Here is a 52,529-nt window from a genome sequence, read left to right as displayed (position 1 = left end):
ACTGAGGTGGTGGCTCAACAAGGACTGGGAGACAATTATCTGCGACGGAGCGATCCGCTGCGGAAAAACGTTTTCCATGGGGGTGTCCTTTTTCCTTTGGGCACAAAATCAATTTGACGGCTGTCAATTTGGACTATGCGGCAAGACCATTTCCTCCCTGCGCAGAAATCTTTTGACGGAGCTGCTTGCATACCTGCGGGGGATCGGAATGACGGTGCGGGAAAAGCGGTCGGAAAATCTTTTGATCGTACAGTTTGGGGGGCACGAAAACCGATTTTTGCTCTTTGGCGGAAAGGACGAGTCCAGCGCCGCCCTGATTCAGGGGAGCACCCTCGCGGGCGTTTTGCTGGATGAGGCGGCTTTGATGCCCAGAAGCTTTGTGGAGCAGGCGTGCGCCAGATGCAGTGTGCCGGGAAGCAGGCTTTGGCTCAACTGCAATCCAGAGGGGCCGCAGCACTGGCTTTACCGGGAGTGGATTTTGAAGGCGCGGGAGCGACGGACGCTATACCTCCACTTTACCATGGAGGACAATCCCGCGCTGTCACGGCAAATCAAGGCCCGGTACCGAAACGCATACACCGGCGTATTTTACCGCCGGTTCGTTTTGGGCGAGTGGACGGCGGCGCAGGGACTGGTATACGACTTTTTTGACCGCGCCCGGGATGCGCCGGAGCCGCCGGAGGGACCTTTTGAGGAATGGCGGATTTCGGTGGACTACGGAACGGCAAACCCCGCGTCCTTTGGCCTTTGGGGAAAACAGGGGACGACGTGGTACCGGACGGAGGAGTACTACTACGATTCCAGAAAGGCGGGCAGGCAAAAGACCGACGCCGAATACGCCGACGATCTGCAAGTGCTGGCGGGGGGACGCTCCATCCGGAAGGTGATCGTGGACCCGTCCGCGGCCAGCTTCATTGAAGTGCTGCGCCGGGCGGGATTTGAGGTGGTTCGGGCCAACAACGATGTTGCGGATGGAATCCGCGTCACGGCAGACCTGCTGCGCCAGCGGCGGCTGGTCCTCTGCCAAAATTGCGAGGACTGCTTGCGGGAGATGGAGCTTTACTGCTGGGAGGAGCGGGGCGACCGGGATGCGCCGCGGAAGGAACACGACCACGCCATGGACGAGATGCGTTATTTTGCCATGGATGTGGCGGGGGAGAGCGGCGGCGGATTTGCGGCGACCTGGGTGGAAAGACGGACATGAGGAAAGAGAGGCGGTTAAAAGAGATGAAATGGCTGAAGCGGCGGGAAGCGATGGCGGCTGCGCCTGCACAGCTGCGGGACGGAGAGCAGCAACAGTGGTGGCGGTTCGGGTGGCGGACACCGGGGCGCTGGCGGACTATCAGGCGGCATTTGAAGTGCTGGGACGGCAGGACGCGCAGATTTTGATTTGCGACAGCGCAGAGGAGACGGTGCAGCAGGCGCTGCGCACCGCCGTGGAGACGGCGTCCTCCGGCCGCAAGGAGCGCATTGCGGTCGTTGGCGGCGACGGAGACACTGTTGCTCAGCTGGTGGAACGGGCGACGGCGTTGAACAGCGAACGAGTGGTTTTGGTGGGGCCGGACGCGGTGGACAGCGACGGCGAAACCCTGCCCGCTATCTTTGCCGCCGGGGCGCTGGCGGGCGTGATCGCCGCCGGGGCGGACCCCGCCGTGCCCCTCAACGGCGCGGAGGTGAAGGGCCTGAGCGGCCTTGCCGTCGAGTATGGCGACAACGACATCGACCTTCTGGTGCGCGGCGGCGTGACGCCGCTGGAAAGCGTGGGCGGCGTGATCTCCCCCGTGCGGGGCATCACTACCAAAACCACCACCGGCGGCGCGGCGGACACCACATGGCGGGAGCTGACCACCATTTTGATCGTGGACAACATCATTCCTGCCGTGCGCGCAGCGCTGCGAAGCAAATTCTCCAGAACCAAGAACACGGTCCGGAATCGGGGCGCCATCCGCTCTCAGGTCATTGTGGAGCTGGAGAAAAAGGTGGCGGCGGAAATCATCGACAGCTACGGCGAGGTATCGGTGAGCGCTTCCGCCGACGATCCCACCGTATGCTTAGTGGAATTCAGCTTTGCGGTGGCTCACGGACTCAACCAGATCTATCTGACGGTCCACATTACGGTGTAAGGGAGAGAAAACATGGAAGTGAAGGGATTTCCCACCAGCTCCGACATTTATCTGGAGCTGGACGGCAAAAAGGTGGCGGTGGTGCAAAGCTACACCGCAAAGGCGAGCAAAGCCTCCCAGAGCGTGGAGGCCTTTGGCGAGAGCGAGCCGGTGGGCACCATCGAGGGACAGCGAAAGTACACGCTGGAGCTGACCCGTCTCTATGCCACCGACGATGCGGTATCCGACGGCATCAATTTTTACGACTTGAAGAACTTTTCTTTGGTGATCTGCAAGCCGGACCGCAAGATCATTTACAGCGGCTGCGAGTGGAGCACGATCCACGAAGAGGGCCAGCTCAACGCCATGGTGGCGGAAAAAATTACGGTGGTCGCCGCCAAGCGGATTGAGACCACGGCATGAGAGAGATCGACGAGCTGCGCCCGTTGACTGCCGGACGGCTTTTGACCATTTGGCGGGAGAGCCGAAAGGCGACGGAGGACCCACTGGAGCGGACGCTGCTCTGCAACGCCAGAGTGCTGGCGGAGTGCTGCTTTTTCGAGGGAGAGGCGGTTTTTGAAAACGAGGCGGCGGTCCTCACAACGCTGACGGGAAGGCAGATGGAATATCTGCTGGAGCGTCTTGCGGGAGACCATTCGCCCGCCGCGCCGCTGTGGAATCCCGCCTTTGACGAAGCGCGCTTCGACGCCCTGCGGGGGGGATAAACGTGGACTACATCCAACAAGAGCTGCTGCATCAGCAGGCGGCGCTGGCGAGGCTGCTGCTGGGGAAACCAGAAAAAGAGAGGGAGGCGGACCGGCAAACGGCCGCCTCCCACAGGAAAAACACCGTGCAGTCGGCGGAGACGGAACTACTGCGCCTTCCGGAGACGAGCGGAGACCGGGAGAGCGGACAGGCGCTGGAGCGGCTGTCCAAACAGATGGCGACCGTCTGGGCGGCGCGGTATGCGGACTTGGGCGATGCGGAATGGACGGAGCGCGCAGCGGGGATGGTTGAGAACCTCTCTGCGGCGCAGCGGTCCTTCCTGCGGGAGTGGCTGCAAGGCGGCGGGGGAGCGGAGACGGTTTTTGGCGGCGGGACCGACGGCGTAAAGCAGTCGGCCCGGCGGAGTGCCGCGCTGCAAGACGGAAGCGTTTCTGCCGAAAGGGGCAGGGTGGCGACGCCGTTTGCACCGGACTTAGCGGTGGAGCGCAGCGTGACGGAGCTGACGATGCTATCCCCCGCGCAGGAGCGTGCGCCCGAGGCGCTCTCCCGGCTGTTCCAGCGGGACGCGCGCCGGTATGACGGCGGATTTACCCTATACTGAAAGGGGGAGAGGCGGCGTGCACTTGACGCCGATGCGATTTAAAGATTACACCTGGCCGCACAATCCGGAGGTTTACACAGTGGAGTACCGACGCCGCATGGCGGCGCACCCGGTGCCCTTCGGACGGTGCGTTTTACAGGATTTGGGCAGCACCTACCGCGTGCTGCAGGGCGAGGGAACCTTTATGGGAAAGAACGCCTATCGGGAATTCCAAAAGCTGGCGGCGGTTTTCTGCCAGAGCGGCTCGGGGGTGCTGGTGCATCCGGTATGGCCTGCGGAGCAGGCCTACTTTGTGGCGCTGCAGGTCACGGAAAAACCGCTGCCGGATTACGTGCATTACAGCTTTACGTTTTGGGAGGACTGCGGTGCGCCGGGCGGTCTTACGGAAACGGACGATGGGGTGGGCGCGACTTCCGGTCAGGGCCAAAGCGCTGCCGGAGGCAGCCAGCACGCGGCAACGGTGTATATCGTGCGGAAGGGAGATACCCTGTGGGGGATCGGAAAGCGGTACGGCGTGACGCTCACCCAGCTCATCGCCGCCAACCCGGGCATTAAAAATCCCAATCTGATCTATCCCGGCGACAGGGTGACGATTCCATGACGGGAAGAATTTTTACCAGCGACCACCACGTATACGATTTTCCTGCGCCCCTTGCGTGGAACGTGGTCCACACGGGAACGGTGCCCTGCGACAGCTTCTCCATGACGTTTTTGTACGAGCCGGATATGGCGCCGGTACTGAAGCTGGCGGCGGGCTTTGCCGCGATTGAGGGCGGAAAAACCGTGCTGCGGGGAATCGTGGACGAGTACACGGTGGAGCTGGGAACAGATGGGCTGACGGCAAACATCGTGGGCAGAGGTTACGCGGCAAGGCTGCTGGATAACGAGTCGAGGCCCCTTACCTATCAAAGCGCCACACTGGCGGAGATCGTGCGTTCCCATGTGACGCCCTACGGCATCACCTGCGGGGAAATGGCGAATCTGCGGGCAAGCTCCGTCTACACGGTGGCGTCCGGGTCCAGCCAATGGAAGGCGCTGGAGGGCTTTTGCCGGACCTACGGCGGCTTTACGCCCCGGTTCAGTCCCGACGGAAAACTGCTGGCGACGCCGGAGAAGGTAGGGAAGCGCCTGACGGTCAAGGACGGGGACATGGTGCTCTCCTGCACGCTGCGGGAGGATCACTACGGCGTTTTGACAGAGGTACTGGTGATCGACAAGACACGCAACGTCTCTTACAGTGTGAAAAATCAGGACATGCTGGAAAAGGGCGGGCAATGCCGCAGGGTGATCTACACCCCGGGGCAGAGCACCTGGGACGCCATGCGCTACACCGGCGAGTACCAGATCAAGCAGTCCCGGCAGGAGGAGAAAACGGTGACGCTCTGCCTGCCCGGCAGCGTTTTGGCCGCTCCGGGAGACCGCCTGACACTGGACCTTGCGCACATGGGACTTTCGGGCGAGTTTCGGGTGGCGGAGGCGGAAAATATATTTTCCGCGGAACAGGGCGCCACGGTGAAGCTGACAGCAAAGGAGGCGTAGACGATGTGGCTTTCCAGTAAAATGCGGACGGCGCCGCCCACGGCGGACACGGATTTGGGCGTGACGACCATCAGCGGAGACAGCGTGGGCGTTGTGACCCGGGGCGAGGTGAGAGCACTGCCGGTATACGGACCCGGCGGGTACATCTGGATGCCGGAAAACGGAACGACCGTACTGGTCATCAAGGGCGGACCCGGCGGAGAGGAACAGTGCGTGGCGGGGATGCGGCAGGAGACGATTCCGGTGGGAATGCTGCCAGGAGAGGTCTATCTGCACGGGCCCAACGACACAAGCGTCTACCTGCGGCAAAATGGCGCGGTGGAGCTGAGAGGGGACGTGGAGATTTCCGGAAGCCTCATGGTGAACGGAGTGCCCTATCAGCCCTGCACCTGCGGCGGAGAGGAGACACCGTAAAAAATGGAACTGGAACTGAGAGATGGGGATTACGTGCCCGACGGCGTGGGCGGACTGCGGCGACTGGGCGGTCGGGAGGAGCTTTTGCAGCGGGTGCTGTTTCGCCTGCGGGCGAGAAGGAGAGCGTTTCCGTTTCAAGAGAACCTTGGAAGCCGCCTTTGGCGTTTGGGGCAACTGCCCCCTTCCCAGCGGCAAAGCGCCGCAGCACAGTATGTGGCGGAGGCCTTGGCGGAAGAAGCGGACCTTACGACGCAGACTGTGGAGCTGCGCGTTGCATCGGACGGAACGGCCGTCATCACAGCACAGCTGGCTTATGGCGGAGAGATTTTGAACGTTACGCTGGATCTCCGCGTATGAAAGGAGCACAGAGGTGAAAAGCATTGAGGAGATTTATCAGGAATTAAAGGACGCTTTCGCGGAGCGGGCCGGATTTGACCCCGACGACGGCTGCGATCTGGCGGTGCGGCTTTGGGCCGCCGCGGCACAGATCCAGGCGCTGGGGGTACAGGCGGACTGGGTGCTGGACCAGAGCTTTCCCCAGACGGCGGAGGGCGTCTATCTGGACCGCCACGCAGCCATGCGGGGAATTACCAGAATGCCGGCCGTGCAGGCGGTCGGCGCACTGCGCTTTTCGGTCAAGGTCGCGCCGACGGAGGCACTGCACATTCCCGCAGGGACGGTATGCATGAGCGCGGACGAGGGCCGCTTTCAAACGACCCAGGAGGCTGTCATTGCCTCGGGAGCGCTCTATGCGGATGCATCCGCCGAGGCGCTGGAGGGCGGCAGCGGCGGCAATGCGATTGCCGGAGCGGTCTCGATCCTGACGGCCTGTCCGATGGCTGTGACGGGCTGCACCAATCCGGCGGCCTTTACCGGCGGCAGCAATGAAGAGGACGATGAATCGCTGCGAAGGCGTATTCTGGAAAGCTATCTGAGACTGCCAAACGGCGCCAATGCCGCGTGGTACGAAACCACCGCCATGGCCCACACCGGCGTTGCCGCAGCCAGAGCGGTGGGCCGGGCCAGAGGAATCGGCACCGTGGATGTGTATATTACAACGGAAAGCGGACTGCCGGGGGAGGAACTGCTGGCAGAGGTGACGGCGGCACTGTCCCAAAAACGGGAGATTGCCGTGAATGTACAGGTGAAGGCACCGACGACCAGCGCGGTGAATGTGGAAGTGGCGCTGGCGGCAGAAAAAAACACGGAATTTGCCACCGTGAAGGCGGCTGCGGAGCAGGCAATCCTCGGCTTCTTTAACGGACGCCTTTTGGGAATGCCGGTTCGCCTGGCCGAGCTGGGCAGCCGACTGTACGCGCTAAAGGGCGTGGAAAATTACCGCATTTCGCAGCCTGCCGCTGATTTGGCGGCCAGCGACACGGTGCTGCCGGTCATAGGGACGCTGACGGTGACAGAACTGGAGGAGTAAAGCATGTATGAAGAATACCTGCGCCGGCTGCTGGAACCCCTTGGCGTGTATGCTTTTACGGAAAACAGCATCAGCGGAGCGGAGATTTGCGCGCTGGGCGCGGGGCTGGATGCAATCGGCGACCAGCTGGAAACGGCGGAAAAAGAAGCGCTGACGGCCACGGCGGAGGAAGAAGGACTGCGGCGCAGAGAAAACCTTTTTGCCCGCAGGAGCGCCGCTGCAACCGCAGAGGACCGGCGGGCTGCAATCGCGGCGCTGTTACAGATCGACGGGGACAGCCTGACGCCGAGTGACATCAACCGCACCATCCTTGGCTGCGGTATCCGCGCCCGGGCCATGGAAATTGACACCGGACATCTCCAGGTAATTTTTCCGGACGTGGGCGGCGTCCCGGCGGAGTTTGACCAGATTCGGGACATCATTCTGGACATCCTGCCCTGTCATCTGGAGGTGGAGTTCTACTTCCGGTACATGACATGGACAGAATGCGAGCGCGGCGGCTACACATGGGCGATGGTGGAGGCGGCAGGACACACCTGGGATACCTTCCAAATGGCGCCACCAGCGGAGGATTAACTGAATGGAACAGGGAGAGAGCGTCCGCCTTGCGGGACTTGAGGAGAAAGTGGCAGGCATCCAGAGACGGGTGGCCCGGCTGGAAGAGGATCAAACGGCGCTGAACCGGCTAGCCACCGCCGTTGAGGTGCTGGCAACCCGACAGGAAAGTATGGGGGCCACGCTGGATCATCTCAACGAAAAGGTGTCCGTGCTGGAGGCGAAGCCCGGTCGGCGGTGGGAGAGCCTTTCCGACAAACTGCTGTATGCGGCGGCGGGCGCTTTCTTGGCATGGGTTTTGGCGGGAATGCCGGGAGCGTGAGAGAATGCAGACTGGAAAAAGAAAACGAATGGGATTTACAAATCGGGCGGCGACGGCGGTCCTGATAGAAGATCTTCTGGTTACGCTGGGATGCCTGATCCTGTGCTTTTTATCTATTGGACGGAATTTTGACGGAAGCCTTCCGTATCTTTCGGCGCTGATCGCGCTGGAGCAGGTGAAGGTGAGCGTTGTACTGCCGTTTGTAATCAACAAGTCCAAAGCGGAAAATACCCGGGGCGGCATCACGTATGAAACGGCGATCCAGACCACACAGCCCCGGGTGGATTGCTGAGAGGAGAAAAAATGACGGAAATTCTTAGAAAATTAAAAAGCCGAAAGCTGTGGCTGGCGCTGGGCGGTCTGTTCGCGGGGGTCGCGATGGCGTTCGGCGTAGACAGCGGAGAGCTGCACACGTTGGCGGGCGCCGTGACGTCGGTTGCGTCCGTGGTGGTTTACATTCTGACGGAGGGCAACATTGACGCCGCGGCAATCGGCACGGCTGCCAAGCAGGTGCAAGAGGCCGCAGAGACGGTGACCGGACATGACGGCGACGAAAATTCTTGAGCTGGCGCGCAAAGAGCTATCAGTCAAAGAGGCGCCCGCCGGAAGCAATTGCGTAAAATACAACACGGCCTATTATGGCCGAAAGGTTTCGGGGGCGGCGTATCCGTGGTGCTGCGTGTTTTTGTGGTGGCTTTTCCAAAGCGCCGAGGCCCCGGAACTGTTTTACGGCGGCGGACGCACGGCGTCCTGCGGGGCGCTGATGGCGTATGCAAAACAGCACCGGCAGTATGTGACGGAGTATCGGGCGGGCGACTTGGTGTTTTTCCGATTCAGCGGGCAGGGCGGACCGGAACACGTGGGAATCGTCCTGGAGGTACGGGCGGACGCACTGGTCACCATTGAGGGAAATACCGGGGCCGGAAATGACGCCAACGGCGGGCAGGTCCAACAGCGCGTTCGACGGCTGGGCACTGCGCTGGGGGCCTTCCGGCCCAATTATGAGGAGGATGAAATGGACCAGACAACGTTCAACGGCTTGGCCGATGCCTGGCTGGAAAGCCGGGCGGAATTGGAACCGAGCATCGACACGGAGGAGGGCCGCAGCGCCCGGTCCTGGGCGGAAGAGCAGGAGATCATTCTGGGAGACCGGTCGGGACGGAAACAGTATCGCAGCTTCTGCACCCGGGAGCAGGTTTTGCTGTTCCTTTACCGGATGATGGAAAAAATAAAACGGTGAAAGTAGAAAGCCAAACCCTTTTCCCTGAATTGACATGGGCTGCGAAGTATTATAGAATAGCGCCACGAAGGGGTGGTGCCAATGGGACTGGAAGCCTATTTCCCGGCATGGGATCAATTGAGCGAAGCGGAGAGAGCTTTGCTGCGCGCATCGGCAACAAAGCGTACGGCGAAAAAGGGAACGCTTTTGCATAACGGCTCCGCGGACTGTGTCGGGCTTTTTGTGATTTGCTCCGGGCAGCTGCGGGCATTCATTCTCTCGGAGGAGGGAAAAGAGGTCACCATTTACCGCCTTTTTGAGCGGGACCTGTGCCTGTTTTCCGCCTCCTGCATCATGAACAGCCTGCAATTTGAGATCACAATTGAAGCGGAAAAGGATTCCGAGCTCTGGGTCATTCCGGCGGAGGTCTATAAGCGCCTGATGGACCAGTCCCTCGCGGTGGCCAACTACACCAATGAACTTATGGCGGCGCGGTTTTCCGAGGTCATGTGGCTGATTGAGCAAATCATGTGGAAGAGCTTTGACAAGAGGCTGGCATCGTTTCTGCTGGAGGAGAGTACGCTGGATGGCAGCGACACCCTGCAAATCACCCATGATAAAATTGCAGCCCATATGGGGACGGCGCGGGAAGTCGTTACAAGAATGCTCCGCTACTTTCAGTCGGAGGGCATGGTGCGCTTGAGTCGCGGAGCCATCGAGCTGAAGGATCGGGCGGGGCTGCGGAAACTGGCCGGGTGAACAGCGCGAAAGTATTCAAGTACATAAAAAGAAGGCGCACATTCCGAAGAATGTGCGCCTTCTTTTTATGTACAGAAACAAGGGCGTGCCGACGCAGGCCCGATCAAATATCGGATACTCTGGTCCGCCAAGAGATCTCGGCGTCCAACTCCTTTTTCAGCTTTGCGTTTTCTGTGGTCAATTCATCATAGTGACGGCTTTGAATATAATATTTGACAAAGCTGAATGTGGCCTCCTGAAACTCCTCTTCCGAGTACTGGGGCAGAAGGGACCCGTTGATCCGCCGGAGTCCCTGCACGGAAATGACCACAAGACGGCGGTTCTTTTCCGACAGCTGAATGATCTTCAGATTTTCCGGAATATCCAGCTTCAAATCGTATATGGAGTTGACATTTTCCAGCAGTTTGCGTTGCTCGGGTTTTGCCGAGACAATCACGCCGTATTTTTCAAACAGACTTTTCAAATAATCGGCGGAAACTTCCTCTCTGGTAATGGTCCCTTTGCCAATTCCCGAAAACATCGTATTGGAAAGAGAAAAGCTGACAAATACCTCGTTGCCTGTTTTGGGATAGCTCATGATCGTTTACCTCCCGATGTGTTCTTAGATTTAGATCACTGGGGCGTCGCCTCTTCTGCAATCAGTATATCATACGTTGCGTAAAAAGCAATATAAATTTGCGCAAACAATGCGCAACAATAAATGACGCCGCCGACCAGACTCCGGGCATCGACAAAAAGAACACGTTTCGGGGCTTTTTTAGGATAGCCGCTTCTCCAGAAGAACCAAATGAATGCCGTCAAGCCCGTTAAAGACGCATGGAACGATGCCCGCCTCCGCATAACCGAGCTTGCTGTACAAAGCGCGCGCGTTGGCGTTTTTTTCATTTGTGTCGATTCTGAGATAGTTGCACCCGTGGGATTTGGCATAGTTTTCATAAAATGCCACAAAGCTTCGACCATAGCCTTTTCTTGCCGCCCCGGGGGAAATCACCAGGGTATGGAGCACCATGACTTCCTGGTCGGACGCGGCATAGCGCCAGTTCGCCCCGCGGTAGACATCCACCTGCTGTTGGTTGATGATCCCGGTTCCAACGATCTTTCCGTCATCCTCCTGCACAAACAGGTCGCCCCGGTTCAACGCAAGCTCCGCAGTTGCGGCGGTGGGATAGATGCCGCGCTTCCATCCGATGGTGACAAGACCGCTTTCTTCCGCAGTGTGAATCGCTGAAAATATGGCTTCAATGGCGGGCAAATCCGCCGCCGTTGCGTTCCGAATATCCATTTGCAGTACCTCCGGCTGGTTTTACAGCCCGTAAATTTTCGTTTCGGCCCTTTGCCGTGAAAGCGAAGAAACGCCCCGTCCACCCCAAACCGAAGCCCAGCATTCCCGTTCCCTCGCGGCGAAGCCCAGTGAAACGGGTTCACCGCGAAAGCGAAGAAATTCCCTGTCGGGCTAAGAAGCCTCGCCCGCAGGCGGGGATTCGTGCCAAACAGGGAATTTCAGAGTTGGTACCGGTGGTGGGACTCGAACCCACACGGTGTCGCCACCGGCGGATTTTGAATCCGCTACGTCTACCATTCCATCACACCGGCGAAACTTTTTTCATTATACAGGAAGAAAAAGAAAATTTCAAGAGGAAATTTACTTCCTTTGAAAAAATGAATGGAACGTAAAATGCGGGAAAAATCAGAAGAAAGGCTACACAAAGTTTGAAGAACGTGTTATCATATATCAATTAAAGTATGCATTTTTGGAAGGGAGTGAAAGCCGATGCGGCATTTTTTTCGCCTTTTGGCGCTGACGGGTGCGCTGGTGCTGACGGTGATACTGGCAAGCGGCTGCAGCTCCGATATCAATTTGACGTTCAATCCCCAGGAGTTATACAGCCTTCCAAAGCTCCCGGCGAAGTATACGGAGCTGAACAACCGAATCAATGAAATCTTGAAAGACGGCGCGGAATACGCTGCGCCGGTGGCGGGAACCAATATTCAGCCCGTGCAGCTGCGGGATTTGAACGGAGACGGACGGGAGGAGGCTCTGGCCTTTTTTCGGAATACGTCGGATGAAAAACCGCTGAAAATCTATGTGTTTACCGCCGCCGGAGAGACGTATGAGCAGACGGCGGTGATCGAGGGAAGCGGAACGGCTATTTACAGCATCGCGTACAACGATCTGGACGCAGACGGCCAGACGGAGCTCATCGTGGGCTGGCGGGCCAGCACGGAGCTCCAGGCGCTGACGGTCTATGCGCTGCGCCCCAACGGACCGCTGGAGCTGGTTCGCACGGATTACGTGAAATACGGCGTGCTGGATCTGGACGAAAATCAATTACAGGAGCTGGTGGTCCTGCGGTCCGTGCCGGACGGGGAAGGCGCCGCCGATTATTACAGCTGGAACAGCGGCGCGCTGAAGGTCCGCTACTCCGTCCGAATTTCCATGACGATGGCGGAGCTGAGCCAGCAGGGCCGGGTGACCCGGGGAACGCTGTGCGGCGGGGAACCTGCGCTGTTCATCACCGGTGTGGTGGAGTCCGCGCGAACCGTCACGGATATTCTGGCCATTCGCAATGGGGAGCTGACCAATGTCGTGCTTTCCGCCGCCACGGGCGTCTCCACGGAGACGGCGGTGTTCCGGTCCCTGTACCCCACGGACATCAATGGGGACGGGCTGACGGAAGTACCCAAGCCTGCGTTTTTGCCCGCGTGGGAAAACAGTACCGATTTTTACCAGCGGATCGATTGGAGCTGCTATACGATCGACGGCAAGGCCGAAACAGTGATGAGCACCTACCATGATACGGAGGACGGGTGGTACTTCCAGCTGCCGGAAAAGTGGTTTGACCAGATTTTGGTGAGCCGCAGTGTGGTGCCGGACGAGGCCGCCGTCACCTTCTATATTCGAAACGGGCGCGGACAGGCGTCTGAGCCGTTTTTACGGATCGTTGCCATCACGGGGACCAGCCGGGAAAACCGGGCGGTGCGCGGGAATCGCTTCAACCTTGTCCGGAAGGCGGAAACCATCTATGTGGCGGAATTGCTGGAGGCCAATGAGACCTGGGAGTACGGCATGACGGAGGACGAGGTAAGGGCCGCGTTCAGTCTGATTACCGGGGAATGGACGGAAGGCGACAACTGAGAAAGGATGCAATCCATGAAGAAAGTATTGGTTTTGGAAGACGAATCCAGTATTCGCAGTTTTATCGTCATCAATCTGCGCCGGGCGGGGTATGACGTCATTGAAGCGGAAACCGGCGAAGAGGCGCTGGAGCGCCTGAAGGAGAATCCCAACACCAAGGTGGCGCTTTTGGACATCATGCTGCCCGGAATCGACGGGTTTGAGGTCTGCCGCCGGATTCGGGCCACCAACATGAAGATCGGGATCATCATGCTGACGGCCCGCTCTCAGGAAATGGACAAGGTGACGGGCCTCATGACCGGAGCCGATGACTATGTGACAAAGCCCTTTTCTCCGGCAGAGCTGACCGCGCGGGTAGACGCGCTCTTTCGCCGCTCCGGCGGGGAGGAGGCGCCCCAAACGGGCGAAATCCAGCAGGACCCGTTTTTGCTGAATACGCGAAACCGGACGCTGGAAAAGAACGGACAGCGCATCAAGCTGACGCAGGTGGAGTATTCCATCATGAAGGTGTTTATGGAGAATCCCGGAAAGGCCCTCTCCAGAGAGGAAATTCTGGATATGGTCTGGGGCCGGGATTACTTTGGGGAGCTGAAGATCGTGGATGTGAACATCCGGCGTCTGCGGCTGAAGATCGAGGACAACGTGCAAAACCCCATGTACATCACGACGGTCTGGGGCTTTGGGTATAAATGGGGCTTTTAAAATAGTGATTGCCGGTGCGTACCGGAGAGGGCGGTGAGGACCTGTGGCGGAGGAAGAGAAAAATTTAAAATGGAAAACCCTTCGGCTGCGGGGCCTGCGGCAGCGGTGGATTTTTAATACCGTGACGCCGGTGATGGTTTTGCTGATTTTGCTGGTGGCACTATTTTCCACCGGCGTTTCCAGCTATTACTACCGGTCTATGCTGGACGGACTGGAAAAGCAGGCGCAGGCGCAGGCCGGCGCATTCAACGACTACTTCATGGATAACGGCTATACCAACTACTATCAAAAGGCCATGCAGTCCACCAGTGATTTTGAGGACAAGGATCACGTGGAAATGCAGTTTATCAGCAGCAGCGGCCGCATCCAGATCTCCTCGACCTCCAATCTGCTGGCGGGCACCGCGCCCGGCACGGACGACATCACCCAGGCCATCGCCAAAAATCAGACGGCGGTGTACCGCGGGCGGGACGCCGAAACGGGAGAGAACATTCTGGCGGTCTCCCATCCCCTGACCTCCAACGGCAAGGTGGTGGGCGTCATGCGGCTGGTCACCTCCCTGCGGGCGGTGAACCGGCAGGTAATGCTGGCGCTGCTGGCGATTTGTCTGGTGGCCGCGCTGTCGCTGGCGCTGGTTGTGATCTCCAATCTGCTGTTCATCAACAACGTGGTGGAGCCGGTGGCCGTGGTGACGGAGGCGGCCAAGCGGATTTCCGCAGGCGGCTATGGCTTCCAGATCGAGAAAAAATATACGGACGAGCTGGGCGAGCTGGTGGATAATATCAACGACATGTCCTTGAAAATCGGACAAAACGAGAAGATGAAGGGCGAGTTTATCTCCTCCGTTTCCCACGAGCTGCGCACGCCGCTCACCGCCATCAACGGCTGGGGCGAGACGATTTTGGAGGACCCCACGGGAGACCCCATGCAGCTGCGGCGGGGCATCCGCATCATTTTAAACGAATCCCGCCGTCTTTCCACCATGGTGGAGGAGCTGCTGGAATTTTCAAAAATGGAGGACGGCCGCTTTACGCTCCGCGTGGAGCAGGTGGATTTGCAGGCGGAATTTGAGGATGCCATCTTTACCTACCGGGAGCTGTTCCGGCAGGAGGGGATCGAGCTGGACTACGAGTCCGGCGACGCCGAACTGCCGCCCATCTCCGGCGATCCGGAACGGCTCAAGCAGGTTTTTTGCAATGTGCTGGACAACGCGGCAAAGCACGGCGGCTCCGGCAAGCATATCTCCAGCTCCATCTGCGAGGAAGGCGGGCAGCAGGTGGTCCGCGTCCGGGACTACGGCCCCGGCATTCCAGAGGCGGAGCTTCCCTACGTGAAGCAAAAATTTTACAAGGGTTCCTCCAAGGCCCGGGGCAGCGGCATCGGCCTTGCGGTCTGCGATGAGATCATCGCGCTCCACGGCGGAACGTTTACCATCGGCAACGCGGAGGGCGGCGGCGCCGTCATCACCATCCGCCTGCCGGAAAAAGATTAAAAGTAGAACTAATGTTTGATTTCTGGAAAAGAATCTGATAGAATGGGTCAATAGAAAGGAAAGCTCATGGCAGAAAAGAACTCCTGTGCCTTTCGCACCAGCATTGGCGGACAGGCGCTTATCGAAGGCATCCTGATGCGCGGACCGGAAAAGCAGGCCATCGTGGTCCGGGATCAGGAGGGCAAGCTGGTGGAAAAGGTGGAGGCGCTGAAGCTGGTCCGGGACCGCTACCCCATCCTCGGGGTGCCGCTGATTCGCGGCACGGTCAATTTTTTGGACTCCATGGTCAACGGCGTGAAGGCGCTGATGTACTCCGCGGACTTTTATCCGGAGGAGGAGAGCGTCCAGCCCTCCAAGCTGGAGCAGTGGATGGAAAAGCACCTGAGCAGCAAGAAGGTGGAAAGCGCCGTCGTGGCGCTGGCCGTGGTGCTGGGCGTTGGCATGAGCGTCTTTTTGTTCATGGTGCTGCCCACGTTTCTCACCGGCGGACTGCTGCACTTTTTTCCGGATTTCCCGCTGTGGGGGCGGAATCTGGTGGAAGGTCTGTTTAAAATCGTGATCTTCATGCTCTACCTGGTGGCTTGCTCCAGACAGAAGGATATTTTTCGGGTTTTTCAGTATCACGGCGCGGAGCATAAGACCATCTTTTGCTACGAGGCGGGCTTGCCGCTGACGGTGGAAAATGTCCGGGTGCAGCCCCGCCACCATCCCCGGTGCGGGACAAGCTTTTTATTTGTGGTGATTTTTGTGTCGATCCTGCTCTCCAGCGTGGTGTTCGGCATCTGGCCCATCACCAACGTCTGGCTGCGGACGGCGGTGCATCTGCTGCTGCTGCCGCTGGTGGTGGGCATCACCTATGAGTTCAACCGCTGGGTTGGCCGCCACGTGCAGGAGAGCGCCTTGGCAAAGGCACTGACGGCCCCGGGGCTGTGGATGCAGAACTTCACCACCAACGAGCCGGACGACAGCATGATCGAGGTCGCCATCCGGTCTTTGGAGCTGGTGCTGCCCAGTGAAAAGGGGAAGGACGCGTGGTAAGGCCGCGGCGGTCCCTGTCAGCGGAGAAATCCGCCAATTAACCGTAACGGAGCGTATCATGGCTATCACATATAACAATCTATATTTGGATATTCGTCAGCAGCTGCGGCGCTCCGGCATGGACGCCGCCACGCTGGAGGCCCGGGAACTGGTGTGCTTTGGAACCGGAAAAAGCCGGGAGGAATTGAGCCGCAGCGGCGGACTGTATGCCTCACCCGAGGTGGAGAGCCGCGTGCGGAGTCTGGTGGAGCGTCACCTTGCGGGGGAGCCGGTGGCTTACCTCATCGGGGAGTGGGAATTTTACGGCTTGCCGCTGGACATTTCCCGGGACGTACTGATCCCCCGGCCGGACACAGAGGTTCTGGCGGAGCAGGCCATCGGCTATATCAAAACGCTGGGCGATTGCCGAGTGCTGGACCTGTGCGCCGGCAGCGGCTGCATCGGTCTTGCCGTGGCGGCGCAGGCGCCCCAGGCCCGGGTGGTGCTGGGGGAGTGGTCCGACGCGGCGCTGAAGATCTGCCGGCAAAACATTCGCCGCAACGGCCTTTCTAGCCGGGTGGTGCCCATGCAGACGGACGCCCGGGAGCGGGCGGATAAGGCGCTGGGCGAGTTTCGGTGCATTGTCAGCAATCCGCCCTATATCCCCGGAGCGGATATCGAGGGACTGGACGCGTCGGTGCGGGACTATGAACCCCATCTGGCGCTGGACGGCGGCGACGACGGACTGGATTTTTACCGCAGCATTTCCGAAAAGTGGAAGGACGCGCTGGCAGTGGGCGGACGGCTGTATTTTGAAGTCGGCATCGGTCAGGCGGACAGCGTGCTGCGCATCATGCGCGCACAGGGCTTTGGCGATATTCAGGTGGTGAAGGACCTGCACGGGATTCCCCGGGTGGTGTTCGGCACGTTGTGCAAGGAAATTTAAAGGCAACCGTTTAGGAGGAGAGAATTATGGCAAAAGAGAAAGCGCCGCTGCCCTCGGCAGCGCCGGCAAGCGACAAAAAGCAGGCCATCGATTCCGCGATGGCCCAAATCGAGAAGATGTACGGCAAGGGCTCCATCATGCGATTTGGCGACCGGACCAATCTGGATGTGGATTTTATTCCCACCGGCTCTCTGGCGCTGGATGTGGCGCTTGGGATCGGCGGGCTGCCCAAGGGGCGGATCGTGGAGATTTACGGGCCGGAATCCTCCGGTAAGACAACGCTTGCCCTGCATGTGGTGGCCCAGGCCCAGAAAAAGGGCGGCGAGGTGGCCTTTGTGGACGCCGAGCACGCGCTGGACCCCTCCTATGCCCGGGCTTTGGGGGTGAAGGTGGAGGAGATGCTGATCTCCCAGCCGGATACCGGCGAGCAGGCACTGGAGATCACCGAGGCGCTGGTGCGCTCCGGCGCCATCGACGTCATCGTGGTGGACTCCGTTGCGGCGCTGGTGCCCCGGGCCGAGATCGAGGGCGAGATGGGCGACAGCTACGTGGGATTGCAGGCACGGCTCATGAGTCAGGCGCTGCGCAAGCTCACCGGCGCCATCGGCAAGACCAATACCATCGTCATCTTTATCAATCAGCTGCGGGAAAAGGTGGGCGTGATGTACGGCAATCCGGAGGTCACCACCGGCGGCCGTGCGCTGAAATTCTATTCCTCCGTGCGCATCGACGTGCGCCGGATCGAGGCGCTGAAAAACGGCTCCGAGATCATCGGCAACCGGACTCGCGCCAAGGTGGTCAAGAATAAGGTGGCCCCCCCCTTCCGGGAGGCGGAGTTTGACATCATGTACGGCGAGGGCATCACCCGGGAGGGCGAGCTGGTGGATCTGGGCGTCAAGCTGGATCTGGTGCAAAAGTCCGGCTCCTGGTTCTCCATGGGCGAGACCCGCATCGGGCAGGGCCGGGACGCCGCGAAGAAGTATTTGAAGGAGAATCCGGAAATCGCCACCCAGCTGGAGGCGGATATCCGCAAGAATTTCGATAAGCTCATGAGCAACCAGTCCCGGATTGCCGCCAAGGCGGCGGGGCGCGCCGTGGATGTAAGCGCGGACGATTTCGACGATGCGAATTGACCGCATCGAGGCGTCCAAGCACAAAAAGGGCCGCGTTCTCGTTTTTTTGGAGGACGGCGCCTGCCTGAAAATTACGGAGCAGGAGCTGCTGGATTTCGGACTGCGGAGCGGGGACGAGCTGGATGAGACGGCCCTCTCCCGATTGAAGGAGGCCGGCGGCATCTCCAATGTGAAGGCCACAGCCGCGGACCTGATCGGCAAGCGCGCCATGTCCCGCCGGGATCTGGAACGCAAGCTGCGGGAAAAGGGCGCCGGTGAGGCGGAGGCCCGCTACGCCGCCGAGTGGCTGGAGGCTATCGGCGCCATCGATGATGGCGATTATGCGCACCTGCTGGCCCAGCACTGCGCCCGGCAGGGCTACGGACCTGCCCGTGTGCGGGAAAAGCTGCGGGAAAAGGGCGTGCCCCGGGAGCTGTGGGAGGATGCCCTCTCCGCGCTGGGGGACCCGGCGGAGGCCATCGATGCCTTTTTGGCGGGCAAGCTGCGGGGCGGTCTCCCTGACGAGCGGGAGAAAAAACGCCTTGCGGACGCATTGCTGCGCCGGGGCTTTGCCTGGCCGGACGTGAAAGCGGGCCTTGGCCGGGTTGGTATGGAGACACAGGAGGACTGAGCCTTTGCCCAAGCTGCGCCGTCTGCCGCCCGCCAAGGGCCGCTGGACGGAAAAAAGCCGCTGGCGGCTTCCGTCTGGGCGGACGGTCCAACTGGGGATGCATCCTGCCTGACGGGAGCAATCCCACTGAAATAAACCGGAGGAAATCAATTTGAGTTACAATGTTGCGTTCATCTCTCTGGGGTGTGCGAAAAATCAGGTCAACTGCGAGCAGATGATGGCGTCTGTGCAGGCGGCAGGCCACGCGGTCTGCGGCGAGGCGGAGGGAGCCGACGTGGTGGTGGTCAACACCTGCGGCTTTTTGGCCTCCGCCTGCGAGGAGGCCGTTGAGAACATTCTGGAAATGGCCGAGCTGAAAAAAGCCGGGAAAGTCAAAAAAATTCTGGTCACCGGCTGTATGGCCCAGCGCTATCAGGGCGACGTTTTGGAAGAGCTGCCGGAGGTAGACGGAATTCTGGGCACCGGCAGCTACGGCGAAATCGCCGGCGCGATTGCCGAGGTGATGGAAAAGGGCCTGCGTCCCTGCCATATCGGCAATATCCATACCGCCAACCAAAGCGGCGAGCGGATTCTCTCCACGCCGCCGTGGTACGCCTATCTGCGCATTGCCGAGGGCTGCGACAACCACTGCGCCTATTGCGTCATTCCGTCCCTGCGGGGCAAGTACCGCAGCCGCCCCATGGCGGAGCTTTTGGACGAGGCGGCGGAGCTGGCGTCGGCCGGGGTGAAGGAGCTGCTGGTCATCGCGCAGGACATCACCCGTTACGGCACGGACCTGAACGGGGAGCACCAGCTGCCGGAATTGCTGCGCCAGCTTTGCAAGCTGGACTTCCACTGGATTCGGCTCCATTATCTCTACCCCGACGAGATTACCGACGATTTGATCGAGACCATCGCGGCGGAGCCGAAGATTCTGCCCTATCTGGATATCCCCATCCAGCACTGCAACGACCAAATTCTGTCCGCCATGAACCGCCGGGATACCAAGGCGGAGCTGACGGACCTGTTTGCCCGGCTCCGGGCGGCGATCCCTGGTCTGGTGCTGCGCACCAGCATCATCACCGGCCTTCCCTGCGAGGACGAGGCGGCGTTTGAGGAGTTGTGCGTCTTTTTGCGGGAACAGAGGATCGAGCGGGCGGGGGTGTTCCCCTTCTCCCCCGAAGAGGGGACCCGGGCCGCGCAGATGGACCATGTGGATACGGAAGAGGCGCAGCGCCGGGCGGAGCTGGTGGTGGACGTGCAGTCCGACATCATCGACGATTATAACGACGCGCTTCTCGGCAGCGTCCGAGAGGTCCTTTGCGAGGGCTTTGACGGCCAGTCCCAAATGTTCTTCGGCCGCAGCTATGCCGAGTCGCCGGAGATCGACGGCCGCATCTATTTTACCGCCGACGAGACGGTGGCGCCTGGGACCTTCGTCCATGTCCGCTTTACCGGCGCCATGGACGGCGAGCTGACCGGCGAGCGTGTCTGAAGGGAGAAAAACCATGAACCTGCCTAATAAATTGACACTTTTGCGCATTATATTGATTCCTGTATTTATGGGTGTGCTCTATTGGAACTTTCCCGGGGCAAGCTATGTGGCACTGGAAATTTTCATCGTGGCAAGCCTGACGGATTTGCTGGACGGAAAAATCGCCCGGAAATACAATCTGGTGACAGACTTTGGCAAGTTTGCCGATCCGCTGGCGGATAAGATGCTGGTGACGGCGGCTATGCTGTGGTTTGTGGAAGTGGGTCAGATGCCGGCTTGGGCGCTGCTGATCGTGGTGTGCCGGGAGTTTGCCGTCAGCGGCCTTCGAATGATCGCAGCCGACAAGGGGCGCGTCATTGCCGCCGGCTGGTCCGGCAAGGTCAAGACCGCCGCGACCATGGTGTGCGTCGTGCTGATGTTTTTGCCGATCCCCGCACTGCTCAACACCCTTTGCGTCTGGGTCATCACGCTGACAACGCTCTATTCGGGCGTGGAGTATTTTCTAAAGAATCGGGACGTCATCCAATCCGCCTGACGGGGTCGCCTGCGTCGCCCCGCTCTGCATGGCTTTTCGCAAAACGGGAAAATAAGCGGCAAGGGGCGTCTCTTGATGGAAGCTGTCGGCACTGGTCGAATCGTTTCCTGAAAAAGGCATTGGCGTCCAAAGAGTATTTCCCATCCCTCCGGGACACACTGTGGCGGGAGGGAGATGGATGGCACGTTGGCTTTGGCTTTTTTGGACGTATAGCTTCCTTGGTTTCCTGCTGGAAAAGGGCTTCGCGGTGGCGACGCGGTCAACGCGACGCAGGCGGCGCTGCTTTTTGCTGCTGCCGCTTTGCCCGGTGTACGGGCTGGGCGCGCTGGCAGTGCTGGCGCTGCCCCCTTCTGCGACGGATACCTTCTGGGGGCTGGCTCTGTGGGGCGGATTGGCGGCCACCGCGGTGGAATACGCCGTTCACCTGCTGTATGAGCGGCTGTTGGGCGTCCAGTTCTGGGATTACAGCGGCGTGTGGGGAAATTTGCAGGGCCGGGTGTGCGTCCCCTTTTCTGTGATTTGGGGACTGCTGCTGGCAGTGGGGCTGCCGCCGCTGCAACGGTGGATGGTGCCGCTGCTGGACGCGATCCCGGCGGCTCTCACCTACGCGATGCTGCTGCTCTTTACTGCGGACGCGCTGCTTTCCGCCCGGGTCCTGTACCAAACCGGGGAAGCGGAGTCGGTACGGTATCCCCTTTGGCAATGGAAAAAGCCTCCGGCGTAAGCCGGAGGGCTTGAGACTGTGGAAAAAGCCTATTGGCTTTTTCCACAAATGGCTTCGCTGCGCTCCGCGCCTCATATGCCCGCTTTCAGCGGACAATTCGACGCTCGCTTCGCGTAAAGTGTTTTCGCCCACGTACAAGCCGCGTCCGAAAACGGATTTAATTTTTTGCCGCCCCGGCGGCAAACTCTGTGAGACCTTTTCGACAAGCGAAGCCTCCGGCGTAAGCCGGAGGCTTTTTTTGCGTCAACGCGCTTTTTTGCAGTGAGACTTTGGCAGGGTGGAAAGGGCCCGCTTGTAGCGACACAGGTGCTCCTGACAGGCGCTGCATTGCAGGGAAGCGTTGCCGGATTCAAAAAACCGCTCCGGGTGAAGGCGGTAGGAAAGCTCCCAGCGAAAAAAGATGACCGCAGCCAAAAGGCAGGCGGAGCGGGCGTAAAAGCCCGGAAGTGCCAGCAAAGGCGTGCAGAGCATCAGGTAGTCCCAATTATAGATGCGGCAGGTGGTACAGCAGCGATTGCCCATCAGCCACACCTGGAAGGGGCAGAAAAAGAGAATGCAGACGATGTCGCATACCCCGTAAAACCCCGTGAGAAGGACTAAAAACCGCCCGTCCACCCATCCGCGCCAATAAAGCAGGAAAAAGAGTGCGTTGACTGCCGCCCAAAGAGCGAGGACGCGGAGAGCGCCCCGGTCCGCTGGCCAAATTTCTGCCTTGCCCGGCGTGTGGCCGGTGGAGAGAAAGCAGCGGGCGAATTCCTTTTGACAGCCCAGACTTTCCATGCGGGAGGGGAACAGGCGAAAAACCATGGACCCCATCAGGGCCAGCCATAAAACGAGCAAGGGGGTGGGGGAGAGGGGAGCGGCGGCAAGATCGGCGGAAAACCGCGCCGGGGCGGCCAGCGCATAGACCAGAAGGAACAAAAACGCGGCAGTGCGCGCCCCCAGAGAACAAAGATAAAACCAGCTGGTTCGATTGGTACTTTTCATGTAGAAACAGGGCTCCTTCTCTTTTCTAAACAATGCTGATCCAGCCATTGAAAGATGTCGTCATAGACGGTTTCCCGGCAGTCCTCCTGCAAAATTTCATGCCGCAGACCGGGGTAGAGCTTGCAGTGAACCTCCCGGACGCCTGCGCGCTGAAAGCTGCGGTACGCGCGATGGACGAGAGCGCCGCAATCGCCCACCGGGTCCATGGCGCCGGAGAGGAAGAGAATGGGCATGTCCAAATTCATTTTGCGAAGATTCCCCGGCCTTGCGATCTGGGAAAGGCCCCGCAGCATCTCCTGAAAAAGCCCGATGGTGGGCGCTTCCCCGCAGAGAGGGTCCGCGAGATACCGGTCTACATTTTCGCAATTGCGGGAGAGCCAGTCAAACGCGGTGCGATTGGGCGCAAAGCGCTTGTTATAGGCGCCGAAAGCCAGCCGCTCCACCACGGAGCTGACCTGCTCCCCACCGAGCTTTCGCGCCTGGGCGGCGGCGATGACTCTGCCGCCGGCAAGAAGGGCGGGGGACATCTGACCGGTGCCCATCAGAATCGCGCCGTCCACCGTGCCGGGATAGCGGATGAGGTAGGTCCGGGCCAGAAAGGAGCCCATGGAATGGCCCAGCAGAAAGAAGGGCCTGCCGGGAAACCGCTCTCCGGCAAGATTTCGGCGGGTATAGAGGTCCTGCGCCACCCAATCCCAGCTGCCCTTTGGCCCAAAGTACAGCCGGGGAGCGCCGGGACATACGGAACTGCCGTGGCCCAAGTGATCGTGCCCGACAACCGCAATGCCCCGGCTTGTCAGATAGTCCGCCAGAGGCTCGTAGCGGAGGATGTACTCGGAAACACCGTGGGAGATCTGCAAAACGGCCCGCACGTCTCCCTCCGGAACCCACTCTACCGCGTGGATGGCGGTTTTGCCATCGGCGGAGGGAAAAGAAAATTCACTGCGTACCATGGAAAATCCCGCCTCCCTGTGATATATTAAACTATCATAGCAGATTCCTCGGAAAATTTCCAGTGGAGGTTGGATATGAACGCCTATGTTGTTGCCTTGGATCAGGGGACCACGACGTCCCGCGCCATTTTGTTCAATGAAAAGGGAGAGATCGTGGCCCGGTCGCAGCACCCCTTTCGCCAGATCTATCCCCAGCCGGGCTGGGTAGAGCACGATCCCATGGAGATCTGGGCCACGGAAAAGCGGGCGCTATCAGAGGTGGTGGACGGCGCCCATATCGACCCCAAGCAAATCGCGGCGCTTGGCATCACCAATCAGCGAGAGACCACCATCCTCTGGGACCGGATCACCGGAGCGCCGGTGTACAACGCCATCGTCTGGCAGTGCCGCCGCACCGCCGCCATCTGTGACCGCCTGAGCGCGGACGGTCTGACGGAGACGGTGACGGAAAAGACCGGACTTCTGATCGACGCTTATTTTTCCGGGACGAAGATCAAGTGGCTTTTGGACCATGTGCCCGGCGTCCGGCAGCGGGCGGAGCGGGGCGAGCTGTGCGCGGGCACGGTGGACAGCTGGCTCATCTGGAAGCTCACCGGCGGCCGCGCCCACGTGACGGACTACTCCAACGCCTCCCGGACGATGCTTTTCAATATCCACACCCTGCGCTGGGATGCGGAGCTGTGCGCGGCGCTGGGGATTCCCATGTCGCTGCTGCCGGAGCCTTGCGCCAACAGCCGCGTCTACGGCTGCGTGGCGGAAAACATTCCGGGGCTGGAGGCCTTGGCGGGCCTTCCCATCTGCGGCAGCGCGGGCGACCAGCCTGCGGCGCTGTTCGGACAGGCGTGCTTTGCGCCGGGTCAGGCGAAAAACACCTACGGCACCGGCTGCTTCACCTTGATGAATGTGGGCCGTCAGCCCGTCCGTTCCCGGGCGGGGCTGGTCACCTCCGTGGGCTGGTCCGTGGGGGGAGAAACCACCTACGCACTGGAGGGCAGCGTGTTCAATGCGGGCAGCACCATCCAGTGGCTGCGGGACGAGCTGGGACTCATTGAATCCGCGCCGGAGTGCGACCGGTTGGCGGAGAGCGTCCGCTCCTCCGGCGGGGTCTACATCGTGCCGGCCTTCACGGGCCTTGGCGCTCCGTATTGGGACATGTATGCACGGGGAACGCTGGTGGGGCTTACCCGGGGCACCACCAAGGCTCACATTGCCCGGGCGGTGCTGGATGCCATCGCGTTTCAGGTGACGGATCTGGTGCGCGCCATGAATGAGGATGCACCCTGCCCCTTAACCACCCTGCGGGTGGACGGCGGCGCATCCGTCAGCGATATTTTGATGCAGACGCAGGCGGACCTGCTGCGCCTTTGCGTGGACCGCCCTGCGCAGGTAGAGACGACCGCCTTTGGCGCGGCGGCGCTGGCGGGACTGGCTGCCGGGGTGTGGGGAAGCCTGGAGGAGCTGGAGGGGCTGCGCCGCAGCCAGCACGTGTTTTGCCCCCAGCGGGAGGAAGCTGCCTGCGCCGCGGACTACCGCCAGTGGCAAAGAGCGGTGGAGCGGTCCAGAAACTGGATTGAAAACGAAGTGTAAACAAACGGGAATTTTATTGCGTTCATCATGAAAATGGGGTATACTGATGCCAAAGTCCGGTGAAAACTGGAAGAGAATGGAACTGAAAGAGGCTGAATGGCCGCAGATGAAAGGGGTTACGCATATGGCTTTTTTTGATGAATTGACCAAGAAGGCAAAGGATGTCGCCGCCGTCGCAGCCGATAAGGCGAAGGACGTCGCCGAGGTGGCAAAGATCAATGTTGCAATTGCCGGTGAGCAGAGAGAAATGGACAAGAATTACCGCACCATCGGCGAGTGGTTTGTCAGTGAGTACGAGGGCGAAATCCCCGACGCGGTCCGGGAGCTGGTGGACGCCGTGACGGCTTCCAAGGCGAGAATCGCCGAGCTGGAAGCGGGCAAGCCCTCGAAAGAGGAAGAGCCCTTTGCGGAGGAAGCGGCGCCTGCCCAGAAGAAGTGCCCCATCTGCGGCGCGGAGTCTGACAGCAAGTTTTGCCCCCAGTGCGGCGCTCCCATGGGAGAGTGATCCTGTGATATCCGGAAAGCCGATCCGAAAGGATCGGCTTTTTTTGCGTGCCGGTCCGGTTTCACTCTGGGGCGTGCCGGAAATGAACCTTGTAATTTTGACCGCTTTGTGCTATCCTGACCTGCGAATAAAAAGAAATCTGGGGGAATTTTCGTGGCAGAGCATGTGTGTGCGTTTATAAAACGGGAGAGGGTTTTGTGCATTGCGGCCCTCTGCGCGGCGGCGACGATGCTGCTGGTGACGCCTGACAGCTCGTATTTCGACTATATCGACCTGCGGGTTTTGTGTCTGCTGGCATGCTTGATGGCGGTGGTGGCCGGGTTCCAGTCCTGCGGAGCGTTTGAATGGCTGGCGGTACGGCTGCTGCGCCGGGGCGGCAACGGCACGGCGCTGGGCGTGGCGCTGGTGTTGCTGCCGTTTTTCGCCTCCATGCTGGTGACAAACGACGTGGCCCTTTTGACCTTCGTCCCATTTACGCTGCTGGTGCTGGAGGAGCTTGGGTGCCGACGCTGCGCGGTGTGGCTGGTGGTGCTTCAAACGCTGGCCGCCAATCTGGGCAGTATGGCGACGCCGGTGGGCAATCCACAGAACCTGTTCCTCTATGGGGCGTACCGTCTTTCCCCCGGCGCGTTTTTTTCCGCCATGCTGCCGCTGACGGGGATCAGTTTGGTGTGCCTGACGGTGGCCGCCCTGCCAGCGCTGCCCCGGGCACTTCACGCGCCGCAGCTGGAGGAGCAGGCCATCCGGTCCCCCAAAAAGCTGGTGGGATACGGCGTCCTCTTCGCGCTGTGCCTTTTGACGGTGTTTCGCGTCCTGCCCTTTTGGGCTTTGACGGCGCTGGTCCTTGTCGCCGTTGCGCTGATGGAGCCAAAACTGCTGCGGGGTCTGGATTACGGACTGCTTGCAACGTTTGTCTGCTTTTTTATTGTATCGGGAAACTTAGGCAGAGTGGCGGCGGTGCGGACCTTTTTGCAGGGCCTTTTGGAGCGGAGTACACTTTTGACAGCGGTGCTCACCAGTCAGGTCATCAGCAACGTGCCTGCGGCGGTGCTGCTCTCCGGCTTTACGGACGATTGGTGCGCGCTGCTAGAGGGCGTCAATATCGGGGGGCTGGGCACGCCCATTGCCTCGCTGGCCAGCCTCATTTCCATGAAGCTGTATTTTCGCACGCCGGAGGCCCGCCCGGTCCGCTACCTGCTGTGGTTTACGCTGGCGAATCTGGCGGGGCTTGCGATCCTGTTGCTTGCCGCAGAAAAATTTTAAAAAGTTGCATTTGCCGCTTTCCATTTAACGTCGGATTGTTATGATAGAAAAAACGGAAAGGGAGGCGACGAATATGCCGCTGTTTGAAATGAAATCACAGTCTCAAACCTGCTCTCTGCAAAACGCTGCGACGGATTTCCGCACGGCCCGCCGGGTGGGCCAGTATCGCGCGGGGGGCGAGGCCGTCTACTTCCCGGCCTTTCCCGGCCAGCGCTACCTGCCCTATGGGGCGCTTTCCAAGGCGTGGACGAAGAATACGGCCATCACGGTCACCGGCTGCTGCGGAAAGCAGCTGCCCATGGTGCGGCTGCGGATGTTTTACGACGGGGAATTCTATCAGGATTTCCTCTTTGAAAAGCAGACCGAGGCGGACGTGATTTTAGACGCCATCCGCGCTGCCCGGCCGGAGCTGCCGCTGGAGCGGGATACTACCCCACGGGAATAAAGAAACAAACGCCGCCGGAAATTTCCGGCGGCGTTTTTGCGGCTGATCAGAATTTGTTCTTGATGACGTCCTCATAAGAGCCGTCCGCCAGAGAGAAATAGCGGACGAACAGGGAGACCTTGTTGTCCGGATGGAGGGCGGACCACATCTGCTCTGCCAGTGCTGCCGCGTTTGGCGCGTCCAGCTGCACCCGCTCCGGCTCGCCCTCGAAGGAGGGGAGGGGCGTCCCGTCGCCAAGATACGTGTGGATGAAGCGGCCCTCGCCCCGCAGCGGGTGGTCGTAGGTGTAGAAATAGCGGTGGCAGCAGCTGGGGTCGCCGTCCGCCGATTTCAAAATGGACAGCTCGAAAGCGCCGTCTGCGTGCAAAAGACCTGAAATGCGAGGCGTGTAGTTGGGGCCGTCCGGCTCAAATTCCCGGGTGTGAAGGGCCTGCGCGAAGGTGCCGCCCGCCGCCAGCGCGTCCCGCACGGTGTCCGTCTGGTCGCCGTTTGTGACGATCAAATCATCGCCGACCTTACGGACGGGGTGGTAGATAATGAGACTGGGGTCCGTCATTTTGGAGGGGTCATGGGCCTCGGTGCGAATGCCGTCCTCCGTGGCGGTAAAGACCCGGTTCCGGGAGTTTTCGCTCCGCCCCATGATGAAATAGGCGGCTACGGCGTGCTTCCCGTCGGCGCTGCGGCCCAAAACGATGCCCCGGCCGGGGTAGGGGTTGCTTTGCAGCAGTTGGGTGAGATCCAGCTTGTTCATATCGGTGGCTCCTTATTTTAAAAGTTTTTTTCGCTCTTTATAATCGGGGAGATAGCGTCCCAGCAGCGCATAAAATCCGGGACCGTGATTTTTTTCCCGGATGTGGCAAAGCTCGTGGACCACCACAAGATCGATGGCCTCGTCGGGGGAATTCATCAGAAAGCAGGAAAAGCACAGTCCGTTTTTCCCGCTGCAGCTGCCGTACCGCTTCCGGGCGGAGGTGATTTTTACCCCGGTGGGGGTGAGTCCCATCTCCCGGCTCCACTTTGCCACCTTTTCCGGCAGGACGGCCCGCGCCCTTGCCTTCAGGCCTGCAATTTCCGCCTCCGTGGGGGGCGGCGCTTCGGCGGACCGCCGGCGCTGGCGCTCCAAATGGCGGAGAAGCCATGCACGGTGGCTTGAGACAAAATCGTCGATACAGGTCTTGGACGCCGTCAGGGGCGCCCGCACCACCACCCGGCAGTCCCGGGTGATCTCCAGCGCCAGCGTTTTTCGGCGGGAGCGGATCAGTTCAAAAGTTTCCATGAAATCAAGGATAGCACGGTGCTAAAAAAAAGACAAGAGAAAATGGCGAAAAAGGTAATACCATAGGAAAGCGCGGCGCTGCAAGCCGCTATGCCACAGTGACGGTTGACATTTTTCGCGGAAGTGGATACAATAAGAACTCAGTGAAAACCGCGAAAGCGATCTACCATAAGAGATAGAATAGATGTAAAGGAATGGAAACTATGGCACAGGATAAAAGACAAGTGGACGCCATTACCGCCCGGGACACGGATTTTGCGCAGTGGTACACCGACGTCTGCAAGAAAGCGGAGCTGATCGACTACACCTCTGTCAAGGGCATGTTTATTTACCGTCCCTACGGCTATGCCATCTGGGAGAACATCCAGCATACGCTGGACCGGCGGTTTAAGGAGACGGGCCATGAGAACGTCTACCTTCCCGTGCTGATTCCGGAGTCCCTTTTGCAAAAGGAGAAGGACCACGTGGAGGGCTTTGCGCCCGAGTGCGCCTGGGTCACCATGGGCGGTAACGAGAAGCTGGAGGACCGGCTGTGCATCCGTCCCACCTCTGAGACGCTGTTTTGCGAGCATTACGCCAACATCATCCACTCCTGGCGGGACCTGCCCAAGCTGTATAACCAGTGGTGCTCCGTCCTGCGCTGGGAAAAGAGCAGCCGCCCCTTCCTGCGCCACCGGGAATTTTTGTGGCAGGAGGGCCATACCATGCACGCCACCGAGGAGGACGCCCGGGAAGAGACCATGCGCATGCTGAACGTCTACGCCGACTTCATGGAAAACGTGCTGGCCATGCCGGTGATCCGGGGCCGCAAGACGGAAAAGGAAAAGTTCAAGGGCGCGGTGGAGACCTATACCGTGGAGTGCATGATGCACGACCATAAGGCCCTTCAGGCCGGTACCAGCCATTATTTCGGGGACGGATTTGCCAAGGCCTTCGGCATTTCCTTTGCCGGGAAGGACAACCAGCCCCATGCGCCCCACCAGACCAGCTGGGGCGTGTCCACCCGCATGATCGGCGGCATCATCATGACCCACGGCGATGATAACGGTCTGGTGCTGCCGCCCCGCGTGGCGCCGGTGCAGGCGGTGGTCATTCCTGTGGCGCAGCACAAGCCCGGCGTGCTGGAAGCCGCGGCGGCGCTGCGGGACCGGCTGAACGCTGCTGGCTTCCGGGCGAAGATGGACGATTCCGACAACTCTCCCGGCTGGAAGTTTGCCGAGTATGAGATGAAGGGCGTGCCGCTGCGGGTGGAGATCGGCCCCAAGGATATCGAGAAGGGGCAGTGCGTGATCGCCCGCCGGGACACTGGCGAGAAGATGTTCGTTTCGCTGACGGAGCTGGAGGAGAGCGTGCGGAAGCTGCTGGACGCGGTCCACGAGAATCTGTACGCCATGGCGCTCCAGAATCGGGAGGAGAACACCTTCGATATCAAGACGCTGGAAGAGGCCAAGGCCATCACGGAGGGCAAGGGCGGTCTGCTGCGGTCCAAGTGGTGCGGCGATCTTGCCTGCGAGCTGGCCATGAAGGAACAGGCAGGCGTGAGCTCCCGGTGTATGCCGCTCAGCCAGTCCGGCACCGAGGGCGTGTGCCCGGTGTGCGGCAAGAAGTGTGCCACGGATATTTACTGGGGCGTCGCGTATTGATGAAAAAGCCGCCCCGTTGGGCGGATACGATTGGAAAAGGCGAGAGACCACCGTCTCTCGCCTTTTCCTCGCCTCGGGGAAGCCATGATTGGATGCAGCGTTTCCTATAATAAAGGTAGCGCGGGCGTCGAAAATGGGCGCATTTTTGCCGAAAGCGCGAGATGCCAAAAAAATATTCAAATTTTCATGAAAAACAGAGAAAATCCTCTTGACAGCGGGATGTTTTTCTTTTATTATAGTTGAGTCCGCGCGGGAAGGAACAACCTTGCCCCGCGACGCTGCGATGAACCGGGAGATTGCTCGTAAGAGGTAACTTCCGGGGAGTATGTCCGATAATCGGGCGGCTGAGAAAGATCTGTACGTTGCGTAGATCGCCACGCCATGATCAGTGTACCGGCCAGAATACCCAGCGCCGGTACTTTTTTCATGAGTAGGAATGATACGCACGGTTAAGCGTATAGAAAACTTCTCTCGCCGTACGGAGTCGAGACCGCGAGAAAACTACGTACGAAATCAGGAGGAAAAACCAAATGGCAGCACAAAAAGAAATGATTCGCATTCGTCTGAAGGCCTATGACCATCAGGTCATCGACCAGAGCGCAGAGAAGATCGTCGAGACGGCAAAGCGCACCGGCGCTGAGGTCTCCGGCCCCATTCCTCTGCCCACCAAAAAAGAGATCGTCACCATCCTGCGGGCCGTGCATAAGTACAAGGACAGCCGTGAGCAGTTCGAGCGCCGCACCCACAAGAGACTGATCGATATCACCAAGTCCACCCCCAAGACGGTGGAGGCTCTGATGGCTTTGGAGCTGCCCGCCGGTGTGGAAATCGAGATCAAGCTGTAAGGCAGGGTCTCTCGCGACACCTTATTATTATCTGTTTGCTACCATGTCCGCCACCTTGCGGGGCGGACGGGTCATGTCGGCAGAGCAATGCGGCGGGACCCAACCGTCTGTATCTAAGCCGACCAATAACCTTTAAGGAGGAATATACATGAAAGCAATCATCGGCAAAAAAGTGGGCATGTCCCAGATTTTTGACGAGAACGGCCATGTGATCCCCGTCACCGTGATCGAGGCGGGCCCCTGCACAGTCGTTCAGAAAAAGACTTCCGAAAAGGAAGGCTACGAATCCGTTCAGCTGGGCTATGAGGATCTGCCCGAGCGCAAGCTCAGCAAACCCGAGATGGGCCACCTGAATAAGGCCGGCGTCAGCCCCAAGAAGCATCTGCGCGAGTTCAATCTGGAAAGCGCTGAGCTGAATATCGGCGACGTCATCAAGGCCGACACCTTTAAAACCGGCGATTTCGTTGATGTCACCGGCATCAGCAAGGGTCACGGCTACGCCGGCGTTATCAAGCGCTGGGGCGCACATCGGACCCCCACCAGCCACGGCGGCGGCCCCGTTCACCGTCATGCCGGTTCCATGGGCTCTTCCACCGATCCCTCCAAGATTTTCAAGGGGAAGATCGGCGCCGGCCACATGGGCGTTGACCAGGTCACTGTCCAGAACCTGTCCATTGTAAAGGTTGATCCCGAGCTGAATATGCTGGTCGTCTGCGGCGCCGTTCCCGGCCCCAAGGGCGGACTTGTGACGATTAAGTCCACGGTCAAGGTCCACAAGGCCAAGCAGGCCGGCGCGGACATCAGCAAGAACCCGCAGAAGGCTTCCGGACGCAACCCGCAGAAGGCTTCCGCCAGAAACAAGTAAGAAAGGGGTGCTTAAGTAATGTCTTCCATGAAAGTTTTCAACATGGCCGGCGCAGAAGTCGGTACTGTGGAACTGAGCGACGCCATCTTTGGTATCGAGCCCAACGAGACCGTCGTCCACGAGGTGGTCAAGAATCACCTCGCCAACTGCAGACAGGGCACCCAGAGCGCCCTCACCCGCGCCGAAGTTTCCGGCGGCGGCAGAAAGCCCTGGCGTCAGAAGGGTACCGGCCACGCCCGTCAGGGCAGCACCCGTGCTCCGCAGTGGACCCACGGCGGCATTGTGTTCGCTCCCAAGCCCCGGGATTACAGCTATGTGCTGAATAAGAAGATCAAGCGCCTGGCGCTGAAATCTGTCTTGTCCGCCAAGGCTGCCGAGGGCAAGCTGGTCGTGATCGACTCCATCAAGATGGACGCCATCAAGACCGCTGCATTCCGCAAGTTCCTGAACGCTGTGAACGTGGACGGCAAGGCTGTCGTTGTGACGCCCGCCGTTGACGAGTCTGTTGTCAAGAGCGCCCGGAATATCCCCGGCGTGCTGACTACCCCCGCTGTGCAGCTGAATGTCTATGACATCCTGAACGCACGGTATCTGGTGGTGGATCAGAGCGCCCTCGCTAAAATCGAGGAGGTGTACGCGTAATGGCTACCGCATACGACATCATCATCCGTCCCATCATCACCGAGCGCGCGATGTCCGGCGCTGCCGACAAGAAGTACGTGTTCGAGGTTTCCAAGGACGCTGGCAAGATTGAGATCAAAAAGGCTGTTGAAGAGATCTTCGGCGTGAAGGTCGCCTCCGTCAACACCCTGACGGTGCCCGGCAAAGAAAAGCGCATGGGCGCCGGCCGCCCCGGTATGACCAAGGCCTGGAAGAAGGCCTACGTGCAGCTGAGCGCGGATTCCAAGACCATCGAATTCTTCGAAGGTATGGTCTGATAACGGAAGGAGAGTAAAGCGATATGTCTATCAAAACCTTTAAGCCGACGACTCCCTCCAGACGTCAGATGACAGTCTCCGGATTCGACGGCATTGACAAGAAGGCCAAGCCGGAGTCCAGCTTGGTTGAGACTCTGAAAAAGAGCTCCGGCCGCAACAGTTACGGCCGCATCACCGTCCGCCATCGCGGCGGCGGCAACAAGCGGAAGTACCGCGTTATCGACTTCAAGCGCGACAAGGAGGGTGTTGCCTCCGTACTGCGCCTGGAGTACGATCCCAACCGCAGCGCCAACATTGCGCTGATCGAGTATGAGGACGGCGAGAAGCGCTACATCCTGGCGCCTGTGGGCATGAAGCCCGGTCATAAGATCATGACCGGCGCGGGAGCCGACATTCTGCCCGGCAACGCACTGCCTCTGGCCAACATCCCGGTCGGTACCGTGATCCACAACATCGAGCTGCATCCCGGCAACGGCGCTCAGCTGGTCCGCTCTGCCGGTACCGCTGCGCAGCTGATGGCCAAGGAAGGCAACGATGCCCAGATCCGTATGCCCTCCGGCGAAGTTCGCATCGTGCGCACCAACTGCATGGCCACCATCGGTCAGGTTGGCAACATCGAGCACGAGAACATCAATATCGGCAAGGCCGGCCGTAAGCGTCACATGGGTTGGCGTCCCACCGTTCGCGGCAGCGTCATGAACCCCAATGACCACCCCCACGGCGGCGGCGAGGGCCGCGCGCCCGTCGGCCGTCCCGGCCCTGTCACTCCTTGGGGTAAGCCTGCTATGGGCTATAAGACCCGCAAGGGCAAGAACCCCACCAGCAAATTCATCGTCAAGCGTCGTAACGAGAAGTAAGGGAGGCAAGAACTATGAGCAGATCCATCAAAAAAGGCCCGTATGTTGCCCCTGCGCTTCTGAAGCGGGTCGAGGCTATGAACGAAAAGAATGAGAAGAAGGTCCTGAAGACCTGGAGCCGCAGCTCCACGATCTTCCCCGCCTTCGTTGGTCACACCATCGCCGTCCACGATGGCCGGAAGCATGTGCCTGTTTATGTCCAGGAGGACATGGTCGGTCACAAGCTGGGTGAGTTTGCACCCACTCGGACCTTCCGCAGCCATCGGAAAGATAACTAAGTAAGGAGGATGCAGAACATGGAAAAGAAAGAAGCAAAAGCGTATCTGCGCTATGTCCGCATCGCTCCCCGGAAGATCCAGATCGTCTGTGATCTGATCCGCGGTAAGGACGCCGGCTCTGCCATGGCGATCCTGATGCAGACTCCCAAAGCGGCCTCCGAGCCTCTGATGAAGCTCCTGAAGTCCGCTTGCGCCAACGCCGAGAACAACTTCGGCATGGACCCCACCAAGCTGGTGGTGTCCGAAGTATTCGCCACACCCGGCCCCATCCTCAAGCGGATGATGCCCCGGGCACAGGGCCGTTCCTACCGTATCAATAAGCGCACTTCTCACGTCACCCTGGCTGTGACGGAAAAGGCATAAGAAGGAGGAAAACAGTTTATGGGACAGAAAGTGAATCCCCACGGTCTGCGTGTGGGTGTCATCAAAGACTGGGATTCCCGTTGGTATGCCAGTGATGAGAAGGTCGGCGATCTGATCGTCGAGGATCAGAAGATCCGCAAGTTTTTAAAGAAGGCCCTGTACGGCGCCGGCGTTCCCAAGATTGAGATCGAGCGCAGCAGCGACGTGGTCACCATCTTCCTGCATTGCGCCCGTCCCGGTGTGGTCATCGGCAAGGGCGGCGAGCAGGTCGAGCAGTACCGCGTTGCCGTGGAAAAGCTGATCGGCAAGAAGGTAAAGCTGAACATCGTCGAGGTCAAGAACCCCGATATGAACGCCCAGCTGGTTGCTGAGAACATTGCCCAGCAGCTGGAAAAGCGTATCAGCCATCGCCGCGCGATGAAGAACGCCATGGCCCGCGCCATGCGCGCCGGCTCCAAGGGCATCAAGACCTGCTGCTCCGGCCGTTTGGGCGGACGCGAGATCGCCGGTGTTGAGAACTACCACGAGGGCACCATCCCCCTGCAGACCATCCGCGCCGACATTGAGTACGGCTTCGCGGAGGCTGCCACCACCTTTGGCCGCATCGGCGTGAAGGTGTGGATCTACAAGGGCGAGGTTCTCTCTCAGACCCTGCGCACCACCCCCCGCACGATGGATACCACGAAGCCCTATCAGGAGCGTCGTGACCGTCGTCCCCGCCGCGATGGCGACCGTCGTCCCGGCGGCTTCAACCGCGGTGGACAGGGCGGCGGCTTCAACCGCGGTCCTGGTGGTCCCGGTGGTCAGGGCGGTTTCAACCGCGGTGGCCAGACCGGCGGCCAGGGCGGCTTTAACCGCGGCCCCGGTGGTCAGGGCGGTTTCAACCGCACCAACAATTTCAGCCGTCCGGCTGCCCCCGCAGCCCCCGCTAAGGAAGGAGGAGCCCAGTAATGCTTCTGCCGAAGAGAGTCAAGTATCGCCGCGTACACCGCGGCCGTATGACGGGAAAAGCCATGCGCGGCAACACCCTGTCCTATGGTGAGTATGGCCTGCAGGCCACTGAGCCCGCCTGGATCACCAGCAATCAGATCGAGGCTGCTCGTATTGCCATGACCCGTTACACCAAGCGTGGTGGTCAGGTCTGGATCAAGATTTTTCCCGACAAGCCCGTGACCAAGAAGCCCGCTGAAACCCGCATGGGTTCCGGCAAGGGTTCCCCCGAGTTCTGGGTCGCCGTCGTGAAGCCCGGCCGTGTCATGTTTGAGATCGCCGGCGTACCCGAAGATGTTGCCCGCGAGGCGCTGCGTCTGGCCAGCCACAAGCTGCCCATCAAGACGAAGATCGTCGCCCGCACCGAGGAAGCAGGTGAGTAAGATGAAGGCAAGTGAAATCCGTAAGATGACCCCTGAGCAGCTGAATGAGAAGCTGACAGGCCTGAAGAAGGACCTGTTCTATCTGCGCATGCAGCATGCCACCAATCAGCTGGATAATCCTGTGAAGATCCGGGAGACCAAGCACGATATTGCCCGAGTCAAGACCGTGCTGGCGGAGCTCTCCGCGGCTTCCGACAAGCAGTGAGAAGGAGGTAAGCGAAGATGAACGAAGAAATGAGAACTGCCTCCCGTAAGACCCGGGTCGGTAAGGTTGTTTCCGACAAGATGGATAAGACCGTGGTCGTCGCCATTGAAGACCGCGTGGCCCATCCTCTGTACAAGAAGATCGTTGGCCGTACCTACAAGCTGAAGGCTCATGACGAGCAGAACGCCTGCGGGATCGGCGACAAGGTCAAGGTGATGGAGACTCGCCCCCTGTCCAAGGACAAGCGGTGGCGCGTGGTCGAGATCATTGAAAAAGCGAAGTAAGGAGGTGCCGAGTTATGATTCAGCAGGAAAGCTATCTGAAGGTTGCCGATAATACCGGCGCCAAAGAGATCAAGTGCATCCGCGTCTTGGGCGGTTCCAAGCGCAAATTCGGCAACATCGGCGATGTGATTGTAGCCTCTGTGCGCAAGTCCACTCCCGGTGGTACCGTGAAGAAGGGCGAGGTTGTAAAGGCTGTCATCGTTCGCAGCGCAAAGGGCGTCCGTCGTACCGACGGCACCTATGTCCGCTTTGATGACAATGCCGCCGTCCTGATCAAGGACGACAAAAACCCCAGAGGTACCCGCATCTTTGGGCCTGTGGCTCGTGAGCTGCGTGACAAGGATTACATGAAGATCCTGTCCCTCGCCCCCGAAGTGATTTGAGGAGGGCAACGAAATGGCTATGAATATCAAGAAGGGCGATACCGTTGTCGTCCTGTCCGGTAAGGACAAGGGTAAGCAGGGCAAGGTTCTGGGCACCGTTCCCGGTTCCCTGAAGGTCGTTGTGGAGGGCATCAATATGGTGACCTGCCACGTCAAGCCCCGCAAGCAGGGCGAAGAGGGCGGCATCGTCAAGCGCGAGGCTGCCATCGCCACCTGCAAGGTGCAGGTTCTCTGCCCCAAGTGCAAGAAGGCTACCCGCATCGCCCACAAAATTGAGGGCGATAAAAAGACCCGCGTGTGCAAGCACTGCGGTGCTGAACTGTAAGAAAGGAGCGTAACGACATGACTACACTGAAAGAAAAGTATACCGCCGAAATCGCTCCCGCTCTGATGAAGCAGTTCGGCTATAAGAGCGTCATGCAGCTGCCCAAGATCGACAAGGTCGTCATCAACGTGGGCTGCGGCGAGGCGCGTGAGAACGCCAAGGTTTTGGAAAACGTGGTGGGCGACCTGGGCCAGATTACCGGCCAGAAGCCCATCATCACCAAGGCCCGCAAGTCCATCGCCAACTTCAAGCTGCGCGAGGAAATGCCCATTGGCGCCAAGGTCACTCTGCGGGGCGCCAAGATGTGGGAGTTCCTGGACCGTCTGTTCAACGTGGCTCTGCCCCGTGTGCGTGACTTCCAGGGCATCAACCCCAACTCCTTTGACGGCCGCGGCAACTATGCCCTGGGCATCAAAGAGCAGCTGATCTTCCCCGAGATTGAGTACGACAAGATCGACAAGATCCGCGGCATGGATGTGGTCATCTGCACCACCGCCCACACCGATGAAGAGGCCCGTGCCCTGCTGGAGCAGGTCGGCGCTCCCTTCGCGAAATAAGGAGGAAGAGAAAATGGCGAAGAAGTCTATGATCCTGAAGCAGCAGGCTCCCGCGAAGTTCTCTTCCCGGAAGTACAACCGCTGCAAGCTCTGCGGCCGTCCTCATGCATATCTCCGGGACTACGGCGTGTGCCGTATCTGCTTCCGTGAGCTGGCATACAAGGGCGAGATCCCCGGCGTGCGCAAGGCCTCTTTCTAAGAAAGAGCCAACCTTTGTAACCAAAGACCTTTGATATGGGGTCTTGGCGATATACGGACGGCGAAAGGTCATGACTAATTGGGCACCACGCGCGAGCGGACTGCTCCATTAGCCATGATACCTCGCTGCCGGAGCGGCAAACAGCCGCAACTCTAAAAAATAGGAGGATTTACCATGCATATCACTGATCCAGTTGCGGATATGCTCACCCGCATCCGCAACGCAAACAGCGCCAAGCACGATACCGTCGATGTCCCCGCTTCCAACATGAAAAAGAGCATTGCTCAGATTCTGCTGGATGAGGGCTACATCAAAAACTTTCAGATCGTGGAAGACGGCCTGCAGGGCATCATCCACATCACTCTGAAGTACAACGCTGGCAAGGAAAAGGTCATCACTGGCCTGCGCCGTGTCAGCAAGCCCGGCCTGCGCGTCTATGTGGGCGCCGATGAGCTGCCCCGCGTGCTGCGTGGCCTGGGTATTGCAATCATCTCTACGTCCAGAGGCGTCATGACCGAGAAGAAGGCCCGCGAGGCTCATATCGGCGGTGAAGTCCTGGCATTCGTCTGGTAAGGAGGGTATTTGAACAATGTCTAGAATTGGCAGAATGCCCATTACCGTTCCCGCCGGCGTCAATGTTTCTATCGCCGATGGTAATGTGGTTACCGTCAAGGGACCCAAGGGCGAGCTGCAGCGTGCGCTGCGCCCCGAGATGATCATTAAGCAGGAAGGCAACACGATCACCGTGGAGCGTCCTTCCGATGACAAGCTGCATCGCTCTCTGCATGGTCTGACCCGCACTCTGCTCCACAACATGGTCGTCGGTGTGACCGAGGGCTTTAAGAAGGAGCTGGATGTCAACGGTGTTGGTTACCGTGTGGCCAAGGATGGAAAGAACCTGGTTATGAACCTGGGTTTCTCTCATCAGGTGATCGTTTCCGAGATCGAGGGCATCACCATTGATGTCCCCGCTCCCAATAAAATCATCATCAACGGATGTGACAAGCAGGCTGTCGGCCAGTTTGCTGCCGAGGTCCGCGAGAAGCGTCCTCCCGAGCCTTATAAGGGCAAGGGCATCAAGTATGTGGACGAAGTCATCCGGCGCAAGGTCGGTAAGACCGGCGCTAAGAAGTAAGGAGGTGTGCCAGAATGATTAAGAGACCGAATACCAACGCACAGCGTTTGAAGCGTCATAAGAGAGTGCGTGCCAAGATCTCCGGCACCCCTGAGATGCCGCGTCTGAATGTGTTCCGCAGCGAAGCCAATATCTACGCCCAGATCATCGACGATGTGAACGGCGTGACGCTGGTTGCCGCTTCTTCTCTGGATAAGGCCATCGAAGGTTACGGCGGCAATGCTGCCGCTGCTGCTGCCGTTGGCAAGCTGGTGGCCGAGCGCGCGAAGGCCAAGGGTATCGAGAACGTGGTCTTTGACCGCGGCGGTTACCTGTATCACGGCCGCGTGCAGGCTCTGGCTGAGGGCGCCCGCGAAGGCGGCCTGAAATTCTAAGGAAGGAGGAACGATAAATGCCTAGATTTGAAAGAGAACAGAGCGAGTATATTGAAAAGGTCGTATACCTGAACCGCGTTTCCAAGACGGTGAAGGGCGGCCGCGTCATGAAATTCTCCGCCCTGGTCGTCGTTGGCGACGGCAAGGGTAAGGTCGGTTACGGCCTGGGCAAGGCTGCTGAGGTTCCCGAGGCAATCCGCAAGGGAATTGAGGCTGCTAAGAAGAATATGATCACCGTGACACTGTCCGGCAGCACCGTTCCCCACGAGACCATCGGCGCCGCTGGCGCCGGCCGCGTGCTGATGAAGCCCGCTGCTCCCGGTACTGGTGTCATTGCCGGCGGCGCAGTCCGCGCCGTCGTCGAGGCCGCAGGCATTAAGGATATTCGTACCAAGTGCCTGCGTTCCAACAACCCCAACAATGTCGTCGCCGCTGCTTTTGAGGGCCTGAAATCCATGCGTGGCCCTCAGGAGGTTGCCCGTATTCGCGGCAAGAGCGTCGAAGAGATTGTGGGTTAAGGAGGCGCTGAACATGGCAAACTTAAATATTAAGCTCGTAAAGAGCCTGAATGGCCGCCTGGATAAGCAGGTTGCCACTGCAAATTCCCTGGGCCTGCGCAAGATCGGTGACATCACCGTGCAGCCCGATAACGATCAGACCCGCGGCAAGATCGCCAAGATCGGCTACTTGCTGCAGGTCACTGAAGTGAAGTAAGGAGGCACGAAAGAATGAAACTGAGCGAACTGTCTCCCGCCGAGGGCTCTGTCCGCGAGACCTATCGGAAAGGCCGCGGCGCAGGCTCCGGCAACGGCAAGACCGGCGGCCGCGGTCATAAGGGCCAGAAGGCCCGCAGCGGCGGCAAGGTCCGCATTGGCTTTGAAGGCGGCCAGATGCCTCTGGCACGCCGCATCCCCAAGCGCGGCTTCAACAATATTTTCGCAAAGCCTCTGGAGATCGTCAACCTGAGCGCCCTCAATGCATTTGAGGACGGCGAGACTGTTACCGCTGAGGCACTGATGGCCAAGGGAATTCTCTCCAAGTGTGAGTATGGCTATAAGGTGCTTGGCAATGGTAAGGTGTCCAAGAAGGTTACCGTAAAGGCTTCTGCTTTCTCCGCTTCTGCCAAGGAGGCTATCGAGGCAGTTGGCGGGAAGGCAGAGGTGATGTAACGTGATCCAGACGATTCGCAAAGCTTGGGGAGTCCCCGAACTGCGGAAAAAGATCATCTTTACACTTCTCATCCTGCTGATCTTCCGGATCGGCAACGCCATCACAGTCCCGTATATCAACGTCGAGGCGCTGAAATACCAGCTGGATACCATGGGCACCACGTACTTTGGCCTTCTCAATGCGATCAGCGGCGGCGCTTTCGCAATGGCTACCGTATTTGCGCTGAGCATCCAGCCCTATATCAACAGCTCCATTATCATTCAACTGCTGACCGTTGCCATTCCCGCGCTGGAGCGGCTTGCGAAGGACGGCGGCGAAGAGGGCCGGAAGAAGATCCAGTCCATCACCCGCTATACCACGGTTGCCATTGCTATTTTGCAGGCGTTCGGTTATTACATGATGATCAAGCGCTACAATCTGCTGGCGGAGGGTGCCGATGGCATCTGGCCCGCACTGGTCATTATTGTTTCGCTGATCGCCGGTTCCTCCTTTGTGATGTGGATGGGCGAGCAGGTCACGGAGTTTGGTGTGGGCAACGGCATTTCCATTGTCCTGTTTGCCGGCATCCTCTCTCGTGTGCCTTCCATGGTCAGCGGCATGTGGGACGGCGTTAAGACCTGGTCCTCCGTCAATAGCGGAGCTCTTACGCTGGAGACCCTGACCCAGGCCGGATATCCGGCGGACAGCGCGCAGCGCGTGCTGGATTCTGCACTTGCACCGTGGGCGGTTGCACTGATTGTGGTGGGCATTCTGGCCCTGATCGTCTTTATCGTGTTCATCAACGACGCCGAGCGCCGGATTCCGGTCCAGTATGCCAAGCGTCAGGTGGGCCGGAAGATGTATGGCGGCCAGAGCACGAACCTGCCCATGAAGGTGAATATGTCCGGCGTTTTGCCGATCATTTTCGCCCAGAGCATTGCTTCCCTGCCGATCACGGTGTGGAGCTTCATCGGAATCCCCGCAGAGGGAACGGTTTCCCGCTCTATTTACGATGCGATTGATACAAAGTCCCTTGTCTACATGGTGGTGTACTTTATCATGATCATCGGCTTTAGCTACTTCTATTCCACGATTCAGTTCAACCCCGTTGAGATCGCCAACAACCTGAAAAAGCAGGGCGGGTTCATTCCGGGCTTCCGTCCCGGCAAGCCCACTGTGGATTTCATTAAGAAGGTCCTCAACAAGATCACGCTCTTCGGTGCGATCTATCTGGGTATTGTGGCGATCTGCCCTCTTCTGGCGGGCAAGATCGTGGGCAACGCTACCATCGGAATTGGCGGTACCTCCGTCATCATCGTGGTGGGTGTTGCACTGGAAACTGTTAAGGCATTGGAATCCCAGATGCTGATGCGTCAGTATAAGGGCTTCCTGGAATAAGAGAGAAGGGCAGTTATGAAACTGATCCTACTGGGCGCACCCGGCGCCGGAAAAGGCACACAGGCTGAAATCCTGTGTAAAGAGCTGGATATTCCCACCATCTCCACAGGCAATATTCTTCGCGCCGCAATTCAAAACGGCACGCCGATCGGCAAGAAGGCAAAGTCCTTCATGGACGCAGGCAAGCTGGTGCCCGACGAAGTCATCATCGGCATCATCACCGAGCGGGTGGCGGAAGAAGATTGCGCAAACGGCTACATTCTGGACGGGGTTCCCCGCACAATCGCCCAGGCTGAGGCTATGGAGAAGGCCGGAATCACCTTTGACGATGTGCTCTCCATCGAGATCTCCGACGAGACTGTCATGGAGCGCATGAGCGGTCGGCGCGTCTGCGAGCGTTGCGGCGCCAGCTACCATCTGGTGGCTGTGCCCCCCAAGGCAAGCGGCGTGTGCGACAAGTGCGGCGGCAAACTGATCCAGCGTCATGATGATGAACCCGAGACCGTGAAAGCGCGTCTTGAGGTCTATCATAAGGAGACGGAACCGCTGAAGGCGTTTTACGCACAGCGCGGTCTCCTGAAGTCTGTGGAGAACCAACCCACAGTTGAGGGAACTTCACAGGCAATCCTCCACGCGCTTGGGAGATGAGTGCATGATTACACTCAAATCACCCGCGGAGATCGAACTGATGCGCCGTGCCGGAAAAATTACCGCGGCTGCCCGTGCTTTGGCAGGGGAAATGGTAAGACCCGGCGTAACAACCCAGGAGATCGACAGCGCAGTAGAGCATTTTATCCGCAAACAGGGCGCGGTCCCATCGTTCCTCCACTACAACGGCTATCCCGCCAGCGCCTGTATCAGCGTCAACGACGAAATCATCCACGGCATTCCCGGGAGACGGGTTTTGGCTGAGGGCGATATCGTCAGCGTGGATGTGGGCGCGTACATTGGAGGGTTCCATGGCGACTGCGCGGCAACGTTTCCCTGCGGCAAAATCTCACCGGAAGCGCAGGATCTGATCGATGTGACCAGAGAGAGCTTTTTCCAGGGGATCAAGAACGCAAGGGAAGGACACCGGCTGTTGGATATTTCCGCAGCCATCCAGGCGTATGTGGAAAGCCACGGTTACTCCATCGTCCGGGAATACGTCGGTCACGGCGTAGGAACGACAATGCATGAGGCACCGGAGATCCCCAACTACGGCAATCCCGGCCGGGGACCGCGGCTTCTGCGCGGGATGACGCTTGCAATCGAACCCATGGTGAATGCCGGCAGCGCGGCCATTCAGCAGCTGAGCGACGGCTGGACCGTCAAGACGCTGGATGGAAAGTGGGCGGCCCACTATGAGAATACGATCCTGATTACCGATGGGGAACCCGAAATTCTGACGGCTCCCGCCATTTGACAGTAAGAAGAAACGTATGGAAATTGCAAAATCAGATATTGTTCGATCCGACGCCGGCAGGGACAGAGGAAAACTCTTTGTTGTCCTTGCAGTAGAAGGAGAATACCTTTTGCTGGCGGACGGAAAATGCAGGAAAGTGGAATCACCCAAGCGCAAAAAGCGCAGACATGTGCTGTTTGTGGCTGCGGATGAGACCCGACTTTCCGAGAAGATTAAAAGCGAAGAAAAAGTAAGCAATAGTGAGCTTCGCAGGACCCTTGCGGTTTACCGCGAAGAGGTCCAACCGGACCAGGAGGGATAACGTTTGGCAAAATCCGACATGATCGAAGTGGAAGGTATTGTGGTAGAAGCCCTGCCCAATACGACGTTCCAGGTTGACATTGGAAATGGACACACGATCCTAGCGCATATTTCCGGGAAACTCAGAATGAATTTCATCAGGATTCTGCCCGGCGATAAGGTTACGGTGGAGATGTCCCCGTATGACCTGACCCGCGGCCGGATCACCTGGCGCAGCAAGTAACCGCGCCGGGCGAAGTCAATGACTTGAAACAGCTGAAAGGAATGGTTAAGAACTATGAAAGTAAGACCGTCCGTGAAGCCCATGTGCGAAAAGTGTAAGGTCATTCGCCGCAAAGGCCGTGTCATGGTCATTTGCGAGAACCCCAAGCATAAGCAGAGACAGGGCTAACATTTAATTGGAGGTGCTTTAAAAGTATGGCACGTATTGCCGGTATTGACCTGCCGAAGGATAAGCGTATCGAAATCGGCCTCACCTATATCTACGGCATTGGCAGAAAGAGCGCCAAGGATATCTTGGCACAGACGGGCATCAGCCCCGACACCCGCGTGAAGGATCTGACCGACGCCGAGGAGCAGCAGCTCCGTGACGCCATCGACGCTTATACCGTCGAGGGCGACCTGCGCCGCCAGACCGCCCTGGACATCAAGCGCCTGGGTGAAATCGGCTGCTACCGCGGCATTCGGCACCGTAAGGGCCTGCCTGTCCGCGGTCAGCGCAGCAAGACCAACGCAAGAACGCGCAAGGGTCCCAAGAAGACCATTGCCAACAAGAAGAAGTAAGGAAGGAGAACCAACATGGCAACAGCGAAAGCTACCGGCGGTAAGAAAGTCATTCGGCGCCGCCGTGAAAAGAAGAATATCGAGCGTGGCCAGGTCCATATTCGTTCTTCTTTCAACAACACAATGGTTACGGTTACCGACAGCCAGGGTAACGCCCTTTCTTGGGCCTCCTCCGGCGGCCTCGGTTTCCGCGGCAGTAAGAAGTCCACTCCCTTCGCAGCCCAGACGGCTGCCGAGACGGCTGCTAAGGCGGCCATGGAGCATGGCCTGAAGACGGTCGAAGTATTCGTGAAGGGCCCCGGCCAGGGCCGTGAGGCTGCGATCCGCGCTCTGCAGGCGGTGGGTCTGGAAGTGACGATGATCAAGGACGTCACTCCCATCCCTCACAACGGCTGCCGTCCCCCGAAGCGTCGTCGCGTGTAATCGAAAGAGGAGGTAACAAGCAATATGGCAAAGAATATGCAGCCGATTGCCAAGCGCTGCAAGGCTTTGGGCATTTCTCCTGCCGTGATGGGTTATGCGAAGAAGGAAACCAATCGCAATCCCGGCGGCCAAATGAGAAAGAAAAAGAGCGAATATGGCATTCAGCTGACCGAAAAGCAGAAGGTCAAGTTTATTTACGGCGTCTTGGAAAAGCAGTTCCGTGATTATTATGAAGCTGCTGCTACCGCCCCCGGTAAGACCGGCGATAACCTGCTGATTACCGTGGAGCGCCGTTTGGACAATGTGGTGTACCGCATGGGCTTCGCGATGACCCGCCGTCAGGCTCGCCAGCTGGTGAACCACGGGCACTTCACCGTGAACGGCCAGAAGGTCGACATCCCCTCCTATTTGGTCAAGGCAGGCGACGTCATCGAGGTGGCAGAGTCCAGCCGGTCCTCTGAGGTGTTCAAGCGCTTGGTCGGTCAGGATGCCCCCATGTTCCTGCTCCCCGCTTGGATGGAGCATGAGAAGAACACCCTGAAGGGAACCGTGACCCGCCTTCCTGCTCGCGAGGACATTGACGTCCCCGTTGAGGAGCACCTGATCGTTGAGTTGTACTCCAAGTAATCGGAGGATACCCTCAATAATGATAGGAACTGCCGGCGGCATGCTTTGCATTGCCGCAAGAAGAAGATGAAGGAGGGTAACTGCATGATCGAAATTGAGAAGCCCCAGATTGAGTGTATCGAGACCCCGGGTGACGTCACCTACGGTAAATACGTGGTGGAGCCGCTGGAGCGCGGATATGGCACCACTCTGGGCAACGCGCTCCGCCGCATTATGCTTTCCTCTCTGCCCGGTACCGCTCCGACCACGATCAAGATCGCCGGTGTCCAGCATGAGTTTTCCACCATCCCCGGTGTGAAAGAGGACGTCACGGAGATCGTTCTGAATGTGAAGGGTCTGCTGACCAAGCTGCACTGTGAAACGGTGAAAACTGTTTATATTGAAGCGGTTGGTCCCTGCGAAGTCACTGCCGGCGATATCAAGGCCGACGGTGAAGTAGAGGTTCTGAACCCGGAAATGCACATTGCGACGCTGGACAACGGGGCTACGCTCAACATGGAGATCACTCTGTCCCACGGCCGCGGTTATGTGCCTGCGGATCGCAACAAGCCGCAGCAGAATATCATCGGCATGATTGCCGTGGACTCCATTTATACGCCTGTTTATAAGGTGAACTATACGGTGGAGCCTACCCGTGTCGGCGCATCCAGCGACTTCGACAAGCTGACGCTGGAGGTCTGGACGGACGGTACGATTTCTGCGCGCGATGCGGTATCTCTCGGAGCGAAGATTCTGTGCGATCATTTTACGCTTTTCACCGACCTTTCTGAGAATGTGGGCAATAAGCCCACGGTGGTGGAGAAGGCGGAAGCGCAGCGGGATAAAGTTCTGGAGATGACAATCGAGGAACTGGACCTTTCTGTTCGCAGCTTCAACTGCCTCAAGCGCGCCAACATCAACACCGTCGAGGATTTGATTTCCAAGACGGAGGATGAGATGATGAAGGTCCGCAACCTGGGCCGCAAGTCCCTTGAAGAGGTCATCAATAAGCTGGCTATGATGGGTTTGCATCTGGCTGACGAAGAAAACAACTGATTCTATGCCGGCGGAATCTTCCCCGGCTGACCAAAATCCTGATAAGGAGGAAACCGAAATGCCCGGAACTCGGAAACTTGGCAAGACCACTGACCAGCGCATGGCAATGCTGCGTCAGCAGGTTACGGATTTCCTGGATAACGGTAAGATGGAGACCACCGTCACCCGTGCCAAGGAAATCAAGCCCCTGGCTGAGAAGATGATTACTCTCGGTAAGAAGAGCGATCTGGCTGCTTATCGGCAGGCCATGAGCTTCATTACCCGCGAGGACGTCTGCAAGAAGCTGTTCAAGGAGATTGCTCCTACCTATACCGAGCGCAATGGCGGTTACACCCGCATTGTTCGCACCGGCATTCGCCGCGGTGATGCCGCTGAGACGGCCATCATCGAACTGGTGAAGTAAGAAGCGATGATTAAAAAAGCCCCTTGTCACAGGATTCCTGTGACAAGGGACTTTTTGATTTTTCTTTTCAAATGATTCTCAATGTGATATGATAAGAAAAACGGAGGTGGTTCTGTGCGCAAGGTGCAATGCGGCGAGTGCCGAAAGAACTATGACTATGACGAAGACGGCTTTTGTCCCTATTGCGGGGCATTTAACCAGCCGCGTCGGGAAAGCGGTACGTCGCCTGTCCGAATAGAGGGACTGAACGAGGCCGGCCATCAGAACTCCTTCCTTCATGCGGAATTTCATGAAGAGAATCGGGAGCGGATGCACGAGAGCGTTGCATCCATGAAAAGGGCGGCCCGGCAGGCGGCCAGTACGTCTGGGAAATGGGAGAAGGAAAAGACGGAGAAAAGCTCGCCGCTTGGCGTGATTGTGTGGATCGTGGGAGCGATCATTCTCCTCAATGTCTTTGGAAACCTCTTGTTTCTGTTCTTTTAAAGCAAAAAGCAGGTTTCGGAATCTCCGAAGCCTGCTTTTATTGTACACAAAAATCAACATTTTTTCACAGTTGTATTTCTTCCCCGTTTGCGCAAAATAGCGTTGAGAATATGCGGAGGGAATGGAGCAACATGCAAATGCGACGACTGCTGATTTTGCTGATTTTGCTGATTTGTTTGCTTGTACCCAGCCGGGGAGCTGGGCTGGCAGTCAATGGGGAAGTGGAAATGCCGGAGCCGGAGCGGCTGATTGCACTGACCTTTGATGACGGCCCCAGAGAAAGCACAACAGGTCGACTGCTGGATGGTCTGCGTGAGCGGGGCGCCAGCGCTACTTTTTTTGTGGTGGGAGAGGAGGCTGAAAAGAATCCCGCGCTCATCAAACGGATGATCGCGGAGGGACATCAGGTGGGGAATCACACCTGGAGCCACGTTCAGCTGGAGAAGGCCACGCCGACTGTGGCGTTGCAGGAAATAATGCAGACGGATGCTCTGCTGAAAGAACTTCTGGGGGAGGGAACCTACTGGCTGCGGCCGCCATATGGCCTGATTGGCGCCGGACTGGAGAAAAAAATTCAGGTTCCGATGGTCAAGTGGTCCGTAGACCCCAGAGATTGGGAAAGCCGCAACACGCAAAAAGTGGTGCAGGCGGTGCTGAAAGACGCGAAACCCAACAGCATTATTTTGCTGCACGATATTTATCCCACCTCTGTGAATGCAGCCTTGCAGATTGTGGATGCGCTGCAGGCCAAGGGATACTGGTTTGTGACAGTTGAAGAGATGCTGCGGCTCAACGGCATTACACCGGAGGCAGGTGTGCTGTATCGCACCGGGGCAGGAGCATAAAAAAAGAGACGCGTAAAGCGTCTCTTTTTTTTAGAAAAAGCATTACCCCAGAATCAGCAGAATAACAGTTAAAATCATGAAAACAGCCCCGATCCACTTGGTGGCCCGCGCTAATTTTGCATCCATGGTCTTGGCCTTGTTTCTGGACAGGAAAGAATCTGCAACACCGCCAATGGCGCCGGAGAGACCGGCACTTTTACCGGACTGGAACAAAACAGCCAAAATAATGGCGAGACCGCAAAGTAGTTGCAGAATCGTAATAACCAATTTCAAAGCGCTCATATCGGAAAACCTCCAAAAATTTACCCATGTATGAAACATGAATCTTTATTTACAGAACTTAATGTTACCATAGTTTGCGCATTCTTTCAAGGGATTTTTCAAAAAAAAGAACATGAATTTTTAGAAAGTACAACAAAATTTTACCTTCAAATCTGGAACAAATGTTTGCATCTCGAAGAAAAGTGTGCTATAATAGCCGCAAAGCGGCTATTATACGCGCATCAGCCCACGCTGTGGGTCGGCGCTTAAATCTACGGCCGCAAAGCGGCAATCATAAAACAAACGTATACGCATGGCTGCGGGGACACAGGAGGGATACTATGGCTGAATTGTCTGCCATGCAGCAGAAGATCTACACATATATTGCATCCTGCATTCGTGACCAGGGATATCCGCCCTCCGTGCGTGAGATCGGGGAAGCGGTGGGACTAAAATCACCCTCTACGGTCCATTTTCATCTCAAGCATCTGGAAGAAGCCGGCGTCATTGAAAAGGGAGCCGGGAAGGGGCGCGCCATTGCACTCACACATCCCCCGCTTTCGGAGGATCGGGTGCCCATCGTGGGCAACGTGGCTGCGGGCAGCCCTATTTTGGCGGAGGAGTGCATTGAGGACTACCTCACCTTTGATACCGGTGGACGCAGCGGAGAGTACTTTGCCTTGCGGGTTCGCGGAGAATCCATGCTGAATGCGGGCATTCTGCCGGGAGATCTTGTGGTGGTGCGCCGCCAGGCTGCGGCGAACACCGGCGAAATCGTGGTTGCGATGATGGAAGGGGAAGCCACGGTCAAGCGCTTTTCCAACCGGAACGGCCACATTTGGCTGCTGCCGGAAAATGAAGCCTATTCCCCCATTGATGGGACCTATGCGCAGATTTTGGGCAAGGTGGCCGCTGTGGTGCGGCGATATTGAATCGACATCAAAAAAGGAGCGCGGTTTTATCCGCGGTCCTTTTTTGCTACCATGCAACCTTCAAAATCGGACGCATCGTCTCCGATCTTCAGTGGGGCAATACTCAAATTGTAACAGAAAAAACCGTGAACCCGGCGTTTTTAAGGCTTTTTGGGCGTTACTTGCAGATGTGACGGCACAATGTGCTTTTGCTTACGAAACCCTAAATAACCATTATTTGTAAGTTTATATGTCATTTGTAACAGTTGAGACGAAGTATTTCCGAAGAAGCTTTATACAATATGCTTTAGAAAATAAAAAAAGCTATTAACATCGACTATTGAATTTGAAATCAACACGTGTATGTATAATAAAATTAGATATAGAAAGTCTTTATTATGAATATTGTCAGGATACGTTTCTTTAATTTGCCAATTTTATATATAATTATCATAGCGTTTTCGATATTTTTCGAAAAAATGCTACTCGTGTTCAATATTTATAGGGACGCACATGAGGTTGGACTGCCCCGCTGCATCGCGGATACCGTTTCCGGGCGGTGCGCATGAACTTATTTATTTAGTGGTGGACTTCATTTGTTCACACACCTTCTAAATAAAAATATTTGAGGAGGTTTATCATGAAAAAAGTTGCAGCATTTATTCTTGCGCTGACCATGTCTCTTAGCTTGGCTGCCTGTGGCAGCAAAGGCGCGGATACGCCTGAAGCGCCCCCTCCCTCTGCTCCCGCCGCGACTCCGGAAGCCACAAAACCCGCGGATGAGGCCACTTCCGAACTGCTGGCCGGCTTTGACACCAACGCCGACGGACTGGTTCTGGGCTTCAGCAACTCTTACAACGGCAACAGCTATCGTCAGAAGGAAGAGGAACTGTTCTTCAATCTGGCGGATCAGCTGAAAGAAATGGGCGTTTTAAAGGATTACATTGTCACCGAGTCGAACTCCGATAACGCAACGCAGGCCTCTCAAATTCAAAGTCTGGTACTGAAGGGCGTTGACGTCATCATCGTTGATCCGGGCTCCACCACGGCGCTCAACAGCGCCATTGAAGAGGCGTGGGATGCCGGCGTGCCCTGCGTCATCGTCAACGATGGCCCTGTCACCACGGACAAGTGCTATCAGATCAACTTCGATTATAAGGGCGCCATCATGCCTGCCGCGCAGTATATCGTGGATCGTCTGGGCGGTAAGGGCAACGTGCTGATTTCCCGCGGCATTGCGGGCGTGGAGTCCGACACGAACTTCTACGCCGGTATGCGCGAGGTTTTGGACAAGTATCCGGACATCCATATCGTTGCAGAGGTTTACGGACAGTGGACCGGTTCCATTGCCCAGAAGGAAATTTCCTCTGTTCTGCCCAGCTTGGATCAGGTTGACGCAGTGCTGGGCGAGGGCGGCGACGGCTACGGCGCAGTCATGGCGTTCCAGGCTGCCAACCGCGACATCCCTCTGATCATCGGCGGTAACCGCGGCAACTTCATGAGCTGGTGGGCACAGGCATACAAGGACAGCGGCTATGAGACCATGTCCTGGACGACCAGCCCCGCCATCGCAGCCGCTTCCATCTTTGTTGCCATTGACGTGGCCCGCGGCATCGAGGTCCCCATGAGCATGTCTGTTGACGGCTATATCATTACCCATGACGATATGGAAGCCAATATTGATACGTATCTCAATATGGAAGCCGACGATATTGCCGGTGAGCTGTATACTTACGACTGGGTAAAAAACACCCTTTATACGCAGAAGTAATTTAACGGTTCGGCCGTGCGCTGTGGACAGTTCTTTGTAGACGGAACTGTCCACAGCCATCCCGACGGACTGTTTCACAGGGCAAACTTTTTACGATGGGGCAGGTAATCAATGAACACGACAAAAATTGGGAAAGAAACCACTCCGTTGCTGGAGCTAAAAAATGTCACAAAGGTGTTCGGCCACACGGTTGCGCTCAATGAGATGAACTTTACCGTCTGTCCGGGCGAGATTGTTGGCTTGATCGGTTCCAACGGTGCGGGGAAATCTACCCTGATGAAGGTGATTACCGGCGTGTATTCACCGACCTCCGGGAGCATTACCAACGAAGCAAAGGAAGTCAATGCAAAGCAATACAATGCCACTGAGGCAAAAAAACGTGGCATTGCCTGTGCGTATCAGGAACTGTCCTTGTGCACAAACCTCAATACATACGAAAACTTTGCCATCAGTCATATGGATCACTCTCCTGTTGGAAGTCGCGGCTGGCGGAAGCATGCGCTGTCGTTTGCACAGGAGAAGATCGATGAAATTTTTCCGGACAGTGGGATTGACCTGAAGATGCCGGTCAGCTCGCTGAAGCTGGCACAGCGGCAGATGGTCGAGATATCCAAGGCGGCGTCTGCCGACGGATTGAAGCTGCTGATTCTGGACGAACCAACGTCCTCTCTGACCAGTGACCGCATCGAGCAGCTGCACGCCTCCATGAGAAGCCTTTGCAAGCAGGGCGTCGCCATTATTTACATTTCCCATAAGCTGGATGAGATTGACCGCATTTGCGACCGCATCACGGTGATGAAGGCCGGAGCAAACATCCTCAGCGCCGACATGGATGAGATCACGCCCCAGCAGCTCATTGAGATCATGGGCGGCAAGGCCGCCGGGCAGAAGGCAAAGGCGCAGGAGAGACCGGATACGCCGGTGGTGCTGCAGATCAGCCATCTTGAAACCACCGCGCTGCATGACATCAATCTGGACGTTCGGCAGGGAGAAATCGTCGGCATCTCGGGTCTGGCCGGTTCCGGTCAAAAGGAGCTGCTGCTGGCCATCTTTGAAGCCCAGCGCAAAAAATTTCAGAAAACTGTCACCATGTCAACACGGGCATCCTTTGTCAGCGGAGACAGAAACACAGAGGGCGTCTTTCCGTTCTGGAATATTGCGGATAACACCTTGGTATCCAGCTATGAGCAGGTAAGCAAACGAGGTGTTCTGCTGAAGCAAAAAATGCGGACCTTGGCACAATTCTGGTATGATAAGCTGAAATTTCGCGCTGCCGGTATCGACGATGACATCACCAGTCTGTCGGGCGGAAACCAGCAAAAAGCGCTGATTGCCCGTGGCATTTGCGCCGACGCCGGCATCATCATCCTCAACGATTCCACATGCGGCGTGGATCTGGAGACCAAGCAGGAGATCTATCATCTGCTGGACGAGGCGCGCAGTCAGGGCAAGACCGTCATCTGGCACAGCACGGAAGATCTGGAAATGGAGCAGTGCGACCGCGTCGTTGTGATGGGCGGCGGTAGCATCATCGGTGTTAGAGTTCAGTTGAAACAGCCAATACGGGCTCAACTGAAATCGCCAAACTGAGCTCAGAAGAAAAGACCAAACAACCCAGATTGGCAAATTAATTATTCTTGCTCGGTCATTTCTTCAACTG

At 58.0% G+C, this 52,529-nt stretch carries 75 protein-coding genes and 1 tRNA gene (1 of these 76 running past the window's edge); 68 read left to right on the top strand and 8 right to left on the bottom strand.

What is annotated here, in order from left to right:
• The 16 genes from PHI30_RS03950 to PHI30_RS03875 all read left to right on the top strand — a co-directional run.
• Positions 1 to 1,204: the 3' portion of a PBSX family phage terminase large subunit gene (locus tag PHI30_RS03950; RefSeq protein ID WP_300024187.1), read on the top strand. The gene continues 29 nt to the left of window position 1, outside the view; 1,204 of the gene's 1,233 nt are visible here — the last part of the coding sequence; its start codon lies beyond the left edge, outside the window; it ends in the stop codon at positions 1,202 to 1,204.
• Positions 1,205 to 1,232: 28 nt separating this feature from the next.
• Complete coding sequence (locus PHI30_RS03945) at positions 1,233 to 2,123, top strand: phage tail sheath subtilisin-like domain-containing protein (protein ID WP_300024185.1); 891 nt, start codon at positions 1,233 to 1,235, stop codon at positions 2,121 to 2,123.
• A 12-nt stretch (positions 2,124 to 2,135) separates the two neighbouring features.
• On the top strand, positions 2,136 to 2,525 hold the full coding sequence (locus PHI30_RS03940; protein ID WP_300024184.1) for a hypothetical protein: 390 nt from the start codon (positions 2,136 to 2,138) through the stop codon (positions 2,523 to 2,525).
• On the top strand, positions 2,522 to 2,827 hold the full coding sequence (locus PHI30_RS03935) for a hypothetical protein (RefSeq protein ID WP_300024183.1): 306 nt from the start codon (positions 2,522 to 2,524) through the stop codon (positions 2,825 to 2,827). The genes PHI30_RS03940 and PHI30_RS03935 overlap by 4 nt, the downstream gene beginning before the upstream one ends.
• Before the next feature lie 2 nt (positions 2,828 to 2,829).
• The gene (locus PHI30_RS03930; RefSeq protein WP_300024181.1) at positions 2,830 to 3,429 is read left to right on the top strand and encodes a hypothetical protein; all 600 of its coding nucleotides are present in this window, start codon (positions 2,830 to 2,832) and stop codon (positions 3,427 to 3,429) included.
• A gap of 79 nt (positions 3,430 to 3,508) precedes the next feature.
• On the top strand, positions 3,509 to 4,030 hold the full coding sequence (locus PHI30_RS03925; RefSeq protein ID WP_300024179.1) for a LysM peptidoglycan-binding domain-containing protein: 522 nt from the start codon (positions 3,509 to 3,511) through the stop codon (positions 4,028 to 4,030).
• On the top strand, positions 4,027 to 4,968 hold the full coding sequence (locus PHI30_RS03920) for a hypothetical protein (protein ID WP_300024177.1): 942 nt from the start codon (positions 4,027 to 4,029) through the stop codon (positions 4,966 to 4,968). The genes PHI30_RS03925 and PHI30_RS03920 overlap by 4 nt, the downstream gene beginning before the upstream one ends.
• A 3-nt stretch (positions 4,969 to 4,971) precedes the next feature.
• Positions 4,972 to 5,382: a hypothetical protein gene (locus tag PHI30_RS03915; protein WP_300024175.1), complete on the top strand. Its 411-nt coding sequence runs from the start codon at positions 4,972 to 4,974 to the stop codon at positions 5,380 to 5,382.
• A gap of 3 nt (positions 5,383 to 5,385) precedes the next feature.
• Entirely contained in the window at positions 5,386 to 5,739 is a 354-nt protein-coding gene (locus tag PHI30_RS03910) for a hypothetical protein (protein ID WP_300024173.1), read from the top strand.
• A 13-nt stretch (positions 5,740 to 5,752) separates the two neighbouring features.
• Positions 5,753 to 6,811: a baseplate J/gp47 family protein gene (locus tag PHI30_RS03905; RefSeq protein ID WP_300024171.1), complete on the top strand. Its 1,059-nt coding sequence runs from the start codon at positions 5,753 to 5,755 to the stop codon at positions 6,809 to 6,811.
• 3 nt (positions 6,812 to 6,814) lie between these two features.
• On the top strand, positions 6,815 to 7,387 hold the full coding sequence (locus tag PHI30_RS03900) for a hypothetical protein (RefSeq protein WP_300024168.1): 573 nt from the start codon (positions 6,815 to 6,817) through the stop codon (positions 7,385 to 7,387).
• Between the two features lie 4 nt (positions 7,388 to 7,391).
• Positions 7,392 to 7,688 (top strand): hypothetical protein, encoded by a 297-nt coding sequence (locus PHI30_RS03895; protein WP_300024166.1) that lies wholly within the window; start codon positions 7,392 to 7,394, stop codon positions 7,686 to 7,688.
• 4 nt (positions 7,689 to 7,692) lie between these two features.
• Positions 7,693 to 7,980, top strand: a complete 288-nt coding sequence (locus tag PHI30_RS03890; RefSeq protein WP_300024164.1) for a hypothetical protein — start codon at positions 7,693 to 7,695, stop codon at positions 7,978 to 7,980.
• An 11-nt stretch (positions 7,981 to 7,991) separates the two neighbouring features.
• A complete protein-coding gene (locus PHI30_RS03885) occupies positions 7,992 to 8,252 on the top strand; it encodes a hypothetical protein (RefSeq protein WP_300024161.1) in 261 nt (86 codons plus the stop codon).
• Positions 8,230 to 8,928 carry a CHAP domain-containing protein gene (locus PHI30_RS03880; protein ID WP_300024158.1) on the top strand — a complete coding sequence of 233 codons (699 nt, stop codon included), beginning with the start codon at positions 8,230 to 8,232 and terminating at the stop codon, positions 8,926 to 8,928. Before PHI30_RS03885 ends, PHI30_RS03880 begins: the two co-directional genes overlap by 23 nt.
• Positions 8,929 to 9,009: 81 nt before the next feature.
• Positions 9,010 to 9,666: a Crp/Fnr family transcriptional regulator gene (locus PHI30_RS03875; RefSeq protein ID WP_300024153.1), complete on the top strand. Its 657-nt coding sequence runs from the start codon at positions 9,010 to 9,012 to the stop codon at positions 9,664 to 9,666.
• A 103-nt stretch (positions 9,667 to 9,769) separates the two neighbouring features.
• Here PHI30_RS03875 and PHI30_RS03870 read toward each other — a convergent pair whose 3' ends face one another.
• From PHI30_RS03870 to PHI30_RS03860, 3 genes are all read right to left on the bottom strand, one after another.
• On the bottom strand, positions 9,770 to 10,243 hold the full coding sequence (locus tag PHI30_RS03870) for a hypothetical protein (protein WP_300024150.1): 474 nt from the start codon (positions 10,241 to 10,243) through the stop codon (positions 9,770 to 9,772).
• 180 nt (positions 10,244 to 10,423) lie between these two features.
• Entirely contained in the window at positions 10,424 to 10,948 is a 525-nt protein-coding gene (locus PHI30_RS03865) for a GNAT family N-acetyltransferase (protein ID WP_300024148.1), read from the bottom strand.
• A 225-nt stretch (positions 10,949 to 11,173) separates the two neighbouring features.
• Positions 11,174 to 11,259, bottom strand: a tRNA-Leu gene (locus tag PHI30_RS03860).
• A 178-nt stretch (positions 11,260 to 11,437) separates the two neighbouring features.
• Here PHI30_RS03860 and PHI30_RS03855 point away from each other — a divergent pair.
• The 10 genes from PHI30_RS03855 to PHI30_RS03810 all read left to right on the top strand — a co-directional run bounded on the left by PHI30_RS03855 (position 11,438) and on the right by PHI30_RS03810 (position 21,435).
• On the top strand, positions 11,438 to 12,802 hold the full coding sequence (locus PHI30_RS03855) for a VCBS repeat-containing protein (protein ID WP_300024145.1): 1,365 nt from the start codon (positions 11,438 to 11,440) through the stop codon (positions 12,800 to 12,802).
• A gap of 15 nt (positions 12,803 to 12,817) precedes the next feature.
• Positions 12,818 to 13,504: a response regulator transcription factor gene (locus PHI30_RS03850; RefSeq protein WP_300024142.1), complete on the top strand. Its 687-nt coding sequence runs from the start codon at positions 12,818 to 12,820 to the stop codon at positions 13,502 to 13,504.
• 43 nt (positions 13,505 to 13,547) lie between these two features.
• Positions 13,548 to 14,996, top strand: a complete 1,449-nt coding sequence (locus tag PHI30_RS03845) for a sensor histidine kinase (protein ID WP_367186328.1) — start codon at positions 13,548 to 13,550, stop codon at positions 14,994 to 14,996.
• Positions 14,997 to 15,062: 66 nt separating this feature from the next.
• Entirely contained in the window at positions 15,063 to 16,034 is a 972-nt protein-coding gene (locus tag PHI30_RS03840; RefSeq protein WP_300024139.1) for a DUF1385 domain-containing protein, read from the top strand.
• 58 nt (positions 16,035 to 16,092) lie between these two features.
• Entirely contained in the window at positions 16,093 to 16,959 is an 867-nt protein-coding gene (prmC, locus tag PHI30_RS03835; RefSeq protein WP_300024137.1) for a peptide chain release factor N(5)-glutamine methyltransferase, read from the top strand.
• 26 nt (positions 16,960 to 16,985) lie between these two features.
• Positions 16,986 to 18,092 (top strand): recombinase RecA, encoded by a 1,107-nt coding sequence (recA, locus tag PHI30_RS03830; protein ID WP_300024135.1) that lies wholly within the window; start codon positions 16,986 to 16,988, stop codon positions 18,090 to 18,092.
• Complete coding sequence (locus tag PHI30_RS03825) at positions 18,082 to 18,702, top strand: regulatory protein RecX (protein ID WP_300024132.1); 621 nt, start codon at positions 18,082 to 18,084, stop codon at positions 18,700 to 18,702. The genes recA and PHI30_RS03825 overlap by 11 nt, the downstream gene beginning before the upstream one ends.
• A 151-nt stretch (positions 18,703 to 18,853) precedes the next feature.
• Positions 18,854 to 20,176 (top strand): 30S ribosomal protein S12 methylthiotransferase RimO, encoded by a 1,323-nt coding sequence (rimO, locus tag PHI30_RS03820; RefSeq protein ID WP_300024129.1) that lies wholly within the window; start codon positions 18,854 to 18,856, stop codon positions 20,174 to 20,176.
• A 13-nt stretch (positions 20,177 to 20,189) separates the two neighbouring features.
• Positions 20,190 to 20,711, top strand: a complete 522-nt coding sequence (gene pgsA / locus PHI30_RS03815) for a CDP-diacylglycerol--glycerol-3-phosphate 3-phosphatidyltransferase (protein WP_300024126.1) — start codon at positions 20,190 to 20,192, stop codon at positions 20,709 to 20,711.
• 178 nt (positions 20,712 to 20,889) lie between these two features.
• Positions 20,890 to 21,435 (top strand): putative ABC transporter permease, encoded by a 546-nt coding sequence (locus tag PHI30_RS03810; RefSeq protein ID WP_300024123.1) that lies wholly within the window; start codon positions 20,890 to 20,892, stop codon positions 21,433 to 21,435.
• 243 nt (positions 21,436 to 21,678) lie between these two features.
• Here PHI30_RS03810 and PHI30_RS03805 read toward each other — a convergent pair whose 3' ends face one another.
• Together PHI30_RS03805 and PHI30_RS03800 are read right to left on the bottom strand one after the other, a co-directional pair.
• The gene (locus PHI30_RS03805) at positions 21,679 to 22,422 is read right to left on the bottom strand and encodes a hypothetical protein (protein ID WP_300024120.1); all 744 of its coding nucleotides are present in this window, start codon (positions 22,420 to 22,422) and stop codon (positions 21,679 to 21,681) included.
• Positions 22,419 to 23,375 carry an alpha/beta hydrolase gene (locus tag PHI30_RS03800; protein ID WP_300024117.1) on the bottom strand — a complete coding sequence of 319 codons (957 nt, stop codon included), beginning with the start codon at positions 23,373 to 23,375 and terminating at the stop codon, positions 22,419 to 22,421. Before PHI30_RS03800 ends, PHI30_RS03805 begins: the two co-directional genes overlap by 4 nt.
• A gap of 75 nt (positions 23,376 to 23,450) precedes the next feature.
• On the opposite strand from PHI30_RS03800, the gene glpK reads away from it, so the two are divergent.
• The 4 genes from glpK to PHI30_RS03780 all read left to right on the top strand — a co-directional run bounded on the left by glpK (position 23,451) and on the right by PHI30_RS03780 (position 27,175).
• Complete coding sequence (glpK, locus tag PHI30_RS03795) at positions 23,451 to 24,962, top strand: glycerol kinase GlpK (protein WP_300024114.1); 1,512 nt, start codon at positions 23,451 to 23,453, stop codon at positions 24,960 to 24,962.
• A gap of 124 nt (positions 24,963 to 25,086) precedes the next feature.
• Positions 25,087 to 25,467: a zinc ribbon domain-containing protein gene (locus PHI30_RS03790; RefSeq protein ID WP_300024111.1), complete on the top strand. Its 381-nt coding sequence runs from the start codon at positions 25,087 to 25,089 to the stop codon at positions 25,465 to 25,467.
• A 153-nt stretch (positions 25,468 to 25,620) separates the two neighbouring features.
• Positions 25,621 to 26,730: an SLC13 family permease gene (locus tag PHI30_RS03785; RefSeq protein WP_300024108.1), complete on the top strand. Its 1,110-nt coding sequence runs from the start codon at positions 25,621 to 25,623 to the stop codon at positions 26,728 to 26,730.
• Positions 26,731 to 26,803: 73 nt separating this feature from the next.
• Positions 26,804 to 27,175 (top strand): hypothetical protein, encoded by a 372-nt coding sequence (locus PHI30_RS03780; RefSeq protein ID WP_300024105.1) that lies wholly within the window; start codon positions 26,804 to 26,806, stop codon positions 27,173 to 27,175.
• A gap of 46 nt (positions 27,176 to 27,221) precedes the next feature.
• On the opposite strand, the gene PHI30_RS03775 is transcribed toward PHI30_RS03780, so the two are convergent.
• Positions 27,222 to 27,926 carry an IMP cyclohydrolase gene (locus tag PHI30_RS03775; RefSeq protein WP_300024102.1) on the bottom strand — a complete coding sequence of 235 codons (705 nt, stop codon included), beginning with the start codon at positions 27,924 to 27,926 and terminating at the stop codon, positions 27,222 to 27,224.
• A gap of 12 nt (positions 27,927 to 27,938) precedes the next feature.
• Positions 27,939 to 28,451 (bottom strand): M48 family metallopeptidase, encoded by a 513-nt coding sequence (locus PHI30_RS03770; RefSeq protein WP_300024099.1) that lies wholly within the window; start codon positions 28,449 to 28,451, stop codon positions 27,939 to 27,941.
• A gap of 203 nt (positions 28,452 to 28,654) precedes the next feature.
• Between PHI30_RS03770 and proS the strand changes: the two genes are divergently transcribed.
• From proS to PHI30_RS03595, 35 genes are all read left to right on the top strand, one after another.
• Positions 28,655 to 30,094 (top strand): proline--tRNA ligase, encoded by a 1,440-nt coding sequence (gene proS, locus PHI30_RS03765; protein WP_300024096.1) that lies wholly within the window; start codon positions 28,655 to 28,657, stop codon positions 30,092 to 30,094.
• 530 nt (positions 30,095 to 30,624) lie between these two features.
• On the top strand, positions 30,625 to 30,939 hold the full coding sequence (rpsJ, locus tag PHI30_RS03760) for a 30S ribosomal protein S10 (RefSeq protein ID WP_091127932.1): 315 nt from the start codon (positions 30,625 to 30,627) through the stop codon (positions 30,937 to 30,939).
• A 148-nt stretch (positions 30,940 to 31,087) separates the two neighbouring features.
• Positions 31,088 to 31,804 (top strand): 50S ribosomal protein L3, encoded by a 717-nt coding sequence (gene rplC / locus PHI30_RS03755; protein ID WP_300024091.1) that lies wholly within the window; start codon positions 31,088 to 31,090, stop codon positions 31,802 to 31,804.
• An 18-nt stretch (positions 31,805 to 31,822) separates the two neighbouring features.
• Positions 31,823 to 32,446, top strand: a complete 624-nt coding sequence (gene rplD, locus PHI30_RS03750) for a 50S ribosomal protein L4 (RefSeq protein ID WP_300024088.1) — start codon at positions 31,823 to 31,825, stop codon at positions 32,444 to 32,446.
• Positions 32,446 to 32,742: a 50S ribosomal protein L23 gene (rplW, locus tag PHI30_RS03745; RefSeq protein WP_300024085.1), complete on the top strand. Its 297-nt coding sequence runs from the start codon at positions 32,446 to 32,448 to the stop codon at positions 32,740 to 32,742. The genes rplD and rplW overlap by 1 nt, the downstream gene beginning before the upstream one ends.
• A 23-nt stretch (positions 32,743 to 32,765) precedes the next feature.
• A complete protein-coding gene (gene rplB, locus PHI30_RS03740; protein WP_300024083.1) occupies positions 32,766 to 33,599 on the top strand; it encodes a 50S ribosomal protein L2 in 834 nt (277 codons plus the stop codon).
• A 14-nt stretch (positions 33,600 to 33,613) separates the two neighbouring features.
• Positions 33,614 to 33,877, top strand: a complete 264-nt coding sequence (rpsS, locus tag PHI30_RS03735) for a 30S ribosomal protein S19 (RefSeq protein WP_300024081.1) — start codon at positions 33,614 to 33,616, stop codon at positions 33,875 to 33,877.
• A gap of 18 nt (positions 33,878 to 33,895) precedes the next feature.
• On the top strand, positions 33,896 to 34,240 hold the full coding sequence (gene rplV / locus PHI30_RS03730; protein WP_300024078.1) for a 50S ribosomal protein L22: 345 nt from the start codon (positions 33,896 to 33,898) through the stop codon (positions 34,238 to 34,240).
• A gap of 18 nt (positions 34,241 to 34,258) precedes the next feature.
• Positions 34,259 to 35,191, top strand: a complete 933-nt coding sequence (gene rpsC, locus PHI30_RS03725) for a 30S ribosomal protein S3 (protein ID WP_300024074.1) — start codon at positions 34,259 to 34,261, stop codon at positions 35,189 to 35,191.
• The gene (rplP, locus tag PHI30_RS03720) at positions 35,191 to 35,613 is read left to right on the top strand and encodes a 50S ribosomal protein L16 (RefSeq protein WP_300024072.1); all 423 of its coding nucleotides are present in this window, start codon (positions 35,191 to 35,193) and stop codon (positions 35,611 to 35,613) included. Before rpsC ends, rplP begins: the two co-directional genes overlap by 1 nt.
• Before the next feature lies 1 nt (position 35,614).
• The gene (gene rpmC, locus PHI30_RS03715; protein ID WP_300024070.1) at positions 35,615 to 35,818 is read left to right on the top strand and encodes a 50S ribosomal protein L29; all 204 of its coding nucleotides are present in this window, start codon (positions 35,615 to 35,617) and stop codon (positions 35,816 to 35,818) included.
• Between the two features lie 17 nt (positions 35,819 to 35,835).
• Positions 35,836 to 36,102, top strand: a complete 267-nt coding sequence (gene rpsQ, locus PHI30_RS03710; protein WP_300024068.1) for a 30S ribosomal protein S17 — start codon at positions 35,836 to 35,838, stop codon at positions 36,100 to 36,102.
• A gap of 14 nt (positions 36,103 to 36,116) precedes the next feature.
• On the top strand, positions 36,117 to 36,485 hold the full coding sequence (gene rplN / locus PHI30_RS03705; protein ID WP_300024066.1) for a 50S ribosomal protein L14: 369 nt from the start codon (positions 36,117 to 36,119) through the stop codon (positions 36,483 to 36,485).
• 13 nt (positions 36,486 to 36,498) lie between these two features.
• Positions 36,499 to 36,810: a 50S ribosomal protein L24 gene (gene rplX / locus PHI30_RS03700; protein ID WP_300024063.1), complete on the top strand. Its 312-nt coding sequence runs from the start codon at positions 36,499 to 36,501 to the stop codon at positions 36,808 to 36,810.
• A gap of 17 nt (positions 36,811 to 36,827) precedes the next feature.
• Entirely contained in the window at positions 36,828 to 37,367 is a 540-nt protein-coding gene (gene rplE / locus PHI30_RS03695) for a 50S ribosomal protein L5 (RefSeq protein ID WP_300024061.1), read from the top strand.
• 13 nt (positions 37,368 to 37,380) lie between these two features.
• On the top strand, positions 37,381 to 37,566 hold the full coding sequence (locus tag PHI30_RS03690; protein ID WP_091127912.1) for a type Z 30S ribosomal protein S14: 186 nt from the start codon (positions 37,381 to 37,383) through the stop codon (positions 37,564 to 37,566).
• 174 nt (positions 37,567 to 37,740) lie between these two features.
• Complete coding sequence (gene rpsH / locus PHI30_RS03685; RefSeq protein ID WP_300024058.1) at positions 37,741 to 38,139, top strand: 30S ribosomal protein S8; 399 nt, start codon at positions 37,741 to 37,743, stop codon at positions 38,137 to 38,139.
• A 16-nt stretch (positions 38,140 to 38,155) separates the two neighbouring features.
• Positions 38,156 to 38,701: a 50S ribosomal protein L6 gene (gene rplF / locus PHI30_RS03680; protein WP_300024055.1), complete on the top strand. Its 546-nt coding sequence runs from the start codon at positions 38,156 to 38,158 to the stop codon at positions 38,699 to 38,701.
• Positions 38,702 to 38,715: 14 nt separating this feature from the next.
• Positions 38,716 to 39,075 (top strand): 50S ribosomal protein L18, encoded by a 360-nt coding sequence (rplR, locus tag PHI30_RS03675; protein WP_300024052.1) that lies wholly within the window; start codon positions 38,716 to 38,718, stop codon positions 39,073 to 39,075.
• A 17-nt stretch (positions 39,076 to 39,092) separates the two neighbouring features.
• A complete protein-coding gene (gene rpsE, locus PHI30_RS03670; protein WP_300024049.1) occupies positions 39,093 to 39,593 on the top strand; it encodes a 30S ribosomal protein S5 in 501 nt (166 codons plus the stop codon).
• 13 nt (positions 39,594 to 39,606) lie between these two features.
• Positions 39,607 to 39,789 carry a 50S ribosomal protein L30 gene (gene rpmD, locus PHI30_RS03665; RefSeq protein ID WP_300024046.1) on the top strand — a complete coding sequence of 61 codons (183 nt, stop codon included), beginning with the start codon at positions 39,607 to 39,609 and terminating at the stop codon, positions 39,787 to 39,789.
• 14 nt (positions 39,790 to 39,803) lie between these two features.
• On the top strand, positions 39,804 to 40,244 hold the full coding sequence (gene rplO / locus PHI30_RS03660; protein WP_300024043.1) for a 50S ribosomal protein L15: 441 nt from the start codon (positions 39,804 to 39,806) through the stop codon (positions 40,242 to 40,244).
• Between the two features lies 1 nt (position 40,245).
• The gene (secY, locus tag PHI30_RS03655; RefSeq protein ID WP_300024041.1) at positions 40,246 to 41,622 is read left to right on the top strand and encodes a preprotein translocase subunit SecY; all 1,377 of its coding nucleotides are present in this window, start codon (positions 40,246 to 40,248) and stop codon (positions 41,620 to 41,622) included.
• Between the two features lie 15 nt (positions 41,623 to 41,637).
• The gene (locus PHI30_RS03650) at positions 41,638 to 42,270 is read left to right on the top strand and encodes an adenylate kinase (RefSeq protein WP_300024039.1); all 633 of its coding nucleotides are present in this window, start codon (positions 41,638 to 41,640) and stop codon (positions 42,268 to 42,270) included.
• Between the two features lie 4 nt (positions 42,271 to 42,274).
• Positions 42,275 to 43,027 carry a type I methionyl aminopeptidase gene (map, locus tag PHI30_RS03645; protein WP_300024037.1) on the top strand — a complete coding sequence of 251 codons (753 nt, stop codon included), beginning with the start codon at positions 42,275 to 42,277 and terminating at the stop codon, positions 43,025 to 43,027.
• A gap of 16 nt (positions 43,028 to 43,043) precedes the next feature.
• Positions 43,044 to 43,328, top strand: coding sequence for a KOW domain-containing RNA-binding protein (locus tag PHI30_RS03640; protein WP_300024035.1), 285 nt, complete (start codon positions 43,044 to 43,046; stop codon positions 43,326 to 43,328).
• A 3-nt stretch (positions 43,329 to 43,331) separates the two neighbouring features.
• Positions 43,332 to 43,550 (top strand): translation initiation factor IF-1, encoded by a 219-nt coding sequence (infA, locus tag PHI30_RS03635; RefSeq protein ID WP_300024033.1) that lies wholly within the window; start codon positions 43,332 to 43,334, stop codon positions 43,548 to 43,550.
• Positions 43,551 to 43,604: 54 nt separating this feature from the next.
• Entirely contained in the window at positions 43,605 to 43,718 is a 114-nt protein-coding gene (gene rpmJ, locus PHI30_RS03630) for a 50S ribosomal protein L36 (RefSeq protein WP_014116882.1), read from the top strand.
• A 26-nt stretch (positions 43,719 to 43,744) separates the two neighbouring features.
• Positions 43,745 to 44,110, top strand: a complete 366-nt coding sequence (gene rpsM / locus PHI30_RS03625) for a 30S ribosomal protein S13 (RefSeq protein WP_300024030.1) — start codon at positions 43,745 to 43,747, stop codon at positions 44,108 to 44,110.
• Between the two features lie 15 nt (positions 44,111 to 44,125).
• Positions 44,126 to 44,533, top strand: coding sequence for a 30S ribosomal protein S11 (rpsK, locus tag PHI30_RS03620; protein ID WP_300024027.1), 408 nt, complete (start codon positions 44,126 to 44,128; stop codon positions 44,531 to 44,533).
• Between the two features lie 24 nt (positions 44,534 to 44,557).
• Positions 44,558 to 45,160, top strand: a complete 603-nt coding sequence (gene rpsD, locus PHI30_RS03615) for a 30S ribosomal protein S4 (protein WP_300024024.1) — start codon at positions 44,558 to 44,560, stop codon at positions 45,158 to 45,160.
• Positions 45,161 to 45,244: 84 nt separating this feature from the next.
• On the top strand, positions 45,245 to 46,195 hold the full coding sequence (locus PHI30_RS03610; RefSeq protein WP_300024021.1) for a DNA-directed RNA polymerase subunit alpha: 951 nt from the start codon (positions 45,245 to 45,247) through the stop codon (positions 46,193 to 46,195).
• Positions 46,196 to 46,253: 58 nt separating this feature from the next.
• Positions 46,254 to 46,598, top strand: a complete 345-nt coding sequence (gene rplQ, locus PHI30_RS03605) for a 50S ribosomal protein L17 (RefSeq protein WP_300024018.1) — start codon at positions 46,254 to 46,256, stop codon at positions 46,596 to 46,598.
• Between the two features lie 114 nt (positions 46,599 to 46,712).
• Entirely contained in the window at positions 46,713 to 47,081 is a 369-nt protein-coding gene (locus tag PHI30_RS03600) for a hypothetical protein (RefSeq protein WP_300024015.1), read from the top strand.
• A gap of 131 nt (positions 47,082 to 47,212) precedes the next feature.
• Complete coding sequence (locus PHI30_RS03595) at positions 47,213 to 47,926, top strand: polysaccharide deacetylase family protein (RefSeq protein ID WP_300024013.1); 714 nt, start codon at positions 47,213 to 47,215, stop codon at positions 47,924 to 47,926.
• 42 nt (positions 47,927 to 47,968) lie between these two features.
• On the opposite strand, the gene secG is transcribed toward PHI30_RS03595, so the two are convergent.
• Positions 47,969 to 48,208 carry a preprotein translocase subunit SecG gene (secG, locus tag PHI30_RS03590; RefSeq protein ID WP_300024010.1) on the bottom strand — a complete coding sequence of 80 codons (240 nt, stop codon included), beginning with the start codon at positions 48,206 to 48,208 and terminating at the stop codon, positions 47,969 to 47,971.
• Positions 48,209 to 48,528: 320 nt separating this feature from the next.
• Here secG and lexA point away from each other — a divergent pair, with 320 nt between their 5' ends.
• From lexA to PHI30_RS03575, 3 genes are all read left to right on the top strand, one after another.
• A complete protein-coding gene (gene lexA, locus PHI30_RS03585) occupies positions 48,529 to 49,119 on the top strand; it encodes a transcriptional repressor LexA (protein ID WP_300024007.1) in 591 nt (196 codons plus the stop codon).
• A gap of 619 nt (positions 49,120 to 49,738) precedes the next feature.
• A complete protein-coding gene (locus PHI30_RS03580; protein ID WP_300024004.1) occupies positions 49,739 to 50,869 on the top strand; it encodes a substrate-binding domain-containing protein in 1,131 nt (376 codons plus the stop codon).
• Between the two features lie 111 nt (positions 50,870 to 50,980).
• On the top strand, positions 50,981 to 52,459 hold the full coding sequence (locus PHI30_RS03575; RefSeq protein WP_300024001.1) for a sugar ABC transporter ATP-binding protein: 1,479 nt from the start codon (positions 50,981 to 50,983) through the stop codon (positions 52,457 to 52,459).
• Positions 52,460 to 52,529 lie beyond the last annotated feature (70 nt).

It is taken from the genome of Oscillibacter sp., assembly GCF_028693505.1.
Taxonomy (GTDB): Bacteria; Bacillota; Clostridia; order Oscillospirales; family Oscillospiraceae; genus Oscillibacter.
Note: the sequence above shows the minus strand (reverse complement) of the source record. Positions and strands in the feature narration are given on the sequence as shown.

Coding starts and splice junctions, on each gene's coding strand:
- PHI30_RS03690 (WP_091127912.1), top strand. CDS start 37,381: ATGGCGAAGAAGTCTATGATCCTGAAGCAGCAGGCTCCCGCGAAGTTC.
- prmC (WP_300024137.1), top strand. CDS start 16,093: ATGGCTATCACATATAACAATCTATATTTGGATATTCGTCAGCAGCTG.
- PHI30_RS03865 (WP_300024148.1), bottom strand. CDS start 10,948: ATGGATATTCGGAACGCAACGGCGGCGGATTTGCCCGCCATTGAAGCC.
- PHI30_RS03890 (WP_300024164.1), top strand. CDS start 7,693: ATGCAGACTGGAAAAAGAAAACGAATGGGATTTACAAATCGGGCGGCG.
- rpsC (WP_300024074.1), top strand. CDS start 34,259: ATGGGACAGAAAGTGAATCCCCACGGTCTGCGTGTGGGTGTCATCAAA.
- PHI30_RS03810 (WP_300024123.1), top strand. CDS start 20,890: ATGGCACGTTGGCTTTGGCTTTTTTGGACGTATAGCTTCCTTGGTTTC.
- PHI30_RS03640 (WP_300024035.1), top strand. CDS start 43,044: ATGGAAATTGCAAAATCAGATATTGTTCGATCCGACGCCGGCAGGGAC.
- PHI30_RS03855 (WP_300024145.1), top strand. CDS start 11,438: ATGCGGCATTTTTTTCGCCTTTTGGCGCTGACGGGTGCGCTGGTGCTG.
- PHI30_RS03895 (WP_300024166.1), top strand. CDS start 7,392: ATGGAACAGGGAGAGAGCGTCCGCCTTGCGGGACTTGAGGAGAAAGTG.
- PHI30_RS03885 (WP_300024161.1), top strand. CDS start 7,992: ATGACGGAAATTCTTAGAAAATTAAAAAGCCGAAAGCTGTGGCTGGCG.
- PHI30_RS03610 (WP_300024021.1), top strand. CDS start 45,245: ATGATCGAAATTGAGAAGCCCCAGATTGAGTGTATCGAGACCCCGGGT.
- rpsM (WP_300024030.1), top strand. CDS start 43,745: ATGGCACGTATTGCCGGTATTGACCTGCCGAAGGATAAGCGTATCGAA.
- rplR (WP_300024052.1), top strand. CDS start 38,716: ATGATTAAGAGACCGAATACCAACGCACAGCGTTTGAAGCGTCATAAG.
- proS (WP_300024096.1), top strand. CDS start 28,655: ATGGCACAGGATAAAAGACAAGTGGACGCCATTACCGCCCGGGACACG.
- rplV (WP_300024078.1), top strand. CDS start 33,896: ATGGAAAAGAAAGAAGCAAAAGCGTATCTGCGCTATGTCCGCATCGCT.
- rplB (WP_300024083.1), top strand. CDS start 32,766: ATGTCTATCAAAACCTTTAAGCCGACGACTCCCTCCAGACGTCAGATG.
- PHI30_RS03900 (WP_300024168.1), top strand. CDS start 6,815: ATGTATGAAGAATACCTGCGCCGGCTGCTGGAACCCCTTGGCGTGTAT.
- rpsQ (WP_300024068.1), top strand. CDS start 35,836: ATGAACGAAGAAATGAGAACTGCCTCCCGTAAGACCCGGGTCGGTAAG.
- rplC (WP_300024091.1), top strand. CDS start 31,088: ATGAAAGCAATCATCGGCAAAAAAGTGGGCATGTCCCAGATTTTTGAC.
- PHI30_RS03945 (WP_300024185.1), top strand. CDS start 1,233: ATGGCTGAAGCGGCGGGAAGCGATGGCGGCTGCGCCTGCACAGCTGCG.
- PHI30_RS03780 (WP_300024105.1), top strand. CDS start 26,804: ATGCCGCTGTTTGAAATGAAATCACAGTCTCAAACCTGCTCTCTGCAA.
- rplE (WP_300024061.1), top strand. CDS start 36,828: ATGACTACACTGAAAGAAAAGTATACCGCCGAAATCGCTCCCGCTCTG.
- rplP (WP_300024072.1), top strand. CDS start 35,191: ATGCTTCTGCCGAAGAGAGTCAAGTATCGCCGCGTACACCGCGGCCGT.
- lexA (WP_300024007.1), top strand. CDS start 48,529: ATGGCTGAATTGTCTGCCATGCAGCAGAAGATCTACACATATATTGCA.
- PHI30_RS03850 (WP_300024142.1), top strand. CDS start 12,818: ATGAAGAAAGTATTGGTTTTGGAAGACGAATCCAGTATTCGCAGTTTT.
- PHI30_RS03840 (WP_300024139.1), top strand. CDS start 15,063: ATGGCAGAAAAGAACTCCTGTGCCTTTCGCACCAGCATTGGCGGACAG.
- rpsK (WP_300024027.1), top strand. CDS start 44,126: ATGGCAACAGCGAAAGCTACCGGCGGTAAGAAAGTCATTCGGCGCCGC.
- rpmJ (WP_014116882.1), top strand. CDS start 43,605: ATGAAAGTAAGACCGTCCGTGAAGCCCATGTGCGAAAAGTGTAAGGTC.
- rpsH (WP_300024058.1), top strand. CDS start 37,741: ATGCATATCACTGATCCAGTTGCGGATATGCTCACCCGCATCCGCAAC.
- rplN (WP_300024066.1), top strand. CDS start 36,117: ATGATTCAGCAGGAAAGCTATCTGAAGGTTGCCGATAATACCGGCGCC.
- rplO (WP_300024043.1), top strand. CDS start 39,804: ATGAAACTGAGCGAACTGTCTCCCGCCGAGGGCTCTGTCCGCGAGACC.
- pgsA (WP_300024126.1), top strand. CDS start 20,190: ATGAACCTGCCTAATAAATTGACACTTTTGCGCATTATATTGATTCCT.
- rplD (WP_300024088.1), top strand. CDS start 31,823: ATGTCTTCCATGAAAGTTTTCAACATGGCCGGCGCAGAAGTCGGTACT.
- PHI30_RS03805 (WP_300024120.1), bottom strand. CDS start 22,422: ATGAAAAGTACCAATCGAACCAGCTGGTTTTATCTTTGTTCTCTGGGG.
- rplW (WP_300024085.1), top strand. CDS start 32,446: ATGGCTACCGCATACGACATCATCATCCGTCCCATCATCACCGAGCGC.
- rpsS (WP_300024081.1), top strand. CDS start 33,614: ATGAGCAGATCCATCAAAAAAGGCCCGTATGTTGCCCCTGCGCTTCTG.
- rplX (WP_300024063.1), top strand. CDS start 36,499: ATGGCTATGAATATCAAGAAGGGCGATACCGTTGTCGTCCTGTCCGGT.
- rplQ (WP_300024018.1), top strand. CDS start 46,254: ATGCCCGGAACTCGGAAACTTGGCAAGACCACTGACCAGCGCATGGCA.
- PHI30_RS03580 (WP_300024004.1), top strand. CDS start 49,739: ATGAAAAAAGTTGCAGCATTTATTCTTGCGCTGACCATGTCTCTTAGC.
- secG (WP_300024010.1), bottom strand. CDS start 48,208: ATGAGCGCTTTGAAATTGGTTATTACGATTCTGCAACTACTTTGCGGT.
- rpmC (WP_300024070.1), top strand. CDS start 35,615: ATGAAGGCAAGTGAAATCCGTAAGATGACCCCTGAGCAGCTGAATGAG.
- PHI30_RS03875 (WP_300024153.1), top strand. CDS start 9,010: ATGGGACTGGAAGCCTATTTCCCGGCATGGGATCAATTGAGCGAAGCG.
- glpK (WP_300024114.1), top strand. CDS start 23,451: ATGAACGCCTATGTTGTTGCCTTGGATCAGGGGACCACGACGTCCCGC.
- PHI30_RS03910 (WP_300024173.1), top strand. CDS start 5,386: ATGGAACTGGAACTGAGAGATGGGGATTACGTGCCCGACGGCGTGGGC.
- PHI30_RS03575 (WP_300024001.1), top strand. CDS start 50,981: ATGAACACGACAAAAATTGGGAAAGAAACCACTCCGTTGCTGGAGCTA.
- PHI30_RS03935 (WP_300024183.1), top strand. CDS start 2,522: ATGAGAGAGATCGACGAGCTGCGCCCGTTGACTGCCGGACGGCTTTTG.
- PHI30_RS03825 (WP_300024132.1), top strand. CDS start 18,082: ATGCGAATTGACCGCATCGAGGCGTCCAAGCACAAAAAGGGCCGCGTT.
- PHI30_RS03870 (WP_300024150.1), bottom strand. CDS start 10,243: ATGAGCTATCCCAAAACAGGCAACGAGGTATTTGTCAGCTTTTCTCTT.
- PHI30_RS03940 (WP_300024184.1), top strand. CDS start 2,136: ATGGAAGTGAAGGGATTTCCCACCAGCTCCGACATTTATCTGGAGCTG.
- PHI30_RS03770 (WP_300024099.1), bottom strand. CDS start 28,451: ATGGAAACTTTTGAACTGATCCGCTCCCGCCGAAAAACGCTGGCGCTG.
- rpmD (WP_300024046.1), top strand. CDS start 39,607: ATGGCAAACTTAAATATTAAGCTCGTAAAGAGCCTGAATGGCCGCCTG.
- rpsD (WP_300024024.1), top strand. CDS start 44,558: ATGGCAAAGAATATGCAGCCGATTGCCAAGCGCTGCAAGGCTTTGGGC.
- rpsJ (WP_091127932.1), top strand. CDS start 30,625: ATGGCAGCACAAAAAGAAATGATTCGCATTCGTCTGAAGGCCTATGAC.
- PHI30_RS03880 (WP_300024158.1), top strand. CDS start 8,230: ATGACGGCGACGAAAATTCTTGAGCTGGCGCGCAAAGAGCTATCAGTC.
- PHI30_RS03595 (WP_300024013.1), top strand. CDS start 47,213: ATGCAAATGCGACGACTGCTGATTTTGCTGATTTTGCTGATTTGTTTG.
- rplF (WP_300024055.1), top strand. CDS start 38,156: ATGTCTAGAATTGGCAGAATGCCCATTACCGTTCCCGCCGGCGTCAAT.
- map (WP_300024037.1), top strand. CDS start 42,275: ATGATTACACTCAAATCACCCGCGGAGATCGAACTGATGCGCCGTGCC.
- PHI30_RS03775 (WP_300024102.1), bottom strand. CDS start 27,926: ATGAACAAGCTGGATCTCACCCAACTGCTGCAAAGCAACCCCTACCCC.
- PHI30_RS03650 (WP_300024039.1), top strand. CDS start 41,638: ATGAAACTGATCCTACTGGGCGCACCCGGCGCCGGAAAAGGCACACAG.
- PHI30_RS03790 (WP_300024111.1), top strand. CDS start 25,087: ATGGCTTTTTTTGATGAATTGACCAAGAAGGCAAAGGATGTCGCCGCC.
- recA (WP_300024135.1), top strand. CDS start 16,986: ATGGCAAAAGAGAAAGCGCCGCTGCCCTCGGCAGCGCCGGCAAGCGAC.
- PHI30_RS03920 (WP_300024177.1), top strand. CDS start 4,027: ATGACGGGAAGAATTTTTACCAGCGACCACCACGTATACGATTTTCCT.
- rpsE (WP_300024049.1), top strand. CDS start 39,093: ATGCCTAGATTTGAAAGAGAACAGAGCGAGTATATTGAAAAGGTCGTA.
- PHI30_RS03915 (WP_300024175.1), top strand. CDS start 4,972: ATGTGGCTTTCCAGTAAAATGCGGACGGCGCCGCCCACGGCGGACACG.
- PHI30_RS03800 (WP_300024117.1), bottom strand. CDS start 23,375: ATGGTACGCAGTGAATTTTCTTTTCCCTCCGCCGATGGCAAAACCGCC.